The organism is Mesorhizobium sp. P2_B11, from assembly GCF_056404855.1.
The window spans coordinates 1-53,788 of sequence record NZ_JBFUDF010000007.1; the positions used below are offsets into that span (position 1 = coordinate 1).

61 protein-coding genes and 1 pseudogene (1 of these 62 cut by a window edge) are annotated in these 53,788 nt (G+C 63.8%); 30 read left to right on the top strand and 32 right to left on the bottom strand.

Annotation, left to right across the window (positions count from 1 at the left end; genetic code table 11):
* From AC1DYJ_RS22810 to AC1DYJ_RS22825, 4 genes and pseudogenes are all read left to right on the top strand, one after another.
* Positions 1 to 211 (top strand): annotated as a pseudogene (locus tag AC1DYJ_RS22810) (IS110 family transposase); the annotation flags it as partial.
* A gap of 220 nt (positions 212 to 431) precedes the next feature.
* On the top strand, positions 432 to 1,313 hold the full coding sequence (locus tag AC1DYJ_RS22815; protein ID WP_477281772.1) for an EamA family transporter: 882 nt from the start codon (positions 432 to 434) through the stop codon (positions 1,311 to 1,313).
* Between the two features lie 79 nt (positions 1,314 to 1,392).
* Positions 1,393 to 2,445 (top strand): sugar-transfer associated ATP-grasp domain-containing protein, encoded by a 1,053-nt coding sequence (locus AC1DYJ_RS22820; RefSeq protein WP_477281774.1) that lies wholly within the window; start codon positions 1,393 to 1,395, stop codon positions 2,443 to 2,445.
* A gap of 109 nt (positions 2,446 to 2,554) precedes the next feature.
* A complete protein-coding gene (locus AC1DYJ_RS22825) occupies positions 2,555 to 3,745 on the top strand; it encodes a hypothetical protein (RefSeq protein ID WP_477281776.1) in 1,191 nt (396 codons plus the stop codon).
* Positions 3,746 to 3,836: 91 nt separating this feature from the next.
* On the opposite strand, the gene AC1DYJ_RS22830 is transcribed toward AC1DYJ_RS22825, so the two are convergent.
* Together AC1DYJ_RS22830 and AC1DYJ_RS22835 are read right to left on the bottom strand one after the other, a co-directional pair.
* A complete protein-coding gene (locus AC1DYJ_RS22830) occupies positions 3,837 to 3,929 on the bottom strand; it encodes a putative RiPP precursor (RefSeq protein ID WP_203279521.1) in 93 nt (30 codons plus the stop codon).
* Between the two features lie 62 nt (positions 3,930 to 3,991).
* Positions 3,992 to 4,090, bottom strand: coding sequence for a putative RiPP precursor (locus AC1DYJ_RS22835; protein WP_477281778.1), 99 nt, complete (start codon positions 4,088 to 4,090; stop codon positions 3,992 to 3,994).
* 492 nt (positions 4,091 to 4,582) lie between these two features.
* Between AC1DYJ_RS22835 and AC1DYJ_RS22840 the strand changes: the two genes are divergently transcribed.
* Positions 4,583 to 5,050: a hypothetical protein gene (locus tag AC1DYJ_RS22840; RefSeq protein ID WP_477426262.1), complete on the top strand. Its 468-nt coding sequence runs from the start codon at positions 4,583 to 4,585 to the stop codon at positions 5,048 to 5,050.
* Between the two features lie 52 nt (positions 5,051 to 5,102).
* On the opposite strand, the gene AC1DYJ_RS22845 is transcribed toward AC1DYJ_RS22840, so the two are convergent.
* The 3 genes from AC1DYJ_RS22845 to AC1DYJ_RS22855 all read right to left on the bottom strand — a co-directional run bounded on the left by AC1DYJ_RS22845 (position 5,103) and on the right by AC1DYJ_RS22855 (position 8,020).
* A complete protein-coding gene (locus AC1DYJ_RS22845) occupies positions 5,103 to 5,750 on the bottom strand; it encodes a response regulator (RefSeq protein ID WP_477281782.1) in 648 nt (215 codons plus the stop codon).
* Positions 5,747 to 7,210, bottom strand: coding sequence for a sensor histidine kinase (locus AC1DYJ_RS22850; RefSeq protein WP_477281784.1), 1,464 nt, complete (start codon positions 7,208 to 7,210; stop codon positions 5,747 to 5,749). The genes AC1DYJ_RS22845 and AC1DYJ_RS22850 overlap by 4 nt, the downstream gene beginning before the upstream one ends.
* A 150-nt stretch (positions 7,211 to 7,360) precedes the next feature.
* Positions 7,361 to 8,020, bottom strand: a complete 660-nt coding sequence (locus AC1DYJ_RS22855; RefSeq protein WP_477281786.1) for a response regulator — start codon at positions 8,018 to 8,020, stop codon at positions 7,361 to 7,363.
* Positions 8,021 to 8,677: 657 nt separating this feature from the next.
* Here AC1DYJ_RS22855 and AC1DYJ_RS22860 point away from each other — a divergent pair.
* Complete coding sequence (locus tag AC1DYJ_RS22860) at positions 8,678 to 10,510, top strand: type I secretion system permease/ATPase (protein ID WP_477282606.1); 1,833 nt, start codon at positions 8,678 to 8,680, stop codon at positions 10,508 to 10,510.
* 134 nt (positions 10,511 to 10,644) lie between these two features.
* On the opposite strand, the gene dinB is transcribed toward AC1DYJ_RS22860, so the two are convergent.
* The gene (gene dinB / locus AC1DYJ_RS22865) at positions 10,645 to 11,886 is read right to left on the bottom strand and encodes a DNA polymerase IV (protein ID WP_477281788.1); all 1,242 of its coding nucleotides are present in this window, start codon (positions 11,884 to 11,886) and stop codon (positions 10,645 to 10,647) included.
* A 228-nt stretch (positions 11,887 to 12,114) separates the two neighbouring features.
* Here dinB and AC1DYJ_RS22870 point away from each other — a divergent pair, with 228 nt between their 5' ends.
* From AC1DYJ_RS22870 to AC1DYJ_RS22885, 4 genes are all read left to right on the top strand, one after another.
* Complete coding sequence (locus AC1DYJ_RS22870) at positions 12,115 to 12,351, top strand: hypothetical protein (RefSeq protein ID WP_477281790.1); 237 nt, start codon at positions 12,115 to 12,117, stop codon at positions 12,349 to 12,351.
* Positions 12,352 to 12,726: 375 nt separating this feature from the next.
* The gene (locus AC1DYJ_RS22875; protein ID WP_477281791.1) at positions 12,727 to 13,506 is read left to right on the top strand and encodes a hypothetical protein; all 780 of its coding nucleotides are present in this window, start codon (positions 12,727 to 12,729) and stop codon (positions 13,504 to 13,506) included.
* A gap of 189 nt (positions 13,507 to 13,695) precedes the next feature.
* Positions 13,696 to 14,103: a hypothetical protein gene (locus tag AC1DYJ_RS22880; RefSeq protein ID WP_477281792.1), complete on the top strand. Its 408-nt coding sequence runs from the start codon at positions 13,696 to 13,698 to the stop codon at positions 14,101 to 14,103.
* A 276-nt stretch (positions 14,104 to 14,379) separates the two neighbouring features.
* Entirely contained in the window at positions 14,380 to 14,601 is a 222-nt protein-coding gene (locus AC1DYJ_RS22885; RefSeq protein ID WP_477281793.1) for a hypothetical protein, read from the top strand.
* Positions 14,602 to 14,733: 132 nt separating this feature from the next.
* On the opposite strand, the gene AC1DYJ_RS22890 is transcribed toward AC1DYJ_RS22885, so the two are convergent.
* From AC1DYJ_RS22890 to AC1DYJ_RS22900, 3 genes are all read right to left on the bottom strand, one after another.
* Positions 14,734 to 14,883: a hypothetical protein gene (locus AC1DYJ_RS22890; protein WP_142870100.1), complete on the bottom strand. Its 150-nt coding sequence runs from the start codon at positions 14,881 to 14,883 to the stop codon at positions 14,734 to 14,736.
* 101 nt (positions 14,884 to 14,984) lie between these two features.
* Positions 14,985 to 15,269 carry a PRC-barrel domain containing protein gene (locus AC1DYJ_RS22895; protein WP_477281795.1) on the bottom strand — a complete coding sequence of 95 codons (285 nt, stop codon included), beginning with the start codon at positions 15,267 to 15,269 and terminating at the stop codon, positions 14,985 to 14,987.
* Positions 15,270 to 15,363: 94 nt separating this feature from the next.
* Complete coding sequence (locus tag AC1DYJ_RS22900) at positions 15,364 to 15,636, bottom strand: hypothetical protein (RefSeq protein ID WP_477281797.1); 273 nt, start codon at positions 15,634 to 15,636, stop codon at positions 15,364 to 15,366.
* A 175-nt stretch (positions 15,637 to 15,811) separates the two neighbouring features.
* Here AC1DYJ_RS22900 and AC1DYJ_RS22905 point away from each other — a divergent pair, with 175 nt between their 5' ends.
* A complete protein-coding gene (locus tag AC1DYJ_RS22905; RefSeq protein WP_477281799.1) occupies positions 15,812 to 16,111 on the top strand; it encodes a hypothetical protein in 300 nt (99 codons plus the stop codon).
* Positions 16,112 to 16,126: 15 nt separating this feature from the next.
* On the opposite strand, the gene AC1DYJ_RS22910 is transcribed toward AC1DYJ_RS22905, so the two are convergent.
* Positions 16,127 to 16,435, bottom strand: a complete 309-nt coding sequence (locus AC1DYJ_RS22910; RefSeq protein ID WP_477281801.1) for a DUF982 domain-containing protein — start codon at positions 16,433 to 16,435, stop codon at positions 16,127 to 16,129.
* 213 nt (positions 16,436 to 16,648) lie between these two features.
* Here AC1DYJ_RS22910 and AC1DYJ_RS22915 point away from each other — a divergent pair, with 213 nt between their 5' ends.
* The 3 genes from AC1DYJ_RS22915 to AC1DYJ_RS22925 all read left to right on the top strand — a co-directional run bounded on the left by AC1DYJ_RS22915 (position 16,649) and on the right by AC1DYJ_RS22925 (position 17,602).
* Complete coding sequence (locus AC1DYJ_RS22915; RefSeq protein ID WP_352560772.1) at positions 16,649 to 16,978, top strand: DUF1236 domain-containing protein; 330 nt, start codon at positions 16,649 to 16,651, stop codon at positions 16,976 to 16,978.
* Positions 16,979 to 17,068: 90 nt separating this feature from the next.
* The gene (locus AC1DYJ_RS22920) at positions 17,069 to 17,272 is read left to right on the top strand and encodes a hypothetical protein (RefSeq protein WP_477281802.1); all 204 of its coding nucleotides are present in this window, start codon (positions 17,069 to 17,071) and stop codon (positions 17,270 to 17,272) included.
* 87 nt (positions 17,273 to 17,359) lie between these two features.
* Positions 17,360 to 17,602 carry a DUF2934 domain-containing protein gene (locus AC1DYJ_RS22925; RefSeq protein WP_477281804.1) on the top strand — a complete coding sequence of 81 codons (243 nt, stop codon included), beginning with the start codon at positions 17,360 to 17,362 and terminating at the stop codon, positions 17,600 to 17,602.
* Between the two features lie 135 nt (positions 17,603 to 17,737).
* Here the strand turns inward: AC1DYJ_RS22925 and AC1DYJ_RS22930 are convergent, their stop codons facing one another.
* Together AC1DYJ_RS22930 and AC1DYJ_RS22935 are read right to left on the bottom strand one after the other, a co-directional pair.
* Positions 17,738 to 18,109 carry a hypothetical protein gene (locus AC1DYJ_RS22930; RefSeq protein WP_477281806.1) on the bottom strand — a complete coding sequence of 124 codons (372 nt, stop codon included), beginning with the start codon at positions 18,107 to 18,109 and terminating at the stop codon, positions 17,738 to 17,740.
* 216 nt (positions 18,110 to 18,325) lie between these two features.
* Entirely contained in the window at positions 18,326 to 18,988 is a 663-nt protein-coding gene (locus tag AC1DYJ_RS22935; RefSeq protein ID WP_477281808.1) for a LexA family transcriptional regulator, read from the bottom strand.
* Positions 18,989 to 19,242: 254 nt separating this feature from the next.
* Between AC1DYJ_RS22935 and AC1DYJ_RS22940 the strand changes: the two genes are divergently transcribed.
* The 4 genes from AC1DYJ_RS22940 (at position 19,243) to AC1DYJ_RS22955 (ending at position 21,101) form a co-directional block, all read left to right on the top strand.
* Positions 19,243 to 19,446 carry a hypothetical protein gene (locus tag AC1DYJ_RS22940; RefSeq protein WP_477426264.1) on the top strand — a complete coding sequence of 68 codons (204 nt, stop codon included), beginning with the start codon at positions 19,243 to 19,245 and terminating at the stop codon, positions 19,444 to 19,446.
* Positions 19,447 to 19,528: 82 nt separating this feature from the next.
* Positions 19,529 to 20,245: a GcrA cell cycle regulator gene (locus AC1DYJ_RS22945; RefSeq protein ID WP_477281812.1), complete on the top strand. Its 717-nt coding sequence runs from the start codon at positions 19,529 to 19,531 to the stop codon at positions 20,243 to 20,245.
* Positions 20,246 to 20,512: 267 nt separating this feature from the next.
* Positions 20,513 to 20,947 (top strand): hypothetical protein, encoded by a 435-nt coding sequence (locus tag AC1DYJ_RS22950; protein WP_477281813.1) that lies wholly within the window; start codon positions 20,513 to 20,515, stop codon positions 20,945 to 20,947.
* A 1-nt stretch (position 20,948) separates the two neighbouring features.
* Entirely contained in the window at positions 20,949 to 21,101 is a 153-nt protein-coding gene (locus AC1DYJ_RS22955; RefSeq protein ID WP_477281815.1) for a hypothetical protein, read from the top strand.
* A gap of 67 nt (positions 21,102 to 21,168) precedes the next feature.
* Here AC1DYJ_RS22955 and AC1DYJ_RS22960 read toward each other — a convergent pair whose 3' ends face one another.
* Complete coding sequence (locus AC1DYJ_RS22960; RefSeq protein ID WP_477281817.1) at positions 21,169 to 21,483, bottom strand: hypothetical protein; 315 nt, start codon at positions 21,481 to 21,483, stop codon at positions 21,169 to 21,171.
* Positions 21,484 to 21,725: 242 nt separating this feature from the next.
* Complete coding sequence (locus tag AC1DYJ_RS22965; RefSeq protein ID WP_477281819.1) at positions 21,726 to 23,006, bottom strand: DUF763 domain-containing protein; 1,281 nt, start codon at positions 23,004 to 23,006, stop codon at positions 21,726 to 21,728.
* 184 nt (positions 23,007 to 23,190) lie between these two features.
* Between AC1DYJ_RS22965 and AC1DYJ_RS22970 the strand changes: the two genes are divergently transcribed.
* Positions 23,191 to 24,042 carry a hypothetical protein gene (locus AC1DYJ_RS22970; protein WP_477281821.1) on the top strand — a complete coding sequence of 284 codons (852 nt, stop codon included), beginning with the start codon at positions 23,191 to 23,193 and terminating at the stop codon, positions 24,040 to 24,042.
* A gap of 357 nt (positions 24,043 to 24,399) precedes the next feature.
* Here the strand turns inward: AC1DYJ_RS22970 and AC1DYJ_RS22975 are convergent, their stop codons facing one another.
* On the bottom strand, positions 24,400 to 25,305 hold the full coding sequence (locus AC1DYJ_RS22975) for an alpha/beta hydrolase (protein ID WP_477282608.1): 906 nt from the start codon (positions 25,303 to 25,305) through the stop codon (positions 24,400 to 24,402).
* 381 nt (positions 25,306 to 25,686) lie between these two features.
* Positions 25,687 to 27,642 carry an acyltransferase family protein gene (locus AC1DYJ_RS22980; protein WP_477281823.1) on the bottom strand — a complete coding sequence of 652 codons (1,956 nt, stop codon included), beginning with the start codon at positions 27,640 to 27,642 and terminating at the stop codon, positions 25,687 to 25,689.
* A 400-nt stretch (positions 27,643 to 28,042) separates the two neighbouring features.
* Between AC1DYJ_RS22980 and AC1DYJ_RS22985 the strand changes: the two genes are divergently transcribed.
* Positions 28,043 to 28,396: a cupin domain-containing protein gene (locus AC1DYJ_RS22985; RefSeq protein WP_477281825.1), complete on the top strand. Its 354-nt coding sequence runs from the start codon at positions 28,043 to 28,045 to the stop codon at positions 28,394 to 28,396.
* A gap of 137 nt (positions 28,397 to 28,533) precedes the next feature.
* Here AC1DYJ_RS22985 and AC1DYJ_RS22990 read toward each other — a convergent pair whose 3' ends face one another.
* Entirely contained in the window at positions 28,534 to 28,827 is a 294-nt protein-coding gene (locus tag AC1DYJ_RS22990) for a hypothetical protein (protein WP_477282610.1), read from the bottom strand.
* A 383-nt stretch (positions 28,828 to 29,210) separates the two neighbouring features.
* Here AC1DYJ_RS22990 and AC1DYJ_RS22995 point away from each other — a divergent pair, with 383 nt between their 5' ends.
* The 4 genes from AC1DYJ_RS22995 (at position 29,211) to AC1DYJ_RS23010 (ending at position 31,924) form a co-directional block, all read left to right on the top strand.
* Entirely contained in the window at positions 29,211 to 29,384 is a 174-nt protein-coding gene (locus tag AC1DYJ_RS22995; protein ID WP_477281827.1) for a hypothetical protein, read from the top strand.
* A gap of 49 nt (positions 29,385 to 29,433) precedes the next feature.
* Positions 29,434 to 29,916: a pyridoxamine 5'-phosphate oxidase family protein gene (locus AC1DYJ_RS23000; RefSeq protein ID WP_477281828.1), complete on the top strand. Its 483-nt coding sequence runs from the start codon at positions 29,434 to 29,436 to the stop codon at positions 29,914 to 29,916.
* 64 nt (positions 29,917 to 29,980) lie between these two features.
* On the top strand, positions 29,981 to 30,229 hold the full coding sequence (locus tag AC1DYJ_RS23005) for a hypothetical protein (RefSeq protein ID WP_477281829.1): 249 nt from the start codon (positions 29,981 to 29,983) through the stop codon (positions 30,227 to 30,229).
* An 834-nt stretch (positions 30,230 to 31,063) separates the two neighbouring features.
* A complete protein-coding gene (locus tag AC1DYJ_RS23010; RefSeq protein ID WP_477281831.1) occupies positions 31,064 to 31,924 on the top strand; it encodes an alpha/beta fold hydrolase in 861 nt (286 codons plus the stop codon).
* Positions 31,925 to 31,988: 64 nt separating this feature from the next.
* On the opposite strand, the gene AC1DYJ_RS23015 is transcribed toward AC1DYJ_RS23010, so the two are convergent.
* The 15 genes from AC1DYJ_RS23015 to AC1DYJ_RS23085 form a co-directional block, all read right to left on the bottom strand.
* Positions 31,989 to 32,372, bottom strand: coding sequence for a response regulator (locus AC1DYJ_RS23015; protein ID WP_477281833.1), 384 nt, complete (start codon positions 32,370 to 32,372; stop codon positions 31,989 to 31,991).
* A complete protein-coding gene (locus tag AC1DYJ_RS23020) occupies positions 32,365 to 33,411 on the bottom strand; it encodes an HWE histidine kinase domain-containing protein (RefSeq protein ID WP_477281835.1) in 1,047 nt (348 codons plus the stop codon). Before AC1DYJ_RS23020 ends, AC1DYJ_RS23015 begins: the two co-directional genes overlap by 8 nt.
* 84 nt (positions 33,412 to 33,495) lie before the next feature.
* Positions 33,496 to 34,566, bottom strand: coding sequence for a sensor histidine kinase (locus tag AC1DYJ_RS23025; RefSeq protein WP_477281837.1), 1,071 nt, complete (start codon positions 34,564 to 34,566; stop codon positions 33,496 to 33,498).
* A gap of 773 nt (positions 34,567 to 35,339) precedes the next feature.
* The gene (locus AC1DYJ_RS23030) at positions 35,340 to 36,170 is read right to left on the bottom strand and encodes a metal ABC transporter permease (RefSeq protein ID WP_477281839.1); all 831 of its coding nucleotides are present in this window, start codon (positions 36,168 to 36,170) and stop codon (positions 35,340 to 35,342) included.
* On the bottom strand, positions 36,154 to 36,948 hold the full coding sequence (locus tag AC1DYJ_RS23035; protein ID WP_477281841.1) for a metal ABC transporter ATP-binding protein: 795 nt from the start codon (positions 36,946 to 36,948) through the stop codon (positions 36,154 to 36,156). The genes AC1DYJ_RS23030 and AC1DYJ_RS23035 overlap by 17 nt, the downstream gene beginning before the upstream one ends.
* Before the next feature lie 40 nt (positions 36,949 to 36,988).
* Positions 36,989 to 37,870, bottom strand: coding sequence for a metal ABC transporter solute-binding protein, Zn/Mn family (locus AC1DYJ_RS23040; protein ID WP_477281843.1), 882 nt, complete (start codon positions 37,868 to 37,870; stop codon positions 36,989 to 36,991).
* A 409-nt stretch (positions 37,871 to 38,279) separates the two neighbouring features.
* Entirely contained in the window at positions 38,280 to 39,158 is an 879-nt protein-coding gene (locus AC1DYJ_RS23045) for an intradiol ring-cleavage dioxygenase (RefSeq protein ID WP_477281845.1), read from the bottom strand.
* A gap of 5 nt (positions 39,159 to 39,163) precedes the next feature.
* Complete coding sequence (locus tag AC1DYJ_RS23050; RefSeq protein WP_477281847.1) at positions 39,164 to 40,930, bottom strand: FAD-dependent oxidoreductase; 1,767 nt, start codon at positions 40,928 to 40,930, stop codon at positions 39,164 to 39,166.
* Entirely contained in the window at positions 40,923 to 42,011 is a 1,089-nt protein-coding gene (locus AC1DYJ_RS23055; RefSeq protein ID WP_477281849.1) for a branched-chain amino acid ABC transporter permease, read from the bottom strand. Before AC1DYJ_RS23055 ends, AC1DYJ_RS23050 begins: the two co-directional genes overlap by 8 nt.
* A 5-nt stretch (positions 42,012 to 42,016) precedes the next feature.
* On the bottom strand, positions 42,017 to 42,880 hold the full coding sequence (locus AC1DYJ_RS23060; RefSeq protein ID WP_477281851.1) for a branched-chain amino acid ABC transporter permease: 864 nt from the start codon (positions 42,878 to 42,880) through the stop codon (positions 42,017 to 42,019).
* A gap of 1 nt (position 42,881) precedes the next feature.
* Entirely contained in the window at positions 42,882 to 43,586 is a 705-nt protein-coding gene (locus AC1DYJ_RS23065) for an ABC transporter ATP-binding protein (protein ID WP_477281853.1), read from the bottom strand.
* Positions 43,586 to 44,305, bottom strand: a complete 720-nt coding sequence (locus AC1DYJ_RS23070) for an ABC transporter ATP-binding protein (RefSeq protein WP_477281855.1) — start codon at positions 44,303 to 44,305, stop codon at positions 43,586 to 43,588. The genes AC1DYJ_RS23065 and AC1DYJ_RS23070 overlap by 1 nt, the downstream gene beginning before the upstream one ends.
* Positions 44,306 to 44,307: 2 nt before the next feature.
* The gene (locus tag AC1DYJ_RS23075) at positions 44,308 to 45,582 is read right to left on the bottom strand and encodes an ABC transporter substrate-binding protein (RefSeq protein ID WP_477281857.1); all 1,275 of its coding nucleotides are present in this window, start codon (positions 45,580 to 45,582) and stop codon (positions 44,308 to 44,310) included.
* Between the two features lie 22 nt (positions 45,583 to 45,604).
* The gene (locus tag AC1DYJ_RS23080) at positions 45,605 to 46,666 is read right to left on the bottom strand and encodes a maleylacetate reductase (protein ID WP_477281859.1); all 1,062 of its coding nucleotides are present in this window, start codon (positions 46,664 to 46,666) and stop codon (positions 45,605 to 45,607) included.
* Positions 46,663 to 47,544: a dioxygenase family protein gene (locus tag AC1DYJ_RS23085; RefSeq protein WP_477281861.1), complete on the bottom strand. Its 882-nt coding sequence runs from the start codon at positions 47,542 to 47,544 to the stop codon at positions 46,663 to 46,665. The genes AC1DYJ_RS23080 and AC1DYJ_RS23085 overlap by 4 nt, the downstream gene beginning before the upstream one ends.
* Before the next feature lie 107 nt (positions 47,545 to 47,651).
* Between AC1DYJ_RS23085 and AC1DYJ_RS23090 the strand changes: the two genes are divergently transcribed.
* The 6 genes from AC1DYJ_RS23090 to AC1DYJ_RS23115 all read left to right on the top strand — a co-directional run.
* On the top strand, positions 47,652 to 48,602 hold the full coding sequence (locus AC1DYJ_RS23090; protein ID WP_477281863.1) for a LysR family transcriptional regulator: 951 nt from the start codon (positions 47,652 to 47,654) through the stop codon (positions 48,600 to 48,602).
* A 197-nt stretch (positions 48,603 to 48,799) separates the two neighbouring features.
* The gene (locus AC1DYJ_RS23095) at positions 48,800 to 49,684 is read left to right on the top strand and encodes a helix-turn-helix domain-containing protein (RefSeq protein ID WP_477281864.1); all 885 of its coding nucleotides are present in this window, start codon (positions 48,800 to 48,802) and stop codon (positions 49,682 to 49,684) included.
* 227 nt (positions 49,685 to 49,911) lie between these two features.
* Positions 49,912 to 50,964, top strand: a complete 1,053-nt coding sequence (locus tag AC1DYJ_RS23100) for an ABC transporter substrate-binding protein (protein WP_477281866.1) — start codon at positions 49,912 to 49,914, stop codon at positions 50,962 to 50,964.
* A gap of 92 nt (positions 50,965 to 51,056) precedes the next feature.
* Positions 51,057 to 51,881 carry an ATP-binding cassette domain-containing protein gene (locus AC1DYJ_RS23105; RefSeq protein ID WP_352560714.1) on the top strand — a complete coding sequence of 275 codons (825 nt, stop codon included), beginning with the start codon at positions 51,057 to 51,059 and terminating at the stop codon, positions 51,879 to 51,881.
* Positions 51,878 to 53,137 (top strand): sugar ABC transporter permease, encoded by a 1,260-nt coding sequence (locus tag AC1DYJ_RS23110; RefSeq protein ID WP_477281869.1) that lies wholly within the window; start codon positions 51,878 to 51,880, stop codon positions 53,135 to 53,137. Before AC1DYJ_RS23105 ends, AC1DYJ_RS23110 begins: the two co-directional genes overlap by 4 nt.
* Positions 53,138 to 53,165: 28 nt before the next feature.
* Positions 53,166 to 53,788: the 5' portion of an SDR family oxidoreductase gene (locus tag AC1DYJ_RS23115; RefSeq protein WP_477281871.1), read on the top strand. It continues 106 nt past the right edge of the window; 623 of the gene's 729 nt are visible here — the first part of the coding sequence; its start codon is at positions 53,166 to 53,168; its stop codon lies beyond the right edge, outside the window.

The window sequence follows — 53,788 nt, forward strand, 5'->3', positions numbered from 1 at the left end:
GCGCGGCGGACGCGCCGGGCCGCGTGGCATCCTCTTCATCGTCGCTGCCATCGTGGCCAAATTCGATCCCCATCTCAAAGCTTTCGCTCAACGGTTGCAACAGGCGGGAAAGCCCAAAATGCTCATCCGCATCGCACTCGCCCGAAAACTTCTCGTCATTCTCAATGCAAAAGCACGCGACGCGAGAAGCCAGTTCGCAAATGCAACTTGACACCCCAGATAGTCGCTCTCCCCACGTCGTGGGGCGAGGAACATCCTGCAACGTCTGCGCTAGCACCCCCACCCGGACCTGCGGTCCGACCTCCCCACAAAGGGGGAGGTGGGTGCTTCACCCTTGCCCTATCAACAGTCTGCCCGTGCCACACGACAGCCAGGCCTATTATCCCTATTCCGGGCCAACGCTGCGGCACACCGCGCGGGAGGAGACTGAATTGACGTCGACGCCGATTGCCGGAGCCGAAGCGAAAGCCTTGCCAATTGGCGCGCTGCTCGGCGCCATGGTGTCGATCCAGATCGGCGCCACCTTCGCCAAGGGCCTGTTTCCGCTGATCGGCGCCAACGGCACCACGGCGCTGCGGCTGGTCGTCGGCGCGCTGATGCTGGCGGCGGTGCTGAGACCCTGGCGGGTGCGGCCGTCGCGCGCCGTGCTGCCCTGGCTCATCGCCTATGGCGTCAATCTCGCGGCGCTGAATTTGCTGTTCTATGCCGCCCTTGCCAGAATCCCGCTCGGCGTCGCGGTGGCGCTCGAATTCTCCGGCCCGCTTCTGGTGGCGACGCTGTCGTCGCGGCGCGCCAGCGACTTTGTCTGGGTGGCGCTGGCCGTTGCCGGCATATTGCTGTTGTCGCCCTTCATCCATTCCGGCAGCGCGCTCGACCCGATCGGCGTGATGCTGGCGCTTGCCGCCGGCGGCTGCTGGGCGCTCTACATCGTCTTTGCGCAAAAGGCGGGCGCCGAGCTCGGCAGCCAGACGACCGCTTACGGGCTGATCATCGCCGCCGCCATCGCCCTGCCGTTCGGCATCGCCGAGGCGGGTTCCGGCCTGGTCGCACCCGCGATCCTGGTCAGCGCGCTGCTGGTCGGCCTGTTCTCCAGCGCCTTGCCGTTCTGGCTGGAGATGGTGGCGCTGACCCGCATGCCAGCCAGGCTCTACGGCACGCTGACCTGCCTGGAGCCGGCGCTGGGTGCGCTTGCCGGCTTCCTGTTCCTGCATGAAATCCTCAGCCCGCTGCAATGCGCGGGCATCGCCGCCGTGGTCGTCGCCGCCTTCGGCGCCGCGATGACGACGAAGCCGCCTGTGCCGTCGCCGGAATAGTTGCCCACAGCCCTGTGGACGGTAAGTGATCTGCTCCTAGAAAATCGGTATATCTGGCAGCCGGGGCAGGGGGGCCGATATGTCGATTGCGCGCCGGTGGCTGTTTTACAGGGCCTTTCTCGAGAAGGAATTTGCCGGACCCGCGCCGTCGCTTGGCTGGCGGCTTCGCAGCCTGCTCAGGGGCCATCCGTCCAAGGGCCTGGCCATGCTCGACGACAGGGCCTATCGCGAGCACGATTATTTCAGCTTCACCCTGCAGGGGCGGCGCAGGGGAACCTACAATCGCCTCCTCACCGCCGCGCTGTCCAACAAGCTCGACCAGAAACTCTGGCTCGACCGCGTCATGCCGTCGGTGGCGCCGCCCGTCACCCACTATGTCGCCGGCCGCAAACTCATCAGCCTCGCCGGCGAGATTCTTGAGCTGGATACGGTGCTTCAGCTGCTCGCCGAAAAGGGCGACCTGTTTCTGAAACCGGCCGGCGACGGCGAGGGGAAAGGCGCGATGCGGCTGGTGCAGATGTCGGACGGCATCCTCGTCAACGGCAGAAGCATCGAACCGCGGCAATGGCTGGAGCGCTTTTCGCGGGACAAGCCCAGCGGCTACATCGTCTCGCACATCATCCGCCAGGGGCCATGGAGCGAAGCCTTCTTCCCGGCGACGCTAAACACGCTGCGCGTGCTGACCGGCACGCATTTTTCCGATCACCGGCCGATCCTGCTGGCAGCGACGATGAAGATGGGCCGTCCCACAACCTTTCCCACCGACAACTGGCATTCGGGAATGAATGGCGGCGTCGCCGCAAGGGTTGATGTCGAGACAGGCGTGCTGGCTGCCGGCCTGTTCTACAACACCGCGCAGCGCCGCCGCGATCGGATGGACGCGCATCCCGAAACCGGCGTTCGGATTGAGGGCAATGCCGTGCCCGACTGGCAAGGCGTCAAATCGGCGATGCTCGACCTTGCGGGCCTGTTGCCCTATCCCGGCCTTGTCGGCTGGGATGTCGCCCTGATGCCGGCCGGCATCGTCATTGTCGAGGCCAACACAAGCCCTGGGCTCGACATCCACCAATGCCACGGCAGCCTGAAACGGACCGCCGAACAGCGCGGTTTCTGGGCCGAAATGGGCATGTGAGACCGATGCCATGCTCCGCCGGTCGCGTGTCCGGTTGCTCAAGAGCCCGCAGCGTCGATATATGGTTTGTCGCAGGAGATCAAAATGAGCAAAGCCAGGGCCGACAGCATTGTTTGAGCCGTCCGTGATCAAGGCGCTGCTCCTGGTCGGGCTCGCCGCTGTCGTTACGGCTCTCGTCTGGCGGCAGGCGAGGTTGCGTCGCAAGGCCCGGCTGCGTGAAAATCCGGCCAACGACTACGCCGTGCGCCAGGACTGGTCGGGCAACCACGGCAAGCTCAATTATTCGTCCTTTGTCTATTTCGATGCCGATCGCGACGGTCGGTACGGGCTCGGCGACCGGCCGATGGCCGGCATAATGGTCAGACTGCATGATGGCGACGGCCGCTTCGTCGCCGCGGCGCGGAGCAATCGCGGCGGCTTTGCCAATTTCCTGGCGTCGACGAAACGTCGGGCCGCGCCCATCCATGTGCCGGGCAGTTACCGCTTCACCGTTTCTGTGCCGCCCGGCTGGCGCGCAAGCAGCGCCAACGCGGTCCAGTCGCAGCATCTGCGGCAGCTGCCGGGCTCGCCCACCGGGCTGGTCTCGGAAGCAATGCTGCAGCCGGTCGGCCTGTTTCCGATACGCCGGCTCAGTGGTCGCGTAGCCGACGGTGTTTCGGCGAGCGTCACGGTGATGGCGAATGGGCGAGAGGTGGCGGTGCATCCGCTCAGTGATGGCGGCGGCTTCCGCCTCGATCTCCCCGATGACGCCGACGCGATCGACATTGCCGGTCGCGGCATTGCGCGCAGGCTCACCTTGTCGGCCTATCCGACTGAACTCGGGCTGCTGTTGCCCGAAAACGCGGCCATGGACAGCGCAGCGTCTTTGCAGACCATCGGTTTCGACGATGTCACCTCGCGCGGCCTGCGCAAGGTGCCGTCCGGTTATGCCGGGTTGACCTGGTTCAACCTGAACGCACTTGCGCGCGATCATACCGAAGGCAGCGAAGGCTACATCAACGGCAACATCTCGGGAGACCATGTCTGCTATACGAGCAGCGGACACCCGGCGGAATTCTCAAGCGAAAAACCGTTCGGGTTCCATTCCGTGATGCTGACAGCGGCCTGGTTGATATCCGAAGGCGAAACCGCACTGGTGGAGAGCTGGCTTGGCGACCGGCTGATCGCCAGCGACACGATCATCCTGTCGGCGCTGGCGCCCGTGCACTACGCGCCGATGCTGGCTGCGGTGACACGCGTACGTCTTTCCACGAGCCACTATTGGCAGCTCGTGCTCGACGATCTGGTGGTTGCGCGCTAAATTCTCCCGTCATCCGCGGGAAAAGATCATGCTCTGGAAAGGACCGCGCCGCCCGACCGTGTCAGGATGACTTCGATCGGCGTGAAAAGGTTTAGCCCGGAATAGGGGCGGAAGCACCGTTCGCGGTGATCTGCGAGAGCTTGCCCTTCTTGACCAGCACCGGCTTGGAATAGGTCTTCTTCATGCCGCATCTCCAATGTCAGGCGCGCACGCGCCAGTGTCAGGCCAAAGCCCGGTGGAACGACTTCACTCTACGGGGCCGGAACCGGCGCCGTTGGTGACCGCCGTAACCTGCGAGAGCCTGCCTTTTTTGATCAGCACCGGCTTCAAATAGGCTTTCTTCATAGTGCATCCTCCAGGATCACGCGATAATGCCTGACAGATCGACACTGTCAACCTTTGCGGTACCGTCATCCCGTCCCGGTTTTTCTTGGTCCCAATGCGCTAACCCGCAAATCCACCTTCGTCTGAAAGGCATTGTTCTTGGGCACATGGCGCGGCCAGGGATCGGGTTGCGGTGCGCAAAGTGGCCGAAACGGCGGACGATGTCGCGGTGATGATCGGCCGGTTTCAGGTCGGCGCACCATAGGGCGCCGCTGTCCAGCCGTCGCGGACACAGCTAGCGGTTGCAAAACATAGGACTTAAGTCTGACAATTGTAATAAAAAGGTCTGTATTAGCCAAGACAAGGGTCGTAAGCCGCTTTCGTACGGACGTCGATTTGTGGATGTTACGCTGGTAACAGCGCCGTTCCGGTTTTGGACAGATCGGACCGGTCCTCGCTGACCATCAAGGGAAGAAACAGATTACGCGATTGCGCCAACTCTGCTGGCTTGCCTTGCGGGCGTCGACCACGCTCGCTCTGATCCTTGTGCCCTACCACCTCAGCTTTGACGGCGCCGCCAAGATGGCCGCCAGCAGCGCCTTCGCCAAGGACGGCGGCGGCGGTGGCAATGGGGGCGGGGGCGGCAATGGGGGCGGAGGCGGCAATGGCGGTGGTAACGGCAATGGCGGCGGCAATGCCGGTGGCAACGGCAACAGCGGTGGAAACGGTAACAGCAACAGCGGCGGTAACGGCAAGGGCAAGGGCAATGCCGGTAAGGGCAACACGAGCAATGCCAGCCATATGAACTCCGCAACCGGCGACAAGGTTGAGGTCGACGCCAGCGGCATCACGGTCACTCATCCCAACGGCATGAAGGAAGATATTCACAATGGCCGGTTCACGATGAAGGACGCGCTCGACCGCACCATTGTCGAGCGCCCGGCGACCCCCGCCGATGTGGCACGTTTGAAAAGTTTGTGACGGCCAGCCGCTTTGCTTCAGCGCCTGGTGCACATGGTCCGGGCGTCGCGCGTCAGCCCGCGCCTCGCGCCTCGCGCATCAGCAGCGCCGCCTCGGTGCGGTTGCGCACATTGAGCTTGGCCAGAACCCGCGTCATGTGATGCTTGACCGTCTTCTCCTGCAGCGAAAGCCGCGCGGCGACTTCCTTGTTGCTCAAGCCTTCCGCCACCAGGCGCAGAATATCTGTCTCGCGGCCGGTGAGTTGCTGGATGGGATCGGCCTTGCGGGTGGTCGGCTGCAACAACAGGTCCGACAGAAGCCGGGCCGACAGTGTCGGCGAGACATAGCTTTCGCCAGCCGCGACATTGCTGAGGATTTCAGCCAGCGCCTTCGAACCGACGCCTTTCAGCACATAGCCGCGCGCGCCGGCATTGAGCGCCTGGGCAACGTCGGCGTTGGCTTCCGACACGGTCAGCATGACGACCTTCTGGCCGGGGTTCCCGGCCATGATGTTTGCCGCGGCGGTGAGCCCGCCGCCCGGCATGCTGATGTCGAGCAGCACGATGTCGGGCCGCATGGCCGCGACCAGCCTTTCGGCATCCTCGGCGCTGGCGCCTTCGCCGACCACTTCGAAACCGCCGATCTCGCCGAGGCTGCGCGCTACGCCCTCGCGAAACAACGGATGGTCGTCAACAATGGCAATGCGGATGGCGTGGGTCACGATTGCTCCTCAATGGACAATGTTATCACCAGTCGGGTGCCTTGTGGGCCGGAAACGGTTTCGAACCGGCCGCCGATGCTCTCAATACGTTCCCTGAGGCCGGCAAGCCCCAGGCCCTCGCTTCTTGCCGGATCGAATCCGGGACCGCCGTCGAGCACCTCGACGACCAGCTTGCCGCCTTTCGTTGCCGCTTTCACCGCCTGATCCCTGCCTTTTCCGTGGCGATAGGCGTTGTTCAAGCCTTCCTGGACAAAACGATAGATGCTGATCTTCTCGGAAGGGCCGGGTTCGCGCAAGCGTTTCGGCAGCGTCAGCGAAACCGAGGTTCCGGTCCGCCGTTCGTGCTCGGCCACCGCCAGCCGCAATATGTCGAGCACCGCCGCTGTCTCGATCTGCGGCAGGACGAGGCCGTTGCAGATGCCGCGTATCTCGCGGATCGCTTCGTCAAGCGTTTTGTGGATGTCGGCGATCTCGGCTTCGCGCAGCACGGTGGAGGCGCCGGGATCGAGCAGGATCGGGCTGTCCATCCTGAGTGCCGCCAGCGCCACGAGTTGGGCGGGCCCGTCATGAAGGTCGGCGCCGATGCGCCTGAGATAGCGTTCGTTGAGCGCGGTGGCGCGGCGCGAGGCGTGCTGCACGCGCTGGCGCAGCGATGAATTCTGCGACAGCAGCGCGCGCAATTCGGCGATCTTGGCCTCGAGTGCCGCCCGCTGGCTTTGGATGGTGCGGCTGCCGCGAAAGACGATGCCCGACAAGAGAGCCAATGCAGCCGCCGTGGCGCCGGCCACCACCAGCCAGCTTTGCCACAGGGCGGCGTTCAGCGACAACTCGAAGTCGTCGGCAATCTCGTAGAACTCCGAAACGGCGACGACTTCGCCCGACCAGGGTTCGCGCACCGGATTGTAGATTTCCAGCAGCGGTCCAGACACCGTCTTTTTCTCGTACTGGCTCTCTGCGTCGTCGTCGAGGTCGTCGTACTCGGCCACGACGTTGCCGCTGAAGGCGGCGATCAGGTTGGCGTTCGGCTCGAACACCTTGCCGATCAGCGTCGTATCCTTGGCGTAGAGGATCGTGCCGTCGCGCCGCCACAGCTTGAACGACGCCAGCCGCTTGCCGAGTGCACCTTGGTCGAGCGTCTCGTCGAGCGCCCGCTTGACGGTATCGTCGAGCTCGCGGCTTTTGCGCATGTCGGGCAACAGCGGCGCGATCACGCTGTCGACATAGAGCGCCGTGGTCGCGGCCGAATTGCGCATGACACCTTGCCGGATCTGCGAGGTCACCCACAGGCCGACCACCAGCATCACCACCAGCAACCCGATACCGCCGGCAATGAGGAACTGCAGCGCCAGCGACAGCCTGCCCCAGCGCTGCGGGAACTCTCCCAGGAAAACCCCAAGCAATCGCACGATCCACCCTTCCGACCCGTGCCTGTTATAGAGACGCCGCAGCATTTGTGACATTGCCTGTGCAAGATTTTGGGCCTGTGCAAGATTTTGGCCGATGCGAGATTCTGGCCGCCGCGGTGCGGCCTAGGCTGCACCGCGGCGCCGGAGATCTTACAGGGCCGGTAAAGTCGGACAGCCGGGCTGTCGCGGACAGCTGCACGGTTTTCATAGCCGTCCCGTCCAGGCGTCGTGCGAGATCTGACCGGCCACCAGCTGAAAAAGCTCGCCTCGCGAGGAGACCTGCAATTTGCGGTAGATGTTGTTCATGTGGATTTTCAGCGTACCTTTCGAAATGCCGAGATCGAGCGCGATCTGCCCGTTCGGCCTGTTTTCGGCGGCGAGCCGGGCGATCTCCATCTCGCGCATGGTCAGCAGCGATGACAGCTTCTGCCATCTGATCCGCCGGGAAGCCTCGCTTTCGACAGCGTCACCGACGATCTCGGCGGGCAACCAGCGTCCGCCCGCGGCGACCTGATGGATGCATTTGGCCAGCGTCTCGACCGTGGCTTCCTTGAACACGATACCGGCGACCCCCGCCATCACGGCATCATAAAGCTCGGCGTTGGAAGCGGTTGCTGTCAAAAGCACGCAGCGCGTGGCGAGCCCCAGCCTGCCGAGTTCGGCGGCGATTTCAGGCCCGCTCAGCCCCGGCATGCGCAGGTCGAGCACCGCGACATCCGGCACCTCTTGCCGGATCATCGCCAGCGCGCTCTTGCCCTCGAGCGCCGATCCGACGACCAGGAAGCCGGGATCACGGGCAATCAGGTCAGCCAGCCCGCGCAGCAGAAGCGGATGGTCATCGGCGATGAACACCGTGGTGACCATAGTCAGTTCCCCTTATGCTCGACTGCCAGGGACGGCGTGAACGGCAGCGGCCGGCCAACAAAAACGCCATGCCGGAGCGGCGCAATTGTTTTCGTCCAGCTGAGACGATAGTCGCCCATACTCAATCATGAACAGTATTTCCCGCTCAAGTCAAAGCGTTACGGTCCTGCGCCCAAGAGCAGACCTGGCGTTGCGTGCCTGCATTCGCGCCTATAACCACGGTTATATGGACGTGCCAATTGCAACCTGCGTAAATGGTGGGGGGATAAGAAGGCTCAGGCGGTCGACGTAGACCGCGCGCGTTTGGGGTATGGACGTGAGCATGGCAGGCAGTCCAACGGCGGATCAATTCCGTCATCCGGGGAAGCTGTGTCGGGCGAATGGGCGCAGTCGCCCCGCCAGGCCTTCCCTGTTCAAAGCCGCTTACGTCACCAACAGCTCATTGCCGGCGATGCCGCGTTCCGCGGGCACGCCCGGCGCTACGACAGGTCTGGGGTAGTCAGCCGCCTTGTGCGGCCAACAAGAGAGCGCGCCCACAAGCGCGAGGGCGAAGTGCAGTTTGCGGCGTCAGAAATCGGCACGCGCTGGGCGGTCCTTGGCGGAACGCTCGGCGCGCTGCTGTTGCTCTATGTCTGGAGGTCTCGCCGTGAGCCCGCCATGACTCCAGCCCCGGTTCGGCTGGCCGACGGCAAGCCACAGCCGGAGAGGGCAAAGCCGGCGGCAGGATCCGCAAAGTCCGAGCTAGCAGCCGCGCTTGCCGGCTGCCGCTCAGCCTTCGCCGCGGTCGCGCTGTTCAGCGGCGTGCTCAATTTGCTGATGCTCGCCGGCTCGCTCTACGTGCTCGAAGTCTACGACCGCGTGCTGCCAAGCCGCAGCATGCCGACGCTGATCGGCCTCAGCGTGCTCGTCGTCATCCTCTACGCCGGGCAGGGCGTGCTCGATCTCGTGCGCGGCCGCATTCTGGTGCGCATCGGCGGCGCCCTCGACGAGGTGCTCGGCGCCCGCGTCTATTCCAGCGTCCTGAAGCTGCCGCTCAAGGTCGGGCGGAACGGCGACAGCACCCAGTCGGTGCGAGACCTCGACAGCGTGCGCGCCTTCCTGTCGGGCAGCGGCCCGACCGCCCTGTTCGATCTGCCGTGGCTGCCGCTCTATCTGGCCGTCATCTTCATGTTCCATGTGCTTCTCGGCCTGACTGCCCTGGTCGGCGCGATCGTGCTCGTCGTTTTGACCGTCCTTGCCGAGCGGCTGACGCGCAAGCCGGTCACCTCCGGCACCCAGACCGGCATCATCCGCGACGGCCTGACGTCCGCCGGCAACCGCAACGCGGAAGTGATCGCGGCCCTTGGCATGGGCGGCAGGATGGTCAGGCGATGGGAAGACGCCAACCGCATCTATCTCGCCGACCAGCGCCGTGTCAGCCATATCGCCGGCGGCTTCGGCGCCGCGTCCAGGGGTCTGCGCATGCTGCTGCAGTCGGCCATGCTCGGCGTCGGCGCCTGGCTCGTGATCGAGCAGCAGGCGACCGCGGGCATCATCATCACCGCATCGATCCTGAGCGGCCGCGCGCTGGCCCCTGTCGATCTCGTCATCGCCAACTGGAAAGGCTTCCTGACGGCGCGACAGGGCTGGCAGCGACTGACCAGGATTCTCGCCGCGGTGCCGGCCGACGCCGATCCGGTGGCCACGCCGGCCCCAAGCCGCCACGTGTTCATGCGGGACGTCAGTGTCGCCGCCCCCGGCACGCAGCGGCTCCTGGTGCACGACGCCAGTTTTGCCCTTGCGGCAGGACATGCCGTCGGCATCATCGGCCAGAGCGGTTCGGGCAAGTCGACGCTGGTCAGGGCGCTCGTCGGGGCCTGGCAGCCCGCCGCCGGCAGGATCCGCCTCGACGGCGCCGACCTCGACCAGTGGTCGGCGGAGGATCGCGGCCGCTTCATCGGTTATCTGCCGCAGGATGTGCAGCTGTTTGCCGGCACGGTCGCCGAGAACATCGCGCGTTTCGAGCCCGATGCCGATCCCGCGGCGATCATAGCCGCAGCCAATGCCGCCGGCGCGCATGATCTCATCGTCGGTTTCCGCGACGGGTACGGAACCCAGATCGGCGAGGCGGTCTCGGCCGGCCAGCGCCAGCGCATCGCGCTGGCCCGCGCGCTCTATCGCGATCCCTTCCTGGTGGTGCTCGATGAGCCGAATTCAAACCTCGATGCTGAAGGCGAGCAGGCGCTGCCGCGGGCGATCATGGGGGTGCGGCAGCGCGGCGGCATCGTCGTGCTGGTGGCGCACCGGCCGGGCGCGCTCGCCACAGTCGATTTCATCCTCGCCATGAACCAGGGCCGCGTCCAGGCTTTCGGCCCCAAGGATGAGATTTTGGCCAAGCTGTTCCCGCGGCCGCAGCCGGCGGTGGTTGCCCTGCCGCGCCTCAGGCTCGCCGCCGAAGAGCCGACGTCCGGCGCGATGGCGGCCGGCGACCGAAGGCAGGAACGATGCTGAGCGCCTCCCGCGCCTTGGGATGGGGCAAGTGCGGGCGGCGTCAAGGTGCATCGCTATTGGCACACCGGCCGCTAGAGCAATTCCAGGAAAAGTGTGAGCGGTTTTCCGTCCGGAATTGCGAAAAAACAAAGCTCTCACAGCTCCTTTTCCGCCAGTTCGCGGAAGGCGTCGGGAACCGAGCGCCGGGCTTCCAGCGCCACCGCGCCATAGCCGACGGCCTCTTTGCCAAAGCGCTGGCGGATCTTGTCGATGGCGCGGTCGGCGCCAAAGCGCGCTAGGCCTTTTTTGCTGCCGGGCCGCTGTTTCTCGTCGGCAAGCCCGAGCGGCAGGTCCAGCTGCAGCTCGGCACTTTCCTCGAGCTGCGACACCGAGATCGCCAGCAGCGAGATGGTCTTCTCGCCAGCGTTGGCGGCGAGCACGCCGCGCACCAGCTCCTCGGCGATTTCGGCGAGCATCGCGGTTGCTGAAATCGGCTGCTCGAGCGTCAGCGAGCGCGTGACCGCGCGCAGATCGGCAAAACGCACCCGCACGGTCACTGTGCGGCCGGGCCGCGATTTCGCCCTGAGGCGGCTGGCGACCCGGTCTGCCAGATGCAGAAGAACAGGTCCGAAGACATGCGCCTCGGCCGGCCGCTTGCCAAGCGCCGACTGCGCGCCGGCCGAATGCGCGCGCCGCTGCGTCTCGAGTTTTCGCGGGTCGCGGTTCCATGCCAGCGACGCCAGCTTCTCGCCGGCGGCGGGGCCGAGCAGCCGGCGCAAGGCCCCGCTATGGGTCTTGGCCAGCTGGCCGATGGTCTCGACACCGATCTCGGCCAGCCGCGCCTTGGTCGCCGGGCCGACGCCCCACATCAGTCCGACCGGCAAATCGTGTAGGAAGGCGAGCTCCGTTGCCGGATCGACCACCACCAGCCCGTCGGGTTTCGCCACTTGCGAGGCGATCTTGGCCAGATGCTTGGTGCGCGCCACGCCGATCGAGATCGGCAGGCCGAGCTCGGCCCGCACACGCCGCCGCACCGTGGCGGCGATCTCGGCCGGCGACCCGAACAGATGCGTGCAGCCGGCGACATCGGCAAAGGCCTCGTCGATGGAAATGCGCTCGACCAGCGGCGTGAAATCATCGAGCACTTTTATCGCGGCGTCGCCCAGCCTCTGGTACTCGCCGAAATTTCCGCCGACAAAGATCAACTGCGGGCAAAGCTCCCGCGCGCGTCGTCCCGGCATTCCGCCGCGCACGCCAAATATCCTGGCCTCGTAGGAAGCGGCCAGCACGACGCCGCCACCGACGGCAATCGGCTTGCCCCTGAGCGACGGGTCGAGCAGCTGCTCGACCGAGGCATAGAAGGCATCGAGATCCGCATGCAGGATGGTGGGTTCCATCCCGGCCGTTCCTTTGGGCGTTGCAGCATTAGCCGCGTCTGTTGCTAGGGTGGTTTTGACGAACAAATAGAGAACAAACAGGGTCCGCTGTCAAGCTCGGCGCTTACATCTAGTGAATTCGCTGGAGATCCGGACGTCGATTGATCTGCCTTCTCCGGGGCAGGCGGAACATTGTCGCTCGCCAGAGCGTTCATTGTCGTGAAGGGACGCTGTTTCGTGGAGGCCGGTATGGGCCAGTTCGAGATGATCGACCTCGTCAGCGTCGTTGACGCCTGCGCGAGCGATCGCGTTGCCGGACACTGCGTGTCGATGGCCAAGGCGGTGGAAGAGTTGCGGGTGCTGACCGGCGATTTCGTGTCGCCGGACGAGGCGGTGGCCAATGCCCTGTCTGCGGTGGCGCTGAGGCGCGGCTGCGCGGTGCTGTTCGACGAACAGGCCGGCGCCGATATCCTGCGGATGCCATAGGCGCAATGCCGCAAGCGCTTGGAAAGGTCGCGCCTGCGGGGCGACCAATCGGCCGTATCCAGCATTCGACGCCTGCTCGATAAATTACGCGACGACGGTCATGGTTCCGTCGGCTGCGACCTAAGTGTCACGGCCAGTTGGGCCTAAGGTCTGATCAGTATAGGGCGTCAGTCGCGCAAAGGGCCGATCTGCTCTGATGTTTTCATATTTGTATTATAATTCAATGATTTACAAAATCGTCTCCGGCCTTTCGCAGGACGATTATCGCGTACCGCAACCGCATTTGTCTAAAGTTTACCCGATCGAATTAGCAAATTCTCATATGGCGCTGCTATAGCCGAGTCGGCGGAGGTGGCTATCCCTCGAGGAGGTATCATGACATCCCGAAAAACTCTTTTGGCGGCGGTTGCCGCGTTTGCGCTTCTGGCCTCTCCGGCCATGGCCGGTGCTGGTGGTAACGGCAACGGTGGTGGCCACGGCCATGGTGGTGGCAATGGCGGCGGCAACGGCAATGGCGGCGGCAACGGCAAAGGCGGCCAATCCGGCAACAGCGGCAAATCCGGCAACAGCGCTTCGCATGGCAAGTCGGCATCGGCCCATGCCGGAAAGAAGGCCGCGACCGATGATGACGTCGATGACGTTGAGGTCGCCGCGACGCCCAAGGAAAAGAACATCCACGCCAAGCTTGGCCGGCTGAACTCGCTGCAACGCAACATCAACGCCTATTTGAACTCCAAGAGCAAGAAGTTCGCCGGCGTTCAGGCCTATGTGACGGCGTCGGCAGTTGCCAAGAACGCGCAAGACGCGCTCGACAAGGCAAATGCGGCAGTGACCGCGGCCGAGGACGCGGTGACGGCCCAGCAGAAGGCCTTCGACGAGGCGAATGCGGTTACACCTCCAACGCCCGAGCAACTGGCGGACCAGGCCGCAGCGATCGCGGATCTGCAGGACGCGGTCACGGATGCTGAAACAGCAGCTGCCGCGGCGCAGACGGCTGCCGACACGGCTGACGACAACATCCCATCGCTCGATGACGCTCTCGCCGATATGGCCAACAAGCCGGTCGACGCCGAGGTCACCGACTGGGCCAACGGCGTGCTTGCCGAAAAGATCGACCAGGCAGCCGCCAAGATGGCTCCTCCGGCAACGCCGTAAGCCGATCGCGGCTGAAACGGCCCAACGTCCAAGCCGCCGGGGTTCGCCCCGGCGGCTTTTTTGACGGCACGACGGCACCGCCGGCCTTGAGGGAAAAGCGTTACTAACCCCAAGTGCGGCATGGAAAATCTTCACTCCCAAGTGTAGCCTTTGCAATGCCGGGATAGACGGCATCGGGGGAGTAACGACATGCCTAGGGTTTCAGAGCTTTTTTTCAAAACAGCCATCGTGTTCCTCATATTGGGGATCGCGGCCGGCCTGCAGATGGCGATCTCCGGCGAGCACAGCGCTTTCCCGGCGCATGCGCATATCAACCTGCTGGGCTGGGTGACGAGCGCCATCTTCGGCGGCTACTACGCGCTCAATCCACAAAAGGCGGCGCGCCGCATCGCCATGATCCATTACTGGCTCTACACGGTTGGCTTGGTGATCATGCTGCCGGCCCTCTACGTGATGTTGCAGGGAAACCCGGCGCTCGAACCTGTGGTTGCCGGTGGCTCGCTCATCGTCGCCGCTGCCGTTCTGGTCTTTGCTTTCGTGGTCTTCTCACCCGAAACGGCGCGTTCGGCCGCAGCCGTACCGTCTGCCACTCGCTGATTGTTCGCACTAAGGCGATCGCAATCCGGCCCTCGTCGCCAATAGCGACGGGGGTTGGTACGGCGTGATGGTCGCAGCCGGTGGCTGCGGCGCGTGTCGCCGCCTCGGGCCGCCGGCCCTCCCGTATTATTTCGTGACCATTTTACGCTGGAACCTTCCCCAATACTGCGCGTTGCCGCGACTGTATTCGTGATGCCTTATAAACAGGCAACCATGGGTGCAGCAAAGCGGGCAGAGGGCAAAACCAGGCATGGGTTGGGGGAGGAGCACGACACAATGTCGAAAAGAGAAATCGGAACGTCCGCCTCATTGGGCAGACGCATCGCCGATCTGAAAGCCAGGATGCGAAACGCCAGGATTACCGAATACGAGATGCAGACCTTCCAGAAGGTCGCGGCCATCATGGGGGGTAGCGAAGGGTCCCTACGCATCGATGCCGACGACCTCATCGCGGCGTCCTTCGTCGCCGAGGCGCTGGGCGACCCGCCATCGAACTGAAGGCCCGATCACGCGTCCGTCGGCATTAAAGTGCCGACGGTGGACGGTACGGTTCGCCGGCCGCCCTGCGACGCCGGAGTGTGCACCCGCCCACTTCGCGTCAGGCGACCGCTTGCCAACAGGTGAGCGATCTCAATGGCGCTTGAAATACTGGACTTCGCGTTCGTGTTTCTCGGCGGCCTCCCGGCTGTCGAAGGTACCAAGATTGCGTCGCCGTCCGGTCTTTTCATCGACCTTGCGCGAATAGAGGCGATATTTTCCCGATTTGAGTTTTCTGATCATCGGTCTCTCCCTGATCACCAGAGCGCCGTCGAAGCCAAGCCGCCAGGGCGCACTGGCGTGACGAACGAAAGGCCCGGCCGGGACCGGACCCTTCGAAAATATCAGTCGCGATGCTCCGGCATCGCCTTGAGCTGGTCCTTGGTCCAACTGGTGACGGCGTGGACGTCGCCATCCTCGTCGCGCATGAAATCTAGCTGGCTGGTGGCGACCGCCACCGGCTTGGCGCCGATGCCGAGGAAGCCGCCGACGTCGATGACAACCTCGCTGCCATGCAGATGATCGACCGAACCGATCTTCTCATCGCCGGGGCCATAGATGGTCGCGCCTTCGAGTATGTCGGGCGTCAGTTCCGTGCTGGCAAGTCGTGCGTGATTGGTGTGATCCATGTCTGATCTCCTTCGGGGTTGGATCATTTCCTAACCAGCAAACAGACGAAGAGTTCCGGTAAAACACCACGAAAGTCCGGCGCAGACTGGTTCCTCACACCTCGTCGAAAGGGCCACCGCGCCTCGCGGGGTCGCGACCAATGGCGGCTTCCTCGGCATCGTCGGGCAAGGCTTCGTCGCTGTCCTGATAGGGGTTGTCATCATCTTCCTCGGGCAGGTCGCCTTCCTTCTCGACACCGGTGGTGTCCGGCAGGCTCTCCTCGTCTGCCCCGTCGGGCAGGATCCTTGCGCCACGCAACGCATCCCAGTCCTGCTGGTGCGGCGTCGGGGCTTCCACTTCGTCACTTGGTTTTCTGCGCGGGTCCATAATTTTCTCCTTGGGGTCGGTGCTTGTATCGAGAAGGTGGAACTCGCCGCCGGCAAGCAGGTTCCCGAGACCGGTCCACCTTGCTTGGGAGACGCCTGGGGAACCATTGGGGGAACCAATTGCCGCTGAGCTGCATTTGCCAAAAGAAGACGGTTCCAGACCGGAGACCCGGACAATGAAAATCTTTGTTTTCTTGCCGTGCGCGCTGCTGGCGGTTGCCGGCCCTGCAGCCGCGCAAGACGGCGGCGAGGGCGCTCCTCCCGCGCATTGCCAGGCGCAGCCCCAGGATGGCGGCCAGCAGCCGCCTGCCGCCGCTGACGGCAATGGCAATTCGGCCGACAAGCTCGGCTCTTGCGGCGGCGTGCTGCAGCCGCCGCCCAGCGGTGACCAAGGCATGATGCAGCCGCCGCCGGATCAGGGCAAGACGCCGGTGATCAAGCCCGGCGAGGTGCCTGTGCAGCCGCCTAAGCAATGATCTCGTCTGCGGTCTCTACAGTGTGGGGTGAGGCCGGCCAGTTCCAGCCTTGGCCAGGCGCAGCGCCGTCACCGGATCGATGCCGGTCCAGGCAATGCCGGCCGCCTCGGTAAAGGCTGCGAAAGCCCGCCGTGCCTGGTCCTTGGTCAAGTTTCCGGTCCTCGCCATTTCGCAGGCCCTCAGCGCCGTTTCGTAAATCTTGCCACGTCTGGCGTGCGGCCATTCCTGAAGAAAATTCTGCATCTCGGCCAGCGTGGTGATGTCGCGTCGGAAGCCGGCGCCGACGGCAATTGCCACCGGCTTTTGCAGCCGCATATCGTCCATTTTGAAGGTCTCCTGAGGGATCGTCCTTCAATGCGAATCATGCCGGTGCGGTTCCGGCAACAATGGCTGGTCGGGCCGATCAATTAGTCTCCACTTACGGAACAAGACCGTATCGGAGGCGTTTGCCCCCCAAGAGCCCGCCATCTCCATTTGTGCTGTTTTCGCCTCGTGCGGGAACGCGGCGGAGCTCGCCAACAACGACAGGAGACGAAGATGAAAACCGTTCTTATTCCCGCCGTCGCCGGGCTCGCCATGATCGCAGGGCTAGGCGTCGCCGCCGCCGACGAAGTCATCGTCACGCAGCCGGCACAGCAGCAGGTGATCATCACCCCCGAACAGCGCACGGTCGTGCACCAATACGTAAAGAAACATCCGCTGGCCTCGGTCAGTCTGCTCGGCGTCGAGTTGAATGTCGGCTCCGCCTTGCCCGATACGGTCGAGCTGCAGGAGGTTCCTGACGTTCAGTACAGATACGCTGTCGTCGACAACCATACAGTGTTGGTCGATCCCAGCACGCGACGGATCGTCGAGGTGGTCGAGTAACGCCGGCCACAACTGAACGAACCACCAATATGGCCCTGCCGTTCATCCCATAAGGGGCGGCAGGGCCGAATGATGAAAGGAGCATTGCCCATGTTGCCGCATGTCGAGACCAATGTGGCGGCGTGTTGCGACAAGCTGTTGGCTGAGCGCAGCACCGCGCTGTTGTCGATGAAGGAAGCGATCGAGCTGTTGCGCGAGCGCACCGGCACGGATCGGTCGGATGCCGACCTCGCCGGGCTGATCACCAAGAAAGCGGCGTTGCTCGGCGTCGCGGTCGTTTCCGATCCGCATTGAAAGCACACTCAAGACGCCGGCTCAAATTTCGGCTAATGTTTTCGTGGAATCTGGACCAACCGATCGGACCCAACCACGGAGGCTTAAGTGACGGACGACAGACAGGACCGCATTCGCCAGCGGGCACACGAGATCTGGGAACAGGCTGGCCGGCCGGAAGGCGCGCATCAAGAACACTGGGAACGGGCCACGGCCGAAATCGACGGCGCGGCCGCCAAGCCGAAAAAGGCGGCCAAGAAGGCCGACGCCAAGCCCGCCAAAGCTGCCGCCAAGCCAAAGGCAGCAAAGCCTGCTGCGGCCGCAAAGTCCGGCAAGGCCAAGTCGAAATAGGGCACGGCTGAACTCGCGCGGCGGAGCCGTCCCTGGCACCCGCCGTTCAGGCGCGCCCAAGCCTCTCAACCTGACGAATTGCGCCGGCAACAGGCAGCGCAATTCGTTGTGTTTGCCGACAGGGCGAACCGCCCTTCACGCCTCCCAGGCATAACTTGACAGCGCAAAGCGGATGCCGGCTTCTGTCATCGTCATCTCGCATTCTGTGATCTGGCGCAGGTGGCGCAGATAGCGCGCCACCGTCTGCGGCAGCCAGCCGGCGCAGGCCTCGACATAGGCGCGGCTGTGAACGAGCGTGCCGGTCGACAGCCTCTCGTCCTTCTCGGCAATCACCTTCAGATACTGGCGGATGAAACGGATGTCGTCGGCGATGTCCTGGCTGGCCATGCGCCAGGCTCCGGCAACGCGTTCGCGCTGGTCGAGCGACAACAGCGGGGGCGATGGCAGGGGAGGTGACGGCAGCGGACGGGAGAGATCGGCGAAAGCGGTATGGTTCGCTGTGCTCACGGAAGTCCCCTCGATGAAAAGAGTATCGTACTTTACGTACGAAATTTGGTCAAGCGCATTGCGTACAATTTGAACGATGACGACAACTGATGGATCTGCGGAATTGCGGCGCGAGGCGACGATCAGCTTGTGGACAGCGTATCGCTGTGGTGAGAGGACCAGGCACGCCCGAGCAATGCAGGAGTACAGTTCTCGGCGCGTATTCGCCCCAGCCCCTCACATATCGATCATCGAGCGCTTCACCCGGCCGATGATGGTGATGGCGCCTTCGAGCGCCGGCGGCGGGATGTCCATGTAGGAGGCCGGCTGGAAGGGCGGGTTCTCGTTGGGGCGGTAGCGCTTGTAGGTGGCCTGGCCGCTTTCGTCGGAAATGACGTAGCAGCCATTGGTCACCAGCCGCTTGTCGCGCAAATTGACGAAGATGATCGAATCCGGCGGCGAGATCTTGTTCATCGACGGGCCGTCGACGCGAAGCGCAATCCATTGGCCCTGCTCGAGATCGGTGGTGGGGATGGTCGGATAATCGCTGAGATTGACCACCATCTCCTGGCTGCCGAGTTCGCCAGCGCTGATCCACGAGACGATGGGCACGTCGACCGTGGCCAGCGCCGGCATCGGGATCTGCCGGCCCGCCTCGTCGAAGCCAAAATGGCCGCCCGAAAGGCTGCCGCCCTCGCCATTGAACAAGAGCCAGCCGGGATCGACGCCGAACAGGCGGCCATATTTCTCGGCTGCCTTGCGCGACAGCGGCCGGTTGCCGTTCTCGTGGCTGATCAGCGTGTTCTTGTTGATGTCGCGCAATGCCCGCGCGGCATCGCTCGGCGAGGCATAGCCCGCCTCCGCCCGTGCCTGCTGCAATCTGTGCCTTGGTTCCTGCATCGTACAAATTGCCCGAAATTTATCGTCCGATATGTACGATTTCACTTGCATGCGTTTCGTACATATCGTACGCTTAACGCATGATCGAACAAACCGCAAGCGTTTCCGCAGGCCTCGTCAGCTTTCTCCAATCGTCCGGGCTGTCCTCCTCCCCGGTCCGGACGCAAACCGGGGCGTCTGCCCCGGTTCCGGTCGACCTCCCCCTGTCGACCGGAACGGCCGGAGCCGTTCCTCTCCCGGCTCCGGCCACCTTTTTGCCCGATGGCGCCACCAATCCCGGTGGGTCGCCGGCCATCGCTTCCAGCCGGCAGGGCATTTYCTGCATCCGCACGGAAGACGGCACTGTCATCCTGTTCGACCGGCTGACGGGCAGGGCGGTTTCCGCCCTCACCAAGGCGGCAGCGGAAGCCGCATTGCGGCATCTCGCCGGCTCCCTGCCGGCCGCCAGCACCGCCTGACAACACCGAACCCGACGTTCTGAACCTTGCCTTGGCCCTCAGGCTGAGCGCCCGCCTTTGCGCGCAAATCAATGGATCCGACATGACTGCCTATACCGAGACCGAATTGCAGGAGATTGCCGTCTGGCTGAGCGACGGCCTGTCGGCCACCAGGATCGCCGTCCGCTTCACCGCGCTGCGCGGCAGCCCGGTCTCGCGCAACGCCATCATCGGCATCGTCCACCGCAACGCTGCGCTGAAGACCATCGGCTTCGCCAATCCCAAGGGTGGTAGGTCCGGCGGGAGACCCAGGAAGAATGCGGGGAAGAGCGTAGCAAGACCAACTGCAGCCAGTGAAAATGTAGCTCATGACGCGGCCGCGAGTAATCAGCCGGTGCAACCAAGCAAGCTCGCAAGAAGGCCTGAAGTTTCGAAGCAGGCAGCACCAAGCTGGCTGGCCGCCAAACCGGCCCGTCAGCCAATGGCCAAGCCACTGTTGCCGACCCGGCCGGCGCGCTCGATCCCGGGCGAGGGGCGGCTGGTGGTGGACGGCGAGATCTACCGCTTCAAGCTGCCGGCGCCGCGCCCCGCCGCCATCGGGCGCCAGACGCATGTCGCCGCAATGCGCTTCATCGACTGCCTGTTCAACCGCTGCCGCGCGCCGCTCGACCTGACGCTGGAGGAAGACCCGGAGAAAGACGCGCCCGGCAGCAGGCCTGGCGCGGACATGCTGTGCTGCGGCCTGCGCACAAGAGCGCTGAAAAGCTACTGCGAATATCATCAGGCGCGCTTCCATCGGCCTGTGGCCGAGGTGGTGTGAAAAGCTAGGCTCGGTTCCTTCGGGGGCGCACCATGATCGAGAGGCGGCGGGACAGCGCCCCCCTCTGTCCTGCCGGACATCTCCCCCACATGGGGGGAGATTAGCAGCAGCGCCCACGCTGCCTTCCTTGCGGCGACGGTAACTGGCGAAGGCCTACGCGACATCTGATCTCCCCCCTCGTGGGGGAGATGCCCGGCAGGGCAGAGGGGGGCGCGAAGGATCTCCAACCTTGCCGGCCAAAAATCCAATCCCCAAAAGGATCATCCGATGAGCAAAAAAACCGCGCAGAAAGCCAAGCCACCAAAGCTGCCCAAGGACGAGGCCGAGCAGGTGCGCATTCGTCGCGAGATCGGCCACGATTTTGCGCTCAAGGATGACAGCTTCGGCCGCAAGCGGCTGAGCGTGGGCACGCAGGAGGCGCGGCGCGTCTACGAAATTTCCAATGGTGGCTATACCGCGACCGGCGGCGTCGTGCGGGTGCGCTATGTCGATCCGCTGGTCGGCATCACCTCGCTGACACGCCAGCAGCGCGAGGCCGGCCAGCGCTTTCGAGCGCGCCTCGCGCGAGGGGCTCAGGCCAATGCCGTGGGAAGAGCGCGTCGACGGCGGCCGCATCAATGGCGGCATTCCCGACCGCGTGCTCAACGCCGGCCGCGCCCATGCCGGCGCTCGTGCCGCATTGGCGCATTGGGAAGTGGCTGACGTGGTGCGCAACATCTGCCTGGAAGGCCAGTCGGTGAAGTCGCTCGCCGAGCGTACCGGCGAAGGACGCGATGTGGTGGTGAAGCTGCTGAAGGTAGGGCTGGACCTGCTGGCGGTGCACTACGGGATGATGTTGATGCGCAAGCCGCACTGAGGCCGGCAGTCCGCGAAGAGGCAAGGCGGCCGGCCGACAGATGCCGGCCGGACCGGTTCACGCAGGATCACCGCTCGCAAACGCGAACTTCCTCAACGACCCTGTGATGATGGCGCCAATGCCTGACCAGCTCTATGTGGCAGCGGTGATGATGCCTGTGGTACCTGTGATACCTGTGGTACCTGAAGCCGTTATCGTAGGCGTCGTACTGATAGCGAGGAGCGTAGCGGTCGCCATAGTAGTCGCGATATCCGTCATTGTAGTAATTGTCATCGTAGCCGTTGCCGATGCCGATCACGATGCGCCCGCCGGCATTCGCCGGGGCAATCATCGCTGCCGCTGCGGAGATGGCTATCATTGAAGCAAGCAGGAGCTTTTTCATAGCTGCCTCCTATTCAAGGTTAATCTAATATAACCCCCTGGGCGCGACCTCGTTCCAAAATTTCTGCGAGATGTGACGACCTCTGCGCGCGGTGAGGCTAGTCACCGTGGCCACCTTTCAGCCCCATCCCTTCGATTTTGAACCCTTCGCCACCCCAGCCACCAACCTGGCAAGTGAATCAGCGAAGGAGCGTATAAAAACAGGCACTTGGGGCGGTTCGGTGAATCAATCCCTGAAACGCTTCAGCCGCCTTCTTTCTCTGACTTCGCAGCCTCACCAGCATCTGGCGCCTTCTCCCACCCGAACACGCTGCGCCCTCCGAGCAGATGCGACTGGTCGAACTCGCCGGCGACGATTTCCTTCAGGCTCGGCCCGGTGACGTAGCGCTCCAGCCGCCGCGCTTCGCCATCCAGCCGCTGCAGCGCGCCGAGCTCTTCCTCGCGGCCGAGCTTTGCCTTGCCGACGGCCGATTTCAGCACCGCGATCGTCTCGTCATAGACTTTCAACGGCACCGGGAAGGGGTGGCGGTCCTTGCCGCCATGGGCGAGCGAGAAGCGCGCCGGGTCGGAGAAGCGGCAGGGTGCGCCATGGACCACTTCGGCCACCATGGCCAGCGCCCGCACGGTGCGCGCGCCGACGCCGGGCACCAGCAGCAGTTCGGGGAAATCCGCCGGCCCGCTTTCGATTGCCGCGGAAATGTTGCCGTGCAGCCGGTGCATGACGATGTCGCTCTCGCGCACGTCATGATGCGCCGGCATCACCAGGTTGGGCAGCATCGGCTGCGCCGCGGGTTTCGCAGGTTGAACCTTCGGCGGCGGCTCCAGCACGGCAAGTTCGTCGAGTATCCGCTCCGGGCTCATGGTCTTCAGCAAATCGAGCTGCCCGGTTCGCGACGGCTCGGCGCGATGGTCGGTCAGGTTGACGATCTCGCCCTGGGTCTCGCCTTCGATCGCCGCATGCGGCTGGTCGACGAAGCTGGTCAGCCCTTCCGATAGCCAGTGGTAACGGCGCGCCTGGCGGCTGTCGCCATTCATGCCTTGCTGCACCACCACCCAGCGGCTGTCGTCGGTCACGATGAAGCCGTGCAGATAGAGGTCGAAGCCGTCCTGCACGGCGGCACTGTCGACCTTGGCGACCAGGCGGCTGGCGGTGGCGAGCGCCGAGCCATCGATGCCGACGCGCTCGCCGATAGCGGTCAGCTCCTGCGGCGTCTTGCGCGAATGCGCGCCGCGCCCGCCGCAGACATGGATGCCGAGCTCCCGCGACATCGGGTTCAGTCCGCGCTTCAGCGCGCCGACGACCGAGGTGGTGATGCCCGAGGAGTGCCAGTCCATGCCCATGACGGCGCCGAAGGACTGGAACCAGAAAGGATGCGCCAGCCGCCGCAACAGCTCGTCGCGGCCATAATGATGGATGATCGCCTCGCACAGCACCGCGCCCAGCCGCGTCATGCGATCGCCCAGCCATTTCGGCACCCGTCCGCCATGCAGCGGCAGGTCCGCACTGCCGCTTCGCTGCGTCAAAGTCTTGTTCTCCGTGGCTAAAGGCGCGTCCGGCGGTGCGCCTGAGATCTAGATGGCATCTGGGTGGAGATTTGCAAGCGTGGTGGGCGCAGTCCCTTGTCGCTCGGCTGTCCCGCCGTCACCCATCCTTGCGATCCTACCAAAGCCGTTTGAATATGCGTGCCGCTGCTTGGAGGGAGCACACGTGGCGCACATCGCTGTGGTCACGCATGAATATGACCGGTTCCAGACGCCGTGGCGTCCGCTGCGCCGGCGCGACAGTCCGTATATGCTGTTCGACATCCTGGCCGAACTCGAGCGGCGCGGCCACCGGGTGAGGCGGCTTTGCGGCCTGTCGCAACCGCCCGATGCCGACCTCGCCATCCTGCATGTCGACGCCACCATCGTGCCGCAAGCCTATGTCGACTATGCCGCCCGTTTTCCGTTCTGTCTGAACCTTGCTGTCTCAGACATTTCCAAGCGCCGCATCAGCCAGGCGCTGCTCAGCGACGGTGACGGCTGGAGCGGGCCGGTGATCGTCAAGAGCAACCTCAACCACCACGGCCTGCCCGAAGCGCGCTTCAACCTGCGCGCCGCGCGCCACGGCCGCCCGACGCCGTTTCCAGGCGCACGCGAAATGCCCCGCTACGCGGTCTTCGCCGCCCGCGGCGACGTGCCTCCGGAGCTTCTCGAAAGGCCCGATCTGGTGGTGGATAAATTCATGCCGGAAATCGTCGCCGATGGTTTCGGCACCCGCATCTGGGTGTTCTGCGGGACGCGCGAACGCTGCGCACGCTATGTCTCGCCCAACGCCGTGGTGAAAGCCTCCGAGACGATAAGGCGCGAGCCGGTGCCGGTGCCCGACGAGATGCGCCTTCTGCGGCAAAAACTCGGCTTCGACTACGGCAAATTCGATTTCGTCATCCACCAGGGCCAGCCAGTGCTGCTCGACGCCAACCCGACCCCCGGCCGCCCGAAAAGCGTGCGCTCGATGCTGGTGGAGGCGGCGGCGAATTTGGCCGATGGGTTCGAGGGGATGATGGGGCGGGGCGGGTGAGGGCGGCGATGTGAAGGAAGAACCGTCCTAGCGGTCATTCCCGCCGATCTCGATGACTCCTGAACCGCCGCCTGTCAGCCAGTTAATCAGTGTGGTGACGACGGGATCGATATCTTTCCCTTGCAGTGCACACCAGCGACGACGCGATTGCTTATTTCATGCGTGAAGTAAACAAGCGGGCGGTGGGATCCTCTTTGAGGCGCTTGGCGAGAGCGCGATCGACGCTTTTGTATAACCTTCGCCAAGGCTCGGAAGACAGCCTTGCAAAAGGCCGGGGCTGAACGTTGGCGAGCCGGCCGCGATCAAGGCAACCTCTGCCAGATCGTCGCCGCCGCCATCTGACAACCCACCCCCGCGCTACAACCCCTCCCGCACAAACTCGCCCGCGCTGTGCAGCGCCCGTCGCCCGGCGCTCAGTTGCGCGTTCCAGACCGGCCAGGCGTGGATCATGTGGGGCCAGATTTCGAGGCGCGCCTTGACGTCGGCCGCGCCGGCGGCCTCGGCGAGCCGCGTTGCATCCGACAGCAGCGTCTCGGCGGAGCCGACCTGTATCAGCATGCGGGGAAATCCTCGGAGATCGGCAAACAGCGGCGAGACCAGTGGATCGCGCCGATCGACATTATCGGGGACATAGGCGCTCGCCAGTTCCTCCAGATAGGCGTGGTGGATGATGGGGTCGACCGCTTCTTTGCTCGCCAGCGTCGCGCCCGACATTGATAGGTCCGTCCACGGCGACACCAGCCAGAGGCAGGCCGGTAAATGCTCACCCGCCGCGCGCAGCCTGCCTGCCAGAGAGAGGCTGAGGTTGCCGCCGGCGCTGTCGCCGCCGACCACGATGCGCTCCGGCGCGATCCCTTGCCCGGTCAGGAAGCGCCATGCCTTGAGCGCGTCTTCGTGCTGCGCGGGGAATGGATGTTCGGGCGCGCGCCGATAGTCGATCGCGAGCGTGCGCATTGCCATGGCCCGGCCCGCCTCGGTCACCATGCGGCGATGGCTTTTGACCGAGCCGGAGCAGTAGCCGCCACCGTGGAAGAAGAGCAGGACCTGGTCCCTGTCACTCCCGGGCGCGAGGCTCCACTCACCTGCGAGGCCGTCGAAAACTACCGCTTCGCATTGGATGTCGTCCGCGATCCGCCATGACGAGCCGACTTCGTCGAGCCGGGCCCGGCGCTCGTCCCAGCCCACCGGCCGCGGCTTCGACGCCAGCAGCGCGCGGACGGCGTTGATCTCCGTCAGGTCGAGATGTTCGTCCACACCGTCCATCTTGCTTTCCGCGACAAACCGGCGCCAGGCCAGCGCCTTCATCCTAGGCAAGCCGGCCCGCATAGTCACCCGTGTCCCGTAGGGCAGGGCCAGTCGCATATGGCGCTCTCCCTCTCCGGCCGCTGCGCGGCCACCTCTCCCCCATTTCATGGGGGCGAGAAACAACAATCGGCGAGGTCGCAGCCTTGGAAGGCTTGGGTTCCTCGCCCCCACGGCGTGGGGGAGAGGTGGCTCGGCGAAGCCGAGACGGAGAGGGGAACCCCTATGCGAATTCCCCGCGCGTCAGGGCAGCGCGCGGCGCGGCAATAGCTCAACGTGGGTCCAACAGCGAGACCTTGAGCCGCCGTGCGCCCCGTCACGGAAAGCGCTTCGCAGTTGCCTCTAGCTGCCGGCTTCCCGCAGCACCGCCTTCTCCACCGCCGGCTCGAGCGTCTCCGCGAACGGCGTCGCCAGGTGATGCTGGTCGCGGTAGGCGATCTTGCCGTTGATGACGACGTGGCAGGTGCTGGCGTTGCAGAACTGGTTGGTCATGTCGATGTAGCTGGCGCCTGGAATGGCGCGCACGATGTCGCGCTCCATCGCCGCGCCGGCGTCGTTGGCGGCGTCGGTGCGCTTCTGGTCGCACAGCGAAGGCGTCTGCCCGCGCCACAGCGCGCGCGCCACGCAGGTGTCGACATGATCGTCGTTGAACGGCACGTCGCGAATGACGGCAACTTTCAGCCCGGCTCGGCTGAACGCGGTGAGCGTGGCGTGCAGGCCGGCGCGCCCGTCGGCGTCCTGGCTTTTGGGCGCCTGCATGCCGGCTGACATCTTGTCCAGGCTGGCCAGCGCGATCTCCGAGATCACCACCAGGTTCGGCCGCGCGGCGATGATCTGCCGGATCGATTGCGCGCGCCATTGATCGCATTCAGTATAATTCCGCTTCAGCTTGGTCGCCCAGACCGTCAGCCGCGAGGCGCGGCAGCCGGATTTGAGCCAGGTGACGACCTTGGTGTCGTTCTTCTCGGCCGCCTCGATCAGCGGCGTCGACCAGTGGTCGGCATGCGAATCGCCGAACAGCGCAATCGAGCGCCCGGCGTCCTTGTTGCCGAACACGCAGGCCTTCGGCGTCACCGTCTCAAAGGAAAGAATACAGCCGGCCGCGCGTGCTGTGGAAGGCTGCGCGGCGCTGACGGCAATGCTGTGCTGCTGCGGATCGAGATCATGGACGGCCAGCCTGGCATTGGCATAGGCGGCTGCGACGCCGGTGCCGGTTAGGAGGATGGCCGGCACCAGCGCCCGCGCCGCATTGGCCATCAGCCAGCCGTTGCGACGGATCGGGTTTTCGATGAAGTGGTAGGTGAACAGCGACAGCGCCAGCGTCAGCACCATGCAGCCGAACCGCTGCAGCGGCGAAAGCTCGGGCACCAGCATCGCGGCATAGACGATCACCGGCCAGTGCCAGAGATAGAGCGAGTAGGAGAGCTTGCCGACCCACTGCAGGGGCGGCAGCGCCAGGACGGCACTTGGGCCATTCCTGACGCCGGCCGCTCCCGCCAGCAGCAACAGCACGGTGCCGGCCACCGGCACCAACGCCATGAAGCCGGGGAAGGGGGCGTCCTCGCTGAAGCTCAGATAGGCGCCGGCAATCAGCGCCAGGCCGAGCCACGCCAGCGGGGCGCCGAACCGCAGGCGGTCCTGCCAGAATTTTTGCGGTACCATGCTCGCCAGCCCGCCGGCGGCGAACTCCCAGGCGCGCAGCGGCGAGAAATAGAAGGCCCAGGGCTGTGAGACCATGGTGAGCCACGCGCAGACGGCGAACGACACCAGCCCGGCCAGGCCGACCACCAGGATCGCGCCGCGCCTGCCCGGGCGCAGCCATGCCGCCAGCACAAGCAGCGCCGGCCAGGCGAGATAAAACTGTTCCTCCACCGACAGCGACCAGAAATGGACAAACGGGTTGCTGGCCGCGTCGGCCGCGAAATAATCGAACGACCAGCGGATCAGCCACAGATTGATCATGTAGGCCGAGGCGAACATGGCGCCCCTGGAATAGAGCGACTGTTCCTCCGGCGACAGGATGAAGGCGCCGGCCACCAGCGTGGCGAGGATGACGAACAGCGACGCCGGCAACAGCCGCCGGGCGCGCCTGGCATAGAAGCGCCACAGGTTCAGCCGCCCGGTCTCGGCGATCTCGGCGAGCAGGTGTTTTGTGATCAGATAGCCCGAGATGACGAAGAAGATGTCGACGCCGGTGAAGCCGCCGGGCAGTCCGCGAAGGCCGAAATGGAAAGCGACCACGCCCGCCACCGCCAGTGCACGCAACCCTTCGATATCAGGCCGGAACGATGCTGACACGATCGAAACCTCGTGTAGTTCGTTTAAAGCCCACCCTCGCCAAGGGTCGGCCCCATACACCGATATCGCAATGCAACAAATCTAACGCAGTGCAACATAAGTCGAGATTCTTCCTTCTCCCCGTTCACGGGGAGAAGGTGCCGGCAGGCGGATGAGGGGCAGCACCGACGCTGTTCCAGTATGGCCTGCGCCCTATTTATCCCTTGCGGAATTGGCACAATGACGAGCGCCGCGCCGCCCCTCATCTGGCTGCCGCCATCTTCTCCCGTAAACGGGGAGAAGGACGCTCTCACCGCCGCTTTCGCCAATCTCCGACATCACGGGTCGGCCCTTGCGTTGCCCCTGTCATGCGCATCGGCTATCCAACTGGCAGCCAATGCAGTTCAAACGGAGCCCTTCCATGACCAACACCACCATCCTCAAATTCGGCGCCGTCGAGCATGCCGAGGGCGGCGATCTGCCGGGCTGGATCGTGGTCGAGGGCAGGCCGACCATGCAGACCGCCGTGCAGCACACAACCGCCGACGGCAAGGTGATGTCGGGCACCTGGCGGGCTTCTCCCGGCACCTATCATGCCACCTACACCGACTATGAGTTCGTGCACATGATTGCCGGCCGCATCATCATCACACCCGATGGCGGCACGCCGGTCGAGGTTGGCCCCGGCGATGCGTTCGTGGTCGAAGCCGATTTCAAGGGCACCTGGAAGATCATCGAGCCGGTGACCAAGCATTTCGTCGTCAAGGTTTCTTGATCGACCGTCGTCAAGGTTTCCTGATCGACCGTCGTCAGGGTTGCCTGACCGACCGTCGTCGGACTCGCTTGAAGCCGCGCATAAAAATGGCGGGCATTTCTGCCCGCCATCGGATCGATCTTCGCGATTGGCCGCGCTTAGTTGGCGCCGCCGAGCTGCTTGGTCATCTTGCAGAAATCGTCATGCGCCTTGGCGATTGCCTCGTCGCCGCATTCCTTGGTCATGCCGGCGCGATCTTCTTCCTTCATCGCCATCCAGGCAGTCTTGAATTCTGCAGCCGGCCGCATGGTCTTCATGCCGGCATCGGTGAAGAAGGGAGACATTTTCGCCGGATCGTCGAGCGCCGAGGTGCCGGTGCTGGTGCCGGCGAACGCTGCGCCGGTCATCATCGTAAGCGCCATCGCGCCCATGCAAAGCTTCTTGATGTTCATGATATTTCTCCTGATTGCTTTTCGGATTGTCCAAGCAGCGATCGGAGGAAGAACGGGACCGGCGGTGGTAAGGTTCCACGAAATTGCTAAAATGGGGAATAATATTGCCCCATAGCCAAATCCTATAAAATTGTTTTCCAAAGTGAAGCTTTCGCGCGCCATCCTGTCGAGAATATTTTCATCCGCATCTTCATCGCCGGTGAGTTCGCGCAGCAAACCCCGGGCATGCTGAATCCACTGCCGCTCGGCAATCTGCCCTTCGACGACCGAGACATGGCCGGCGACACCACTGTTATACGCTTTTCCACGACATTGGCGGATCATTCCGCTCACGGTGGAACCGATCGCCGTCTCCGGCGGTTGTGTCCACAGGAAGGCGGCCCATGCCCCTCACGGTTCGAACCACACTCTGCGAAATCCGCGACGACCTCCATGCCTTGCGCAGGACGGTGGCTGCGCGCGGCCAGATCGAGACGATCCAGGCCATCGATGCGCTGATTGGCGTCGCCGAAGGGGAGGCGATCCGGGCCATACGGCGCATCGATCTCGTGGCCTGATTTCCAACGCAGGCTTTTCAACGCACACGACCATCAACGGGAAGAAACAATGGACATCAGGGAGATGACGCAGCAGGAATGCACCGGCATGCTGAAGTCGGCCAGGCTCGGCCGACTGGCCTGCGTCCGCGACAACAGGCCTTACGTGGTGCCGATCCATTTTGCCTTCGGCGACGATTCCATCTTCAGCTTCTCGCTGCCGGGCCAGAAGGTCGAATGGATGCGCGAGAACCCGCATGTCTGCCTGCAGGTCGACGATGTCGGCACCGTTCATGGCTGGAAGAGCGTCGTCGTCGACGGTACCTTCGAGGATCTGCCCAAACCGCCCGCACTCGACAGCACGATTCCCGCCAGGGACCAACAGATCCCTGCGTCCAATCACGACCGGGAATTTGCCTGGTCGCTGCTGCAGAAGCACGCCAACTGGTGGGAGCCGGGAGCGTTGAAACCCGGCGAGCAGGCCGGTTCGGGCAGCCATCTGTTCTACCAGATCCGGATCGAGACGATGTCGGGGCGGCAGGCGTATCGCTAGGCCACTAACCGAGAGGACGATGGGGCACCAGTCGCCGGCAAGGCCGTCGCAGGATTGGAACGCCTTGGCGCTCGAGCGCGTTTATGTCCATCAGGGAGTATCAAAAACAATGGCCATTCAAAAGGATTACCGGACGAATAGAGCCGACTACGTGATTGCGGCGAAGCCGAAGCTGACTGGCGCTGCTTTTGTGGCTGAGGCGAAAAAGAAGGCGGTGCGGCTTAACGATCAGCTCAACGATCAGCGTTCCGCCAGGCTCTCAGCAAATCCGTCGGATACGTCGGACAAGCCCAAACCCAGATCGCGCGGTTAGTTTTCGGCGCCCGCACCGTGGCATTGAGGCAGGATTGAGCGGCGCGTTGTCGACACTGGCGACCGGACCGAATTGAAGCGCCGCCTTGAGAGGCGGCGTTTTGCCGGGCAAGGCGCTTCGCCTCCTGCTGTTTCAGGAATAGGACAGGAATTTCCAGGCGCAAAAAAACCCGCTTCCGGAGGGGGGAGGGAGGCGGGTTCTTTAACGACCAAGCGCTTTGGGACACTCGATGTATCCTATGAATGCATCAGCAAGGCGTTTGTTCCACGTTGATCGTATGAAGTTCGACGGTATCGGGCAGGGCGGTTGCTTATCGGTCAGGGCCGTCGCCTAAACGCGGTGTCGCCACCGATCGGCAATTTCGAGAGACCAAGACCACACAAAAAAGCCCACGCCTCCGGCGGAGGACGCGGGCCGATCGGACGGCGTTCGGGAACCAAAGGCTCCGGACTGGGCGATGATCTCTGTTGTCAGTACCAGCGCCCACGGCCGTAGAATCCGCCGCCGCCGAGTACTAGAACAATGAGAACGATGACCAGAATTGTGGTGATATCCATATCCGTCTCCTATGCGCGGCGCCGGCGTTCGGCGTATGCCGCTCTTGCCTGACCAGTGACTTGTCTATGCCGTAAACCGGGTGGCCTAACGCAAACCGAAAAAGCTCATTATCACCAGGACAATAACCACGGCTCCGACCAACCAAATAATGCTGTTCATGACGGCCCGCCTTTTTCTTAAGCTACAGCAAAACAATTGCCGCTCAATACAAACGGCTGCGCGGCGTTATTGTTCCAAGGGCGGAACCTCCGGCTGTAGCCAAGGTTTAGCTACTTGATGTTCGAAGGTTTCCGGCTTGAGACAATCCAGCTGCCCGAGGCGACGCTTCGGGTCAGGCACGGCGGTGCAGGACCACCGGTCCTGCTGCTGCATGGCCATCCGCGTACACATGCCACCTGGCACCGCGTCGCCCCGATTCTCGCCGAAAGCCACACGGTGATTTGTCCTGATCTGCGCGGTTTTGGGCAGTCTTCGGTCCCTGAGGACACCCCCGATCACGCGGGGTCATCCAAGCGCGCAAAAGCGGGCGACTGTGCCGCGCTCATGCGCCATCTGGGTTTTGAGCGCTTTGCCGTGGCCGGGCACGACCGCGGAAGCTACACCGCCTTCCGGACGGCGATGGATCACCCGTCAGCGGTAACGCATCTCATCGTCATGGACGGCGTTCCGATCCTGGAAGCACTGGAGCGATGTGACGCCCGCTTTGCTGCCAAGTGGTGGCACTGGTTCTTCTTTGCCCAGCCCGACAAGCCGGAACAGGCGATCACGACCAACCCGCAAGCCTGGTATGGCGGTTCCGCCGATCAGATGGGCGCGGAGGCGTTTGCGGATTACAGGGCGGCAATTCGCGATGCCCGTGTCGTCCATGGCATGATCGAGGACTATAGGGCTGGCCTATCGCTCGACCATCTGCATGACGCCGATGACCGAAGCGCCGGCCGGCGTATCCAATGTCCCACCATGGTTCTATGGTCGTTGCGCGATGATCTGGAATGGCTTTATGGCGACGTTCTCGGCGTATGGCGCCCGTGGACGACAAGTTTGCAAGGCAAAGGCATGGACTGCGGACATCATATGGCCGAGGAGGCGCCAGAGGCGCTAGCTGCAGAAATCCTGGCCTTCCTGAGTTCCGCCTAGGTCCGATGTTCGACGTCTGTCCGCCGCGATGGCCGAACCGCCGGCCAACCAATTGCTTCCGCAGTCAAGGAGCAAGAAGGCGGTCGAGTTTGGCGGTCAGTTCGTCAAAGCTGAACGGCTTGCGAAGCACGGCGCGGCTGCTGAAGCCTTCGCGCATGTCGCGGTCGTTGTTGCCGGTAGAGTAGATGAACGGCACGCCATGCTTGGCAAGCGCGTCGGCTACCGTGTGGCTGTCGTCGCCATCCAGATTCATGTCCAGCATGGCGGCGTCGAAGACCTGCTCTTCGATCAGCGCGATCGCCTTTTCGATCGTGGCGGCTGAGGTCACGGATTCGCAACCAAGGTCGCCCAGCATGTCCTCGAGCATCATCAGGACCAGAATTTCGTCCTCGACAACGAGGAGGCGACGGCCAGAAAGAAGTTTATCTCCAGACAGCAGTTTATCCATCGCGTGACCCCGGTACCGGAATGTTCATCGTGCAGATCAACCCATCCGGACGATAGTCGAGTTGTACTGTGCCTTCGAGTTCGTGGGTCAGGCCGCGCTCGATCACACGCGAGCCGAACCCTTTTCGCAGCGGCTGCGCAACCGGCGGTCCGCCCTTCTCTCGCCAGGAAAGGACCAGCAACCGGCCATCGGGCGTCGGCTCGATCGTCCAGTCGATCCGGATCGAACCCTCGTCATTGGAAAACGCGCCGTATTTCACCGCGTTGGTTGCGAGTTCGTTGAAGGCGATGCCAAGCGCCAGGGCCGCCTTGGTCGAGAGACGAATGTTCTCGCCTGAAATCACCAGGCGCTCCGCGCGCCCGTCGCCGAACGGTTCCAGAGCATCGTGCAGCACATCGAGCAGCCCGGCGCTGTGCCAGTTTTCGCGGGTCAGCAAATTGTGCGACCGGGAGAGCGCAAACAGCCTGGACTCGACGGCTTCGCGGATCGCCCGCGGGTCTGAATTGGCGCGCGCCGCCTGCCAGACGATCGATTGAACGGTTGCGAGTGTGTTCTTGACGCGATGGTTCAGCTCTTCGATCAGCATTTTGGACTGCGCCTGCTCCTCCTTGTGTTTGGTCAGATCGACGAAGGAGGTAAAATACTGGACGATGGCGCCGCTCTTGTCGCGCACGGGACTGGCGAAAAGGCCCGCCCAGAATTCGCTGCCGTCCTTGCGCCGGTAAAGGATTTCCGTGCCCGCCTGCGCATTGGCTTCGAACTCGAGCTTGATGCGCTTCAGCGTCTGGGCGTCGGCGCCGTCCGCCACCAGGAAATTGAACGGCTGACCCAGCACCTCTTCCCTGGCGTATCCGGTCAAGGCGAGGAAAGCGTCATTGGCAAAGATGATCGGATTGCCGGGTTCCTTTGCATCGGTGAAGACCATCGCCATTCGTGTCGTCTCGGCGGCAACCACGAACGGGCCGAGGTCGTCGTGAAAGCCCTCGACCTCTGCTTCGGCATCTTTCTGCTCGTCGGACTTGGCAACTATCTGCGACATATCGGCTATCGATCCCGCGCCTTTGGTGCAGTCCAATCTGATGGCGAAGCTGAGCCCAAGGCTCCCGCTACCGGGTGGACCGCGCTACGCCGCGCGCGGCACGCGCGAGGTGAACGTCGCCCTGGTCACCGACACGCTGGTGCCGTTGTTGTCGCTGATGACCTCGATCTTGGCCTCGAGCTGCTTGACCAGCGCCTCGACGATGGCCGTTCCCAGGCCGGCACTGGCGACGATGGTGGCGGGCTTGCCGGCGCCATTGTCGGACACAGTCAGCTTCCAGTCGCTGCCATCGGTCTCGTAAGTCACCTGGATCAGCGCCTTGGCCTTCTCCATCGGGAAGGCATATTTGATCGCATTAAGGACGAGTTCGGTGACGATCAGGCCGAGGCTCACCGCCCTTTGCGAATCGATCCTGCCGCCTTGCGCGGTGACATTGACCTCGATCGGCTGCGCATCGCCGACCATCGAGGAGGCCAGGCTGCTGCAAAGCTTCGACAGGTAGGACACGACGTCGATCTCTTCGAGACCGGCCTCGGTGTGAAGGTGGCGCTGCACTTCGGCGACCGACAGCACGCGCTGATGGGCATCCCTCAGATGCTGGCGGGTTTCCTCCGAGGTGACCGAGCGGGCCTTCAGGAGCAGGATGCTGGCGATGATCTGCAGGCTGTTGGCGACCCGGTGCTCCATCTCGCGCAGCAGCACATCCTTCTGCCGCAGCAATTCCTCGGTGCGGGCGAGTAGCTCTTCCTTTTCCTTCTCGATCGAACGGCGGGCCGTGATGTCGTTGAAGGCGAGCAGAATGGTGATGGCCGAACTGTGATCGTAGAGCACCTTGCGCGCGTTGAGCAGCATCGTGCGGTAGCCGATGGTGGGAAAATCATGGGAAACCTCGAAGCCGTCCATGGCGGTCTTCTCGGGGATGATGGTTTCCAGGAGCACGCGCAGGGCGGGGATGTCCCATTGGCCGTCGCCCAGTGCATAGAGCAGGGCGCCATGCGTCTGTTCGGGGTCGACCTTGAAGGTCTGATAGAAGGAGCGGCTGGCCGCCAGCACATGAAACTGCTCGTCGAGCACGAGGAACGGCTCGACGATCGTATTGACGATCGCCTGCGCCAGCGTCTGCGCGTCCTCGATATTCGCGATGGGATGGAACAAGGCTCAAAGCCGATCTGGAGGCACTTCGCCTCCGTTCGGCCTCTTCTCATACACCATTGCCAAGCCGGAGTCGCGAATTGAATCGATCTTGCCGGCGCCGACGCGATGTTGTGATCTCCTTGCGCAATCGCCAGCGTCCTCCTCATCCCGTCGGGAAGAGGAGGACGTAGCGAAGCGAATATCGGTTAAGGGGGCGTCACCTCGTTCGCTTCGAACCGATGCGGATCGGAAAGCTGAGACGATGGCGTTCTGCGATGCCCGGTCGAGAGAACGCAGGCCAAGACTGCTGCTGGGTCGCCGGCGCGTTAGCCAAGAGCGAGCGGCGCACTCTGCTGAGTGCATGCCGCCCGTCCGGCGCCGGGCCGTCGATGCTGTTGTAACGAAACCCCCCAGCCCCGTCTCAACCGCCACGGCCATGGCGTGACCCATGGCTTGGTATACGCATGCAACCCCGCGGTCTGTCAACGGCCGCCCAGAGGGGTGGCGGGAGGTCGTTTTTGTGCTCCCGGCTAGCTTTCCGGCCAACCGCTCAGCGGCCATCTGTCATGACAAAAATCGTTGTAAGTGGCGGTTTTCCGGGCTTTCTTGTGGCTCCGAAGCGGCGCCGCCGGCGTCCCTTCCGTCGCGGTCTAGCCACTTGAATCGATTTGTTTTTCCCATTCGGCGCGGTCCACGAAACCGGTTTTCAACCTGACTTTTTTTGGGTGTAATTCCCTTACGTCCGGTTTGAACCCGCAAGCCGGTCTACGCGGCCGGTCATGCTGGCGTTGCAATCAGGGATTGCCATCCGCCAATTGAGCCTTCGGGGTAGCCGTCGAGCGCCGCGCAATTCCGCTGATGACGTAGGCGACAGCGCCCAGCGCCGTGATCCAGAAGCTCGTCGGCCAGTCGGTCAGGAAGGCGAGCGTCAGGCTGATCCAGGCGATGACGACGGCGAGCGCGATCGAGGCCAGCACGCCGGCGGCGACGCCACTGGTCAGCCTGAGCGCGGTGGCGGCAGGCGCCACCATCAGCGCGAAGACCAGGAGCACGCCGACGATCTGCACCGCCTCGGAGGTGGCGACGGCGACCAGCACCATGAACAGGGTCGAGACCAGGTTGATCGGCACGCCGCGCGCTTCGGCGAGCTCCGGCTGCAGGCTGGCGAACAGCAGTGGCCGGGCGATCAGCGCCAAGGCGGCGAGGATTGCCACCGCCAGCGCCGCCAGCACGATGACGGTGCGCAGGCTGATGCCCAGCACATTGCCGAACAGCACGTTCGTCGCCTGCGAGGCGAAGGCGGTGTAGAAATGCAGGAACAAGAGGCCAAGGCCGAGCGACAGCGTCAAAACGATGCCGATGGCGACGTCGCGATGCGCGCGCTCGCCGAGCAAACCGATGCCGATACCGGCAACGATCGTGAACACGGTCAGGCCGAAAAACGGCGACAGGCCGATCAGGCCGGCACCGGTGGCGCCGGGAAAGCCGACATGGGCAAGCGCGTGGCCGGCGAAGGTCTGGCCCCTGAGCACGAGGAAATAGCCGACCGCGCCGGAAACGATGCCGACAATGGTGCAGGCATAGAAGGCGTTGCGCATGAATTCATAGTCAAAGATCGTGGACATGCGCCCCGCTCTCCAGTTCGACATCGTCGGCCATGACGAAGATGCGGCCGGCGACCCGCACCACATTGATCTGCGTGCGATAGAGTTTGGACAGCACCGGCCCGCTGATGACCTCGTCGACGGAGCCGATCGCGGCCTTGCCGTTGCCAAGATAGAGCACGCGGTCGACGGCGCGCAGCAGCGGGTTGATCTCGTGAGAGCAGAACAGCACGGCGATGCCCAGCCGCTCGCCGATCTCGTGCACCAGGTCGATGATCGCGCGCTGGTGGCCGGCGTCGAGGCTGATCAGCGGTTCGTCGAGCAGAAGCAGTTGCGGGTCGCCGATCAGCGATTGCGCGATCAGGATGCGCTGGCGTTCGCCGCCCGAAAGCTCCGCCAGCGGCCGCCGCGCCAGGTCGGTGGCGCCGATCGCTTCCAGCGCCTTCCAGGCGGCTTCCTTCTCGGCGCTGGACGGGACCGGCCAGCCCCAGCGATGCCCGCCGGCAGCACTCAGCACGAAGTCGAGACCGCTGATGCCGACATCGCTGAGCGCGCGCCGCGCCTGCGGCATGTAGCCGATTGCGGCGTTGCCGCGCGTCGGCGGCTTACCGAGCACGGAGATGGCGCCGCCGGCCGGCTTGATCAGGCCGAGTATGGCGCGCAGCATCGTCGTCTTGCCGGCGCCGTTGGCGCCGAGCAGGCCGACAAAGGCGCCTTGCGGAATCGAAAAGGAGACGTCGGATAAAACCCGGCGTCCCCCATAGGTCAGGGTGACCTTGTCGAATTCAATTGCGTTCATTCAGTCACGTTACTGGCAGTCACGTTCATTGGCAGTCACATTATTGCGTGCGGGCTGCGAGCGCCTTCTGGACCTCGTCGATCTGGCCGCCGAACCAGGTCTGGATCGTTTTGCCCGCCGGTTCGGTCTCGGTGACGCCGATGACGGTGACCTTGCTCTGCTTGGCGATGTCGAGCAGCCTTGTCGTTGCCTCGTCGGTCACCTGCGAATTGTAGAACAGGATCTTGGCAGAGCCGTCCTTCAGGCTGTTCTCGAATGCCGCCACCTGGGTGGCGCTCGGCTCCGCATCGTTCATCAGGGCCACCTGGAAATCATAGTTCAGCATCTTGAGGCCGAGCGCTTCCGCCATGTAGCCGAAGACAGGCTCGGTGGCGGTCACTTCGGTGCCGGCATAGGTCTTCTTGACGTCGGCGATTTCCTTGTCAATGGCCTCGAGCGAGGTCTGGAATGCCTTCAGGTTGGCCTCATAGTGCACGGCATTGGCGGGATCGCGCTTGGCAAGATCGGCGCTCAGCGCCTTGGCGATGGCCGGCAGCGTCGCCGGGTCGTACCACAGATGCGGATTGTCGCCCGACTTCTTGCCGATCAGGTCGGCCGCAATAATCGTGGTGCGGTCTTTGCTGGTCGACGCCGACAGCAGTTTGTCCATCCACGGATCGTAATCGGCGCCGTTGTAGATGATGATCTTGGCGTCGGCGATGGTGCGCGCCGTCGACGGGCTGGTTTCGAACAAATGCGGATCGTCGTCGGGATTGGACAGGATGCTGGTAACGGTGACGTTGCTGCCGCCGATCTGGCGGGCGAGGTCGCCATAGAAATTCTCGGCCGCGACGATCGTCAGCTTGTCTTCGGCGCGAGCGGCCGTGCCGGTGAGCAGCGGCACCGCGACTAGCAGCGCGGCGAGAAACGGAATGGGGCGCATCCTTGGTCTCCTTGCAGTCCGGGAAGGCACGTCGCCGGGGAGGCGGCGCCGTGTAACTGTATAACAGTAACAATATAACGTTTGCGTCGAAAATACGGCCGATGTCAATGGGCTTTTTGAGCGGCGCAGTTTTTCGCGCGCACAAAAGCGTGAGCGGCCCACGCCCAGAAAATCGAGGCCGGAGCAATCGCATATGGCGGAGCGTTGCGCTTTACGAGTACCCCCACCCTTGATCCCTCCCCACAAGGGGGAGGGAGACTCCCGCAGGCGCCAAACTCGGCAAATTAGAGGAGTTCAGTGCTCGAATATGGGCGAAGAGGCGCGCGGCAGCGTTCCCTCCCCCTTGTGGGGAGGGTTAGGGTGGGGGTTCTTCTTCGTAAGAATCTCTTGTTTGATTGCCCTTGGGGGGCTAGCCCCGCGCCAGCACGAAATCGTGCTCGACCTCCCAGAACGGGCCGGCGAATTCCAGGTCCTTGGCGCGCGCGGGATCGTCGACGCGCTTGAATTCGGCGAGCAGGCTTTCCTTCACGCCGAACACCGCGTCCGAATTGATGTAGGGATCGTCGGGGTCGAAGATGTGGGTGGTCAGCGTCTCGAAACCGTCCGCCCTGAGGATGTAGTGGAGATGCGCGGGACGGAACGGATGGCGTCCCAGCGCATCGAGCAGTTTGCCGACCGTGCCGTCAGCCGGGATAGGATAGAATTTCGGCTTTACCGCGCGGAACAAGTAGCGGCCGTCGGCGCCGGTGCGGAAGACGCCGCGCAGATTGAAGTCGGGCTGGATGCCCTTCTGCTGCACGTCGTAAAACCCTTCGTCATTGGCCTGCCAGACGTCGAGCACGGCGTCGGTGATCGGTCTGCCTTCGGTGTCGAGGATGCGGCCATGGATGAACATGTCCTCGCCCTTCTGGTCGAGGCAGATGTTGGCGCCCATCGGCAGTTCCGGCGCATCGGCGATGTGGAAAGGCCCGAGCACGGTCGACTCCGATGCGCCTGAGGGTTTGCGGTTGTTGATCGCGTCGACCAGCATCGAAACGCCGAGCACATCCGAGAGCAGAATAAACTCCTGCCGCCATTCGGTGGAGAGCTGGCCGGTTTTCGTCAGAAACATGATGGCCTCGAACCACTCGTCCTGCGTCGGCTCGATCTCTTTGACCGCCTCATGCAGCTTGCGTGTGATGACCTCCATCACCGCTTTCAGCCGCTCGTCCCTGGCGTTCTTGTTGCGGCCGGTGACGACCTCGACCGAATTCGCCTCGGTGAAGAAGCCTTTCTCGTGCGCTTCCATATCTCTCACCTGTCCAGAATTGACGTCAGGGCTTTGCGCAGATCGGCCGTCGGGTCGCTGCTGATGGCATCCTTGCGCCAGCCGACATGCTGATCCGGTCGCACCAAAAGCACGCCGCTGTCGCGGATTTCGCGGGCGCGCGCCCAGTCGCCGGAAAAGTCCTGCCAGGGCTGGCGTGGGCCGATCAGATGGCCAGTGATGTCGATGCCCAGTTCCTTGCCCACCGCCTTGGCGGCGTCGAGCCAGCCCTGGCCGCCAATGCCGGTCAGCACGGTGAATTTGCCGTGGCCGGTCAGGTCGAGTGTGGAGACCTTGGCGCCCCGATGGGCTGGGTCGTCGGAATGCACCCAGACATGCGGCACCCGCGCTCCGGGCCAACTCGTTGGCTGGTGGTGCAGTTCGGCGTCTTTCTCAAAGGCCGGTTCCTTCTGGCCGTCGGTGACGATGGCACTCGAGATATAGCGCTGGTTCATCTCGACGCCATGGGCGTCGAACTCGTAGACCTTGGCGGCAATGGTCTCGCGGATCTTTGCCCGTTGCGCTTCGGCTGCGGGCGTGTTGTCGCAGCGCGCATCCATGTTGGACTGCATCTTCACCGGGTCGATGGAATCGAGCAGGCCCAGCGCCTTGAAGATCGGGCCGAATTCCTCGATCGACTTGTTGGCGCGGGTGACGATTTGCTTGGCCACCGGCGCGCGCTCCTGCGAATAGCTGTCGAGCAGTTTTGGACCGGCCTTGCCCTTGATGACGTGCGCAAGCTTCCAGGCGAGGTTGAATCCATCCTGGATCGAGGTGTTGGAGCCCAGCCCGTTCGACGGGGGATGGCGATGGATGGCGTCGCCCATGCAGAAGACTCGGCCTTTCGAGGTCTGCGTGGCGTACATGTTGTTGACGGTCCAGGTCGACACCGACTGGATCTCGATCTCCAGATCGGGGTCGCCAACGAGGTCGCGCGCGACCTTCTTGGCGAAGGCGTCGTCGACCTTCGGCGCCGGCTGATTGATGTCATAACCCCAGACGATCAGCCACTCGTTCCACGGCCGGATCATCCGCACCAGCCCCATGCCGATGCCGCCGACATCGGCGCCCGGCTGCACCACCCAGTAAAGCACCGACGGCCGATGGGCGACGTATTTCGAGAGATCAGCCTTGAACAGGATGTTCATCGAGCCGCCGACGCCCATCTTGCCTTCGAAGGGCAGGCCGGCATGTTCGGCGACCAGCGAATTGCCGCCATCGGCGCCGACCAGATACTTTGAGCGGATGGTGACGTCCTTGCCGGTCAGCCGGTCGCGGCAGGTGGTGGTGACGCCGTCAGCATCCTGCACATGCGAGAGATACTCCATCGACATGCGCGATTGCGTGCCGCGCGAGCATGCCGTCTTGAACAGCAGCGGCTCCATGAAAGTCTGCGGTAGATCGTTCATATGCGCGGGCGAGGAGAGCAGATGTTCGGCGCGCGACAGCGGATGCTTGCCCCAGCTGCGCATGCGGCCGATCTCTTCGCCGGCGAGCGAGGTGCAGAACACGTTCTCGCCCATCAAATCCTGCTCGGTGGCGTGCATATAGGCTTCGCCCTCGACATCCTTGCCGAGGTCGCGCAGCACCTCCATGGTGCGCTGGTTGGTGATGTGGGCGCGCGGCGTCGCCGCCAGCCAGCGATAACGGTTGATGACCATGTTCTCGACGCCATAGGTCGAAAGCAGCGCCGCGGTCGCCGAGCCCGCAGGCCCGGTTCCGATGGTCAGCACGTCGGTAGTGATGTCAGCCATGCGGCCCTCCCTTTTTGGCTAATGGTAGCGGTCCGCCGGTCAATCGGCGGCGAACCGGAAAAAGCTGGATGCCGCTGCGCTCGGCGAACAGGCCCCACAGGCCGCGCGGCGCAAACAGCATGATGACGATGCCGATCAGTCCGAGGATCAACAGATACCAGGAGCCGTAGTCGGCAAGCAGGTTTTGCAGGATGTAGAAGACGATGACGCCCACGATAGGCCCTTCGATGGTGCCGATGCCGCCGATGACGACGATGAAGATGACGTAAGCCGTCCAGTCGACGACGGAGAAGGCGGCGTCGGGCGAAATGCGAGCCTTCTGTACATAAATCAGCGCGCCGGCGAGCCCGGTGCCGAAAGCCGCCGCGAGATAGACCAGCGTCTTCATGCGGCGTGCGTCGACGCCGACCGAGCGCGCCGCTTCCTGGTTGTCGCGCACGGCGGCGAGCCCCAGCCCTTGCTTCGAGCGCAGCAGCCGGTAGACGAGGCCGATCGTGGCGATGGCAAGCAGCAGCGCCAGCCAGTAGGTGAGGATGTCGCCGGCGCCTGACGATTTGACGCCGAACAGCTCGCCGACGAACTTAAGCGCCGGCATGTCGCGGGTCGCCTCGCGTGGTAGCGAGGTGCCGGTGCCGCCGCCCAGCGCCTTCCACTGTGCCAGCGCCAGTCGTACCACTTCGGCGATGACCCAGCTGCCGATGGCGAAATAGGCGCCTTGCAGGCGAAACAGGAAGAAGGCGGTCGGGATGGCGAGCAGCGCGCTGGCGACGCCGGCAAGCAGGATGGCGATCAGCGGGTCGAGCCCGGCGAGGATGACCAGCGCAAACATGGCGTAGGCGCCGAAGCCGACAAAGGCCTGCTGCCCCACCGAGACCAGCCCGGCATAGCCGGCGAGCAGGTTCCAGTTCTGCGCCAGCACCAGCATGGTGAGGATGAAGAACAAATCCTGCAGCACGCTGCGCGAAGCAAACAGCGGCGCGGCGAAGGCGACCAGGATGACCAGTGCGGCGACAATGGCGAAGGTCGCCGACGCTTTGGTGCGCGTCTCGACTTTCCAGGGTGTTGTTGACACGTCTGTCATGGCGCTCAATCCACTGATCGCGGGAACAGGCCGCGCGGCCTGACCAGCAGCACCAGCAGGAACGCCAGGTGCCCGGCGAGGATCTGCCATTCCGGGTTGATCGCGGCGCCGAAGGTCTGGGCGATGCCGATGACGATGCCGCCGGCGAGCGTGCCCCACAGCGAGCCGAGGCCGCCGATGATGACTGCCTCGAAGGCATAGATCAGCCGCGCCGGCCCGATGGTCGGATCGAAATTGGCGCGCGTGCCGAGATAGAGCGCGGCGATCGTAACCACCACCATGGCGATGCCGGTGGCGGTGGCAAAAATGCGCTTCGGCTGGATGCCCATCAGCCCAGCGGTGACAGGATCGTCGGAGGTGGCGCGGAAGGCACGGCCGAGCGACGTGCGGTAGAACAGCTGGTTCAACCCAACGATCACCGCGATGGCTGAAGCCAGGGTCAGCAGCGGCATGACGCCGACATTGATCGGGCCGAGCGCAACGGATGCCGATTCCAATCCACCAATGGAGATGCGGCGGCTGTCGGCGCTGAATCCTTCGAGCAGGCCGTTCTGGATAGCGATCGACAGCCCGAAGGTGACCAGCAGTGGTGGCAGGATGTCTGTGCCAAGCGTGCGGTTGAGCAGGAAGAACTGCAGCGCCCAGCCGATGGCGAACATCAGCGGCATTGCCACCAGCGCCGCAACGAACGGATTGAGGCCGAGCGCCGAGACCAGCATCAGGATCAGGAAGGCAGCGAGCACGATCAGATCGCCATGCGCCAGATTGACCAGCCGCATGATGCCGAAGACGAGGCTCAAGCCAGCCGCGAAAAGCGCGTAGAGACCGCCGAGCAAAATGCCCTGGATGATGGTGTCGAGCCACGCCACGTCAGGCCACCCCGAAATAGGCGGCGTGGATATTTTCGCGCGTCAGCGCTGCCGGCGCGCCGGAGAGCGTGATCCGCCCTTCCATCATGCAGTAGACGCGGTCGGCGACTTTCAGTGCCTGGCCGATATCCTGCTCGACCACGACGATAGAAGCGCCGGCTGCGCGGATGCGCGGGAAGGCGGCGTAGATATCCTTGATCACCACCGGCGCCAGGCCAAGGCTGATCTCGTCGCACAGAAGCACGCGCGGGTTGGACATCAGCGCGCGGCCGATCGCCACCATCTGCTGCTGGCCGCCGGACAGCGCGGTGCCCGGATTTGCGCGCCGCTCCCTTAGGATCGGGAACAGTTCGTAGACGGTGTCGAGGTTCCAGTGTCCCTCGACCGCGCGGCCATAGCGGCCGATGAGCAGGTTCTCCTCGACGCTCAGCGAGGGAAACAGCTTTCGCCCCTCGGGCACCATGGCGATGCCGCGCGCGACGATGTCGGGCGCGGGCAGGGCGCCGATCTCCGCGCCGTCGAAAAGTACCGCATCCGGCTGGTTCGCCAATATGCCCGAGATCGAGCGCATCAGCGTCGTCTTGCCAGCGCCATTGGCGCCGATGATGGCAATCGTCTCGCCTTTCTCGAGCGCGATGTCGACGCCGAACAGCGCCTGGAAATCGCCATAGCGCGCGGTGAGATCTTTGGTCTCGAGCAGCGCCATCAGACGTCGATCCCGAGATAGATTTCGCGGACCTCGCGCGACGCCATGACCGCATCCGGCGCGCCCATGCCGATCACCTTGCCGAAGTTCAAAACCAGCAGCCGCTCGACCACCGAGTTCAGCGCATGCAGCACATGCTCGATCCAAATTATCGACATGCCGCCTCTGTGGATGCCTCTGATCGTATCGACCAGCATGCCGCATTCACCCTCTGTCAGGCCGCCGGCGATTTCGTCCAGCAGCAGCAGCCTTGGTTCGGTCGCCAAGGCGCGGGCGAGCTCCAGCCGCTTGCGCTGCAAAAGGCTTAAAGCCCCGGCTGGATGGTTGGCGCGGTCGATCAGTCCGGTCTCGACCAGGATCTGCGCACAGCGCTCGCTGACCTCTGCTTCGCTCTTGCGTGCGCCGAAGGCGCCGGCGACCAAAAGGTTCTCGAACACGGTGAGTTTCTCGAAGGGTTGCGGGATCTGGAAGGAGCGGCCGACGCCGGCAAAGCAGCGCTGCATCGGCGGCAGCCTTGTCACGTCGCTTCCATTGAAAGTGATGGTACCGGCATCGGCCGAAATGTTGCCGGTGATCAGGTTGAACAGCGTCGACTTGCCGGCGCCGTTCGGGCCGATAATGCCAAGCGCCTCGCCCTCGCCAAGCTCGAACGAAACCGCGTCGGCGACCGTGAGGGCGCCGAAGCGTTTCGAGACATTGGCGAGCGCGAGGATGGCCATGGTCAGGCGATCGCTTCCATCTTGCCGCCGGTCGGAATGTTGGGCGCGGTCTTGTTGTCGGTGATGACGAGATCGTAGCCGCCGCCGTCCTTCAGCCGCCACTGGCCGCCGACCAGCGGTGTCTTGGCGATGTTCTTGCCGGCAAAGGGCGGCAGATTGGCGCCGTCCCAGGCGATCGGCCCGACCAGTGTATCGAGCTTGGTCGCAGCGATCGCCGCCGCCACCTTGTCGCCGTCATCGGGCGCGCCGGCGCGCTTCATCACATCGACGGCAATCTCGAACAGCGCATGGACAAAGCCGATGGGTTGCGTCCATTGCCGGCCGGTGGCCTTGGTGAAACCTTCGGCGACCTGCGCCGAACTCTCGCCGGTCAGCGACGATTTGAACGGATGGTTCGGCGTCCACCAGACCTCCGACGACAGATTGTGGCCGGCCTTGCCGAGCGCCTCGACCGATTGCGGGAACAGGATCGCCTTGCCGATCGAGGCCACCTTGGGCGTAAAACCCTGCTGCTTGGCCTGGTTCCAGAAGGTGGTGAAATCGGGCGGGATCATCACGCCGGTGATGATTTCGCAGGAGGCGCCCTTGAAGGCGTTGATCTGCGCCGAAAAGTCGTCGGTCAGGTTCTGGTAGCGGCCGGTGTCGGTCAGCCCGTAGCCGCCCTTGGCCAGCACCGGCGGGAAACCGACCGTGCCGTCGCCCCAGGCGTTGCCGTCGCCATCATTGGGGAACAGGCCGCCGACTTTCTTGTTGGTCTCGACCTGCGCCCACATGTTGGTGAAGACGGCAATGACGTCTTCCAGGCCCCAGAAGAAATGGTAGGCGTAGTTGAACGGTTTCCACGAAGCAGGATCGCCGGGATTGCCTTGCTGGCCGATGAACCAGGGCTGCCATGGCGCGACCGTCGACAGGCACGGCACTTCCTCGGCCTCGCATGTGGTGGCGACCGGGTTGGTCGTCTCCGGCGTCGAGGCGACAAGCATCAGATTGACCTTGTCGTTGACGATCAGTTCCTTGGCGACTTCGGCCGCCCGATTGGGGTTCGACTGGCTGTCCTTGACCACGACCTCATAGTTGAGGCCAGCTGCCTTGGTGGCGGCGAGAAAGCCGTCGATGATGAACTTGTCGGCCTCGGCAAAGGCCGCCAGCGGGCCGGACTGCGGGCTGACATAGCCGAGCTTGATCGGCGCGTTCTGGGCGATCGCCGGCATCGGCAAGCTGCCGGCAATGAGGCCTGTGGCAGCGGTGTTGCGGATGAATTCGCGTCTGGTAATCATGAATATTCCTCCCTTGTTGCCGTCAGTTCTGCGGTCGTCTTCCCTCCCACGCGTCCTGCAACAGGGCGCGGATTGCGGCGCGGTAGAAAGGCCGCGGATTCCAGTATGGATTCTTGGTCGCGATCTCGGCGGCACGGTCGAGATCGTCCTGCTTGAGGCCGAGTTCCCTGAGTGTCAGCGGCGCGCCGACGGAGCTGGCGAAATCATGCAGGCCACCGCCAGCGCTGCCGCCAAAGATATCGGCCACGGGCTTCAGCAATTCCGGCACGGCGACGGCATTGAAGCCGATCGTGTGCGGCAGCATCACCGCATGCGTCTCGGCATGCGGCATGTCGAAGGAGCCGCCCAGCGTGTGGCAGATCTTGTGATGCAGCGCCATGCCGACGGTGCCGAGCACCGTGCCGCACAGCCAGGCGCCGTAAAGCGCGTCGCCGCGTGCCTCAAGATTTCTGGGCTCCTTGATCAACACCGGCAGCGCTGCCTTCAGCGCGCGCAGCCCTTCGGTTGCCATCAAGGTCGAGATCGGATTGCGGTCCTGTGCGTAGAGCGCCTCGGCCGCATGCGCCATGGCGTTGAGGCCGGAGGTGACGCTCATCGCCACCGGCAGCCCGACGGTCAGCTCCGGATCGTAGATAACCACTTCCGGCAGGATCTTTGCGTCACGCACCGTGGTCTTTTCGCCGTGCTCGGTCTGGCCGAGGATCGGCGTGACCTCCGAGCCGGCATAGGTGGTCGGGATGACGATCTGCGGCAGGTCGGTGCGATACGCGATCGCCTTTCCGAGCCCAGTGGTCGAACCGCCGCCGAGCGCGACGACGCAATCGGCGTTGACCTCTTGCGCCTTCACCATCGCCGCCTCGGTCACTTCGACCGGCGTGTGCATGGCTGCGTCCGAGAAGACGCCTGCGGCTAGTGACCCGATCTGCCTCGCCAGCGCCTCGCCATCGGCTGCCTGGTGCGGCGTCGACAGGACAAGCGCGCGCTTGCAGCCGAGCTTCTCGATCCAGGTGCCGACCTCGGCCGACGCGCCATTGCCGAAGACGATATGCGCCGGGCTGCCGGAATAGGTGAACGTCCGTGTCATGCCGCCCGGCTCCCCTTGCGCGCCATCGCCAGAACAAAGGCGAAATCGAGCGACCAGTCTCCGCGCCCATCTTTGTCGCGCTTGCCCGCGGCCTGCTTGAAATCGCCGACCAGTTCCGGCTTGACGCCGAACAATGCGTCTTCGCACAGATGCGGATCGCCACTCTCGAACACTTGCGTGGTCAATGTCTCGAAGCCATCGGCGCGGATGAGGAAGTGGATATGCGCCGGGCGGCTGAGCGGATAGTTCAACTGCCCGAGCATCTGTCCGACCGGTCCGTCGTCCGGCACGCCGTAGCCGGCGGGTTTCACCGTGCGGTAGTGGAAGCGCCCATCCTTGTCGGTGGTGAAGACGCCGCGCAGATTGTTCTCCGGCTGCAAATCGGGCTGCTGGTTCTCGTAAAAGCCTTGCGCGTTGGCTTGCCATGTCTCGACCGTCGCGCCGGCGATCGGCAGGCCGTCGAGATCAGTCACTCGTCCCGTCACGGTTAGCGGTTTGCCGACTCCGTCGAGCGAAATGTCGGCGCCGAGCGGCAGCCTTGGCGCGTCGGCGCGATAGAAGGGGCCACGCCCTGTGTTGGGCGTGGCGCCATTCGGCCGCCGTGAATTGATCTCCTCGACCAGTGCTGTGACGCCAAGCAGGTCCGACAGCAGCACCCATTCCTGGCGCTTGTCGTCGCTGGCATGGCCGATCTCGGTGAGGAAGGCGATGGCCTGGCGCCAGTCCGCCGCGGTCGGTCGGGTTTCCCGAACGATCTGATGGAGATGGTCGACAACGGTGGCGAGAAAACGCGGCAACGGCCCAGCCTTCGCCTTGAGCAGGCGCTGGGCAACCATCTCGGCCGAATTGGCCTCGCTGAACGACGGAATGCCGGACATGTTCCTCCCCGGTTTCATCTCGGGCCCGGTTTCATCTCAGGGAGGACATTAACGCAGGCCAAAGACAAAGATGATGATTTTTTCCCCGTTTAATATACCATATCGTTATGAAGCTCGATGAAAGGCATTTGATCCAGCTGGCCGCTGTGGTGCAGGCGGGTGGCGTCACCGAGGGCGCGGCGCTCATCGGCCTGTCGCAGCCGGCCGTCTCGCGCACGCTGTCGATGCTGGAGAAGCGGCTGGGCGAGCCGCTGTTCCTGAAAGGGCGCCGGCCCTTGCAGCCGACGCCGCTAGGCCGCGCGCTTGCCGATCATGGCCAGGTGATGCTGACGGCTTCGCGCAAGGCCTCCGACATCGCCGCCAATTTCAGCCAGGGGCGTTCGGGCGTGGTGCGGGTCGGCGGCACGCCGTTCTTCATGGATGCGCTGATCTCCGGCATGATCGCCGATTTCCAGAACGCCTATCCGGATGTCCGCGTCGACCAGAGTTATGGCTATCTCTCCGACCTGCGCGCCGCCATCAATGCCGACCGCATCGACTTGGCTGTCTGCCCGATAGACATTCTCGAAGAGGGATCGGGCATGGAGTTCCGCGAGATCCTGCCGGGACGCAACGTCGTCGCTTGCCGCGCCACGCATCCGCTGTTGCTGCGGCGCAAGCTGAAGACCGGCGACCTGCTCGACTATCCCTGGATTGCGCCACCGCCGGGCAGTCCGTTGCTGGAAGACCTGCGCAGCCTGCTGCTGTCGCTCGGCGCCACCGAGATCAAGATCCGCTATTCCGGGGGATCGCTGACCAGCGCCATCAACTACATGAAGGAAACCGACGCGCTGACGGTGCTGCCGCACAGCGTGGTCTTTGCCTTTCGCAAGGAGAAGTCGATCACCGCGCTTCCCGTCGCCATCCCGCATCCCGAGCGCGCGCTCGGCCTGCTCAGGCGCGCCGACACGCCGCGCGCCCCTGCCGTCGATGCTTTCGCCAAACACATCCGCCAGAGCTTCGACAACCTCAAGCACCTGATCAAGCGGCACGAACAAGCGGTCGTCTGGGGTGCCTGATCTCTCCCGCATACTCGCAAACGCGTCGCCTCGACCGCAAAAATGTCAAAAAAGTATCAGTGAGGTGGACACACCGTGGTGGCGGGCCTACCGATTGCCGCCTAAGCTTTGATCACTGCAGAGAGCGGCAAACGCGGCCTGCGGGAGAGGGCACTGCAACTGGTCGCATGACCGGACCGGCGCCGGGAGGAACTGATATGAATCCGGACTTGGAAGTTGTCCAGATCAGACGTGGCGAGTCGTTCAAGGCCTGGGCCCACGGCTACCCCTTCCACACCGTGCGCTGGCACTTCCATCCCGAATACGAAATCCATCATGTCGTCGCCACATCAGGCCGCTATTTCGTCGGTGACTTTATCGGCGAATTCGAGCCTGGCAATCTCGTGCTCACCGGCCCCAACCTGCCGCACAACTGGGTCAGCGACGTGCCGGATGGCACCAGCGTGCCGCTGCGCGGCCGCGTCGTCCAGTTCTCCCAAGAATTCATTGCCGATGCCACGACGGCACTTCCCGAGCTTGCCGGCTGTGCGAGTACTCTCGAACTCAGCCGCCGTGGCGCGCTGTTTTCTGCGGCCACCGCGAAGCTTGCAGCGCCCGTGCTGGCCGAACTGGTCGAGGCGCAAGGCGTGCGTCGCATCGCGCTGTTCATGGAAACAATCGACATTCTGAGCCGCGCCGCCGATGTGCGGACACTGACCAGCGCCAGCTATCTGCCGGATCCCTCCGGCTTCATGTCGGCGGGCGTCAACAAGGCGCTTGCCTATATCAACGCCAACCTGACCGAGCCGTTCAGCGAAAGCGACCTGGCGGCAATTGCCGGGCGCAGCCCGAGCGCGTTTTCGCGCAGCTTCCGCCGCCACACCGGCATGGCGCTGGTGCAGTACGTCAACCGGCTGCGCATCAACCTTGCCTGCCAGCTTTTGATGAGCGACGCCGACATGCCGATCACCGAGATCTGCTTCGCTGCCGGCTACAACAACATCTCGAATTTCAACCGCCAGTTCCTGACGCAAAAAGGCATGTCGCCTTCGCGCTTCAGGGCCTTGCTGGCGGAAAACATCAGTGCGGAGATTGCCGCCTAACAGGGAGGACCGGGAGGAGCCTAGACATTTTTGGAAGGAAGAACGCGGGGTGCGTTGGAGGCGCTCCGTGCTGGAGATCGCTTGTCTTGAAATCCAGCGATATCAAGAGGATGCGCGGCACGGATCAAGTGCGTCGTCATTCCTCGCAACAGTTCGACTTGCAGTCAAGGCCCGGCGCGCCATGTGGTGACCAGGCTTCGTGAAACAATAGAAACGGAGATATCAGAATGATCCGATTTGCTTCGACGGGTGCACTCACCCTTTCTCTCCTCAGCGGCACGGCCGCGTTTGCAGCCCCTGTCACCGACGCCACGGTCGCCTTCCTCATGCCCGACCAGGCCTCGACCCGCTACGAGCAGCACGACTATCCCGGCTTTGCCGCCGAGATGAAAAAGCTCTGCCCCGGCTGCAAGGTGATCTACCAGAATGCCGACGCCGACGCCTCGCGCCAGCAGCAGCAGTTCAATTCGGTGATCTCACAAGGCGCCAAGGCGATCGTGCTCGATCCGGTCGACTCGACCGCCGCCGCCTCGCTGGTCAAGCTGGCGCAGAGCCAGGGCGTCAAGGTCATTGCCTATGACCGCCCGATCCCGACAGCACCTGCCGACTTCTATGTCTCGTTCAACAATGAAGGCATCGGCAAGGCCATCGCCGACTCGCTGGTCGAACACCTCAAGGCGCTGAAGGTCGATCCGGCCAGCGGCGGCCTGCTGCAGATCAACGGCTCGCCGACCGATGCGGCCGCCGGGCTGATCAAGAAGGGCATTCATTCCAGCCTCGACAACAGCGGCTACAAGATCCTCGCCGAATACGACACGCCGGAATGGGCGCCGCCGAAGGCGCAGCAATGGGCAAGCGGCCAGATCACCCGCTTCTCTACCCAGATCGTCGGCGTCGTCGCCGCCAATGACGGCACCGGCGGTGGCGCCATCGCCGCCTTCAAGGCCGCCGGCGTCGATCCGGTGCCGCCGGTCACCGGCAATGACGCGACGATAGCCGCGCTACAGCTGATCATCGCCGGCGATCAGTACAACACCATCTCCAAACCGAGCGAGATCGTTGCGGCCGCTGCCGCCAACGTCGCCGTCCAGCTTCTGTCGGGCGAGACGCCGAAGGCCGAAATGACCCTCTACGACACCCCCTCGCAGCTGTTCACGCCGGCGGTGGTGACGCAGGAGAACCTCAAGGCCGAGATCATCGACAAGAAGATCAACACCGCCGAAGAGCTCTGCGTCGACCGTTACGCCGAAGGCTGCAAGAAGCTCGGCATCACCAACTGATCGGACTATCCTGATCCTGACTTCCGGCTGCCTTTGCGGCGGCCGGAAGTCCGCAGTCACTCTTGACCGGTCACCCGGAAAGGTTTGCCACTATGTCTGACATCTCTGACGGACCGGTTTCGGCAGGCGAGCTGGTGCTCAGCCTGCGCGGCATCTCGAAGAATTTCGGCGCCGTTTCGGCGCTCACCGATATCGACCTCGACGTCCATGCCGGCGAGGTGGTGGCGCTGGTCGGCGACAATGGCGCTGGCAAGTCGACGCTGGTCAAGATTCTTGCCGGCGTCCACCAGCCTACCTCGGGCACCATCAATTTCCGCGGCAAGCAAGTGACCATGCCCGACCCGAGCGCTGCGTTGACGCTTGGCATCGCCACCGTCTTCCAGGATTTGGCGCTGTGCGAAAACCTCGACGTCGTCGCCAACATTTTTCTCGGCAAGGAGCTCAACCCGCTGCGGCTTGACGAGGTGGCGATGGAAATCCGCGCCTGGACGCTGCTCAACGAATTGTCGGCGCGCATTCCAAGTGTGCGCGAAGCGGTTGCCTCGCTGTCCGGCGGCCAACGCCAGACCGTGGCGATCGCCCGCTCGCTGCTGCTCGACCCCAAAGTCATCCTGCTCGATGAGCCGACTGCGGCACTTGGCGTCGCCCAGACGGCGGAAGTGCTGAACCTGATCGACCGGGTGCGCGAACGTGGCCTCGGCGTCTTGATGATCAGCCACAATATGGAAGACGTGCGCGCCGTCGCCGACCGCATCGTCGTGCTTCGGCTCGGGCGCAACAATGGCGTCTTCGAACCCGACGCCTCCAACCAGGAACTGGTCAGCGCCATCACCGGCGCCGCCAACAATGCGGTGTCGCGCCGCGCCGAACGGCGCAAGGCAGCCGAACAAGCGCACAACCAGGAGCAGCGGCCATGAGCGCAGAGCCCAAGCAGGACATCTCGGCGTCGACGGCGCTCGACCGCAGCGACGTGCGCGTCAAGCACCAGGCCGGCGTCGGTGGCGCGATCAGCGCCTTCTTCGACCGTGTCCGCTCCGGCGACCTCGGCTCGCTGCCGGTGATCGTCGGCCTGGTCATCATCTGGAGCGTGTTCACCGCCCTCAATCCGGTGTTCGTCTCGTCGAGCAACCTCGTCAATCTGCTGTTCGACTGCTCGACCGTCGGTGTCATCGCCCTCGGCATCGTCTGCGTGCTGATGGTCGGCGAGATCGACCTGTCGGTCGGTTCGATCAGCGGATTTGCCTCGGCCATGGTCGGCACGCTGTGGGTCAACCAGGGCTGGCCGGTGGCGCTCGCGATTGTCGCGGCACTCGCTGTCGGCGGCTTCATCGGCGCGCTCTATGCCTTGCTGTTCAACCGGCTCGGCATGCCGAGCTTCGTCTCGACGCTCGCCGGCCTGCTCGCCGTGCTCGGCCTGCAGCTCTACATTCTGGGCTCCACCGGCTCGATCAATCTGCCCTATGGTTCGAACCTGGTGAATTTCGGCCAGCTGCTGGTCATGCCGGACTGGCTCTCCTATGCGCTGGCCGCCGTTCCCGGCATCGTCATGCTCATCACCGGCCTGCGCACCGTCAGCCGCCGTCGCGCCGTCAATCTGTCGGCGCCTTCGGTCGGCGGTCTGATCGTGCGCGTCGCCGCTTTGACCATCTTGCTTGAGCTGATCGTCGGCTATCTCAACCAGGCGCGCGGCATACCGTGGATGTTCGGCCTGTTCGTCGGCCTGGTGGTGGCGATGAACTATGCGCTGACCCGCACCCAATGGGGCCGCTCGATGACCGCCGTCGGCGGCAACCGCGAAGCCGCGCGCCGCGCCGGCATCAAGGTGCGCTCCATCTATCTCAGCGCCTTCGTCATGTGCTCGATGTTTGCAGCCCTTGGCGGCGTGCTGTCGGCGGCGCGGCTGGCTTCGGCCAGCCAGCAGGCCGGCACCGGCGACGTCAACCTCAACGCCATCGCAGCAGCCGTCATCGGCGGCACCAGCCTGTTCGGCGGCCGCGGCAGCGCCTACTCGGCGCTGCTCGGCATCATCGTCATCCAGTCGATCGCCAGCGGGCTGACCTTGCTCGATCTGTCGTCGTCGCTTCGCTACATGATCACCGGCGCCGTTCTGGCGATTGCGGTCATCGTCGACTCCCTGGCACGCCGCTCGCGGGTTTCCCACGGCCGCGCCTGAACCAAAAGACAATACGAGGATAAGAAATATGGCTCAGGATCTGAGTGGAAAAGTCGCGGCGATCACCGGCGCCGCATCAGGTATCGGGCTGGAATGTGCTCGATCGCTGATAGCCGCCGGTGTGCGCGTCGTGCTCGTCGACCGCGCTGAGGATGCGTTGAAGAGCGCCTGCGCGGAGCTCGGTCCCAATGCCATCCCGCTGGTGATCGATCTGATGAAGCCGGCCAGCGTCGCAACGATGATGCCTGAGATTCTCGACAAGGCCGGCCAGCTGGACATCTTCCACGCCAATGCCGGCGCCTATGTCGGTGGCCCGGTGCTCGACGGCGATCCCGATACATGGGACCGCGTGCTGAACCTCAACATCAATGCGGTGTTCCGTTCCATCCACGCCGTGCTGCCGCATATGGTCGAGCGCAAGAGCGGCGACATCATCATCACCTCCTCGATCGCCGGGCTGGTGCCGGTGGTCTGGGAGCCGATCTACACCGCCTCCAAACACGCCGTACAGGCCTTCGTCCACACGGTGCGAAGGCAGGTCGCCCCGCACGGCCTGCGCGTCGGTGCGGTGCAGCCGGGGCCGGTGGTGACGGCGCTGATCAGCGACTGGCCGAAGGACAAGCTTGACGATGAACTGGCCAAGGGCGGCCT

What these genes read in the sequence shown, in the direction of transcription:
- AC1DYJ_RS23095 (WP_477281864.1), top strand. Translation starts at nt 48,800, where the DNA reads ATGAATCCGGACTTGGAAGTTGTCCAGATCAGACGTGGCGAGTCGTTC.
- AC1DYJ_RS23055 (WP_477281849.1), bottom strand. Translation starts at nt 42,011, where the DNA reads ATGACAGACGTGTCAACAACACCCTGGAAAGTCGAGACGCGCACCAAA.
- AC1DYJ_RS23065 (WP_477281853.1), bottom strand. Translation starts at nt 43,586, where the DNA reads ATGGCGCTGCTCGAGACCAAAGATCTCACCGCGCGCTATGGCGATTTC.
- AC1DYJ_RS22990 (WP_477282610.1), bottom strand. Translation starts at nt 28,827, where the DNA reads ATGAACATCAAGAAGCTTTGCATGGGCGCGATGGCGCTTACGATGATG.
- AC1DYJ_RS22985 (WP_477281825.1), top strand. Translation starts at nt 28,043, where the DNA reads ATGACCAACACCACCATCCTCAAATTCGGCGCCGTCGAGCATGCCGAG.
- AC1DYJ_RS23000 (WP_477281828.1), top strand. Translation starts at nt 29,434, where the DNA reads ATGGACATCAGGGAGATGACGCAGCAGGAATGCACCGGCATGCTGAAG.
- AC1DYJ_RS22995 (WP_477281827.1), top strand. Translation starts at nt 29,211, where the DNA reads ATGCCCCTCACGGTTCGAACCACACTCTGCGAAATCCGCGACGACCTC.
- AC1DYJ_RS22885 (WP_477281793.1), top strand. Translation starts at nt 14,380, where the DNA reads ATGTCGAAAAGAGAAATCGGAACGTCCGCCTCATTGGGCAGACGCATC.
- AC1DYJ_RS22830 (WP_203279521.1), bottom strand. Translation starts at nt 3,929, where the DNA reads ATGAAGAAGACCTATTCCAAGCCGGTGCTGGTCAAGAAGGGCAAGCTC.
- AC1DYJ_RS23050 (WP_477281847.1), bottom strand. Translation starts at nt 40,930, where the DNA reads ATGGCTGACATCACTACCGACGTGCTGACCATCGGAACCGGGCCTGCG.
- AC1DYJ_RS22915 (WP_352560772.1), top strand. Translation starts at nt 16,649, where the DNA reads ATGAAAACCGTTCTTATTCCCGCCGTCGCCGGGCTCGCCATGATCGCA.
- AC1DYJ_RS23015 (WP_477281833.1), bottom strand. Translation starts at nt 32,372, where the DNA reads ATGGATAAACTGCTGTCTGGAGATAAACTTCTTTCTGGCCGTCGCCTC.
- AC1DYJ_RS22855 (WP_477281786.1), bottom strand. Translation starts at nt 8,020, where the DNA reads ATGGTCACCACGGTGTTCATCGCCGATGACCATCCGCTTCTGCTGCGC.
- AC1DYJ_RS23075 (WP_477281857.1), bottom strand. Translation starts at nt 45,582, where the DNA reads ATGATTACCAGACGCGAATTCATCCGCAACACCGCTGCCACAGGCCTC.
- AC1DYJ_RS22920 (WP_477281802.1), top strand. Translation starts at nt 17,069, where the DNA reads ATGTTGCCGCATGTCGAGACCAATGTGGCGGCGTGTTGCGACAAGCTG.
- AC1DYJ_RS22835 (WP_477281778.1), bottom strand. Translation starts at nt 4,090, where the DNA reads ATGAAGAAAGCCTATTTGAAGCCGGTGCTGATCAAAAAAGGCAGGCTC.
- AC1DYJ_RS22820 (WP_477281774.1), top strand. Translation starts at nt 1,393, where the DNA reads ATGTCGATTGCGCGCCGGTGGCTGTTTTACAGGGCCTTTCTCGAGAAG.
- AC1DYJ_RS23110 (WP_477281869.1), top strand. Translation starts at nt 51,878, where the DNA reads ATGAGCGCAGAGCCCAAGCAGGACATCTCGGCGTCGACGGCGCTCGAC.
- AC1DYJ_RS23020 (WP_477281835.1), bottom strand. Translation starts at nt 33,411, where the DNA reads ATGTCGCAGATAGTTGCCAAGTCCGACGAGCAGAAAGATGCCGAAGCA.
- AC1DYJ_RS22900 (WP_477281797.1), bottom strand. Translation starts at nt 15,636, where the DNA reads ATGGACCCGCGCAGAAAACCAAGTGACGAAGTGGAAGCCCCGACGCCG.
- AC1DYJ_RS22860 (WP_477282606.1), top strand. Translation starts at nt 8,678, where the DNA reads ATGACTCCAGCCCCGGTTCGGCTGGCCGACGGCAAGCCACAGCCGGAG.
- AC1DYJ_RS22875 (WP_477281791.1), top strand. Translation starts at nt 12,727, where the DNA reads ATGACATCCCGAAAAACTCTTTTGGCGGCGGTTGCCGCGTTTGCGCTT.
- AC1DYJ_RS23100 (WP_477281866.1), top strand. Translation starts at nt 49,912, where the DNA reads ATGATCCGATTTGCTTCGACGGGTGCACTCACCCTTTCTCTCCTCAGC.
- AC1DYJ_RS22905 (WP_477281799.1), top strand. Translation starts at nt 15,812, where the DNA reads ATGAAAATCTTTGTTTTCTTGCCGTGCGCGCTGCTGGCGGTTGCCGGC.
- AC1DYJ_RS23045 (WP_477281845.1), bottom strand. Translation starts at nt 39,158, where the DNA reads ATGGAAGCGCACGAGAAAGGCTTCTTCACCGAGGCGAATTCGGTCGAG.
- AC1DYJ_RS22850 (WP_477281784.1), bottom strand. Translation starts at nt 7,210, where the DNA reads ATGTCACAAATGCTGCGGCGTCTCTATAACAGGCACGGGTCGGAAGGG.
- AC1DYJ_RS23010 (WP_477281831.1), top strand. Translation starts at nt 31,064, where the DNA reads ATGTTCGAAGGTTTCCGGCTTGAGACAATCCAGCTGCCCGAGGCGACG.
- AC1DYJ_RS22935 (WP_477281808.1), bottom strand. Translation starts at nt 18,988, where the DNA reads ATGCAGGAACCAAGGCACAGATTGCAGCAGGCACGGGCGGAGGCGGGC.
- AC1DYJ_RS23040 (WP_477281843.1), bottom strand. Translation starts at nt 37,870, where the DNA reads ATGCGCCCCATTCCGTTTCTCGCCGCGCTGCTAGTCGCGGTGCCGCTG.
- AC1DYJ_RS22910 (WP_477281801.1), bottom strand. Translation starts at nt 16,435, where the DNA reads ATGGACGATATGCGGCTGCAAAAGCCGGTGGCAATTGCCGTCGGCGCC.
- AC1DYJ_RS23030 (WP_477281839.1), bottom strand. Translation starts at nt 36,170, where the DNA reads ATGTCCACGATCTTTGACTATGAATTCATGCGCAACGCCTTCTATGCC.
- AC1DYJ_RS22950 (WP_477281813.1), top strand. Translation starts at nt 20,513, where the DNA reads ATGAGCAAAAAAACCGCGCAGAAAGCCAAGCCACCAAAGCTGCCCAAG.
- AC1DYJ_RS23085 (WP_477281861.1), bottom strand. Translation starts at nt 47,544, where the DNA reads ATGTCCGGCATTCCGTCGTTCAGCGAGGCCAATTCGGCCGAGATGGTT.
- AC1DYJ_RS23035 (WP_477281841.1), bottom strand. Translation starts at nt 36,948, where the DNA reads ATGAACGCAATTGAATTCGACAAGGTCACCCTGACCTATGGGGGACGC.
- AC1DYJ_RS23105 (WP_352560714.1), top strand. Translation starts at nt 51,057, where the DNA reads ATGTCTGACATCTCTGACGGACCGGTTTCGGCAGGCGAGCTGGTGCTC.
- AC1DYJ_RS23070 (WP_477281855.1), bottom strand. Translation starts at nt 44,305, where the DNA reads ATGGCCATCCTCGCGCTCGCCAATGTCTCGAAACGCTTCGGCGCCCTC.
- AC1DYJ_RS22895 (WP_477281795.1), bottom strand. Translation starts at nt 15,269, where the DNA reads ATGGATCACACCAATCACGCACGACTTGCCAGCACGGAACTGACGCCC.
- AC1DYJ_RS22975 (WP_477282608.1), bottom strand. Translation starts at nt 25,305, where the DNA reads ATGGACGGTGTGGACGAACATCTCGACCTGACGGAGATCAACGCCGTC.
- AC1DYJ_RS22960 (WP_477281817.1), bottom strand. Translation starts at nt 21,483, where the DNA reads ATGAAAAAGCTCCTGCTTGCTTCAATGATAGCCATCTCCGCAGCGGCA.
- AC1DYJ_RS23090 (WP_477281863.1), top strand. Translation starts at nt 47,652, where the DNA reads ATGAAGCTCGATGAAAGGCATTTGATCCAGCTGGCCGCTGTGGTGCAG.
- AC1DYJ_RS22880 (WP_477281792.1), top strand. Translation starts at nt 13,696, where the DNA reads ATGCCTAGGGTTTCAGAGCTTTTTTTCAAAACAGCCATCGTGTTCCTC.
- AC1DYJ_RS22945 (WP_477281812.1), top strand. Translation starts at nt 19,529, where the DNA reads ATGACTGCCTATACCGAGACCGAATTGCAGGAGATTGCCGTCTGGCTG.
- AC1DYJ_RS22870 (WP_477281790.1), top strand. Translation starts at nt 12,115, where the DNA reads ATGGGCCAGTTCGAGATGATCGACCTCGTCAGCGTCGTTGACGCCTGC.
- dinB (WP_477281788.1), bottom strand. Translation starts at nt 11,886, where the DNA reads ATGGAACCCACCATCCTGCATGCGGATCTCGATGCCTTCTATGCCTCG.
- AC1DYJ_RS23080 (WP_477281859.1), bottom strand. Translation starts at nt 46,666, where the DNA reads ATGACACGGACGTTCACCTATTCCGGCAGCCCGGCGCATATCGTCTTC.
- AC1DYJ_RS22890 (WP_142870100.1), bottom strand. Translation starts at nt 14,883, where the DNA reads ATGATCAGAAAACTCAAATCGGGAAAATATCGCCTCTATTCGCGCAAG.